47 protein-coding genes and 6 pseudogenes (2 of these 53 running past the window's edge) are annotated in these 57,671 nt (G+C 64.5%); 28 read left to right on the top strand and 25 right to left on the bottom strand.

The window, feature by feature from the left end:
• The 9 genes and pseudogenes from FOM02_RS23900 to FOM02_RS23860 all read left to right on the top strand — a co-directional run.
• A protein-coding gene (locus FOM02_RS23900; protein WP_027558564.1) for an ABC transporter ATP-binding protein crosses the window boundary here: on the top strand, positions 1 to 372 show its final stretch. Its footprint begins 615 nt before the window's first position; 372 of the gene's 987 nt are visible here — the last part of the coding sequence; its start codon lies off the left edge, out of view; it ends in the stop codon at positions 370 to 372.
• Positions 369 to 1,358, top strand: a complete 990-nt coding sequence (locus FOM02_RS23895; protein WP_027558563.1) for an ABC transporter ATP-binding protein — start codon at positions 369 to 371, stop codon at positions 1,356 to 1,358. The genes FOM02_RS23900 and FOM02_RS23895 overlap by 4 nt, the downstream gene beginning before the upstream one ends.
• Before the next feature lie 82 nt (positions 1,359 to 1,440).
• Entirely contained in the window at positions 1,441 to 3,246 is a 1,806-nt protein-coding gene (locus tag FOM02_RS23890) for a gamma-glutamyltransferase family protein (protein WP_027558562.1), read from the top strand.
• Positions 3,247 to 3,255: 9 nt separating this feature from the next.
• A complete protein-coding gene (locus FOM02_RS23885; protein ID WP_027558561.1) occupies positions 3,256 to 3,966 on the top strand; it encodes a DUF1028 domain-containing protein in 711 nt (236 codons plus the stop codon).
• Complete coding sequence (locus FOM02_RS23880; protein WP_027558560.1) at positions 3,963 to 4,952, top strand: ABC transporter ATP-binding protein; 990 nt, start codon at positions 3,963 to 3,965, stop codon at positions 4,950 to 4,952. Before FOM02_RS23885 ends, FOM02_RS23880 begins: the two co-directional genes overlap by 4 nt.
• Positions 4,949 to 6,051 (top strand): annotated as a pseudogene (locus FOM02_RS23875) (ABC transporter ATP-binding protein). Before FOM02_RS23880 ends, FOM02_RS23875 begins: the two are co-directional and overlap by 4 nt.
• Positions 6,052 to 6,074: 23 nt before the next feature.
• Positions 6,075 to 7,598, top strand: a complete 1,524-nt coding sequence (locus FOM02_RS23870; protein ID WP_265440053.1) for an ABC transporter substrate-binding protein — start codon at positions 6,075 to 6,077, stop codon at positions 7,596 to 7,598.
• 31 nt (positions 7,599 to 7,629) lie between these two features.
• The gene (locus FOM02_RS23865) at positions 7,630 to 8,571 is read left to right on the top strand and encodes an ABC transporter permease (protein ID WP_027558557.1); all 942 of its coding nucleotides are present in this window, start codon (positions 7,630 to 7,632) and stop codon (positions 8,569 to 8,571) included.
• A 3-nt stretch (positions 8,572 to 8,574) separates the two neighbouring features.
• Complete coding sequence (locus tag FOM02_RS23860; RefSeq protein WP_027558556.1) at positions 8,575 to 9,462, top strand: ABC transporter permease; 888 nt, start codon at positions 8,575 to 8,577, stop codon at positions 9,460 to 9,462.
• A gap of 47 nt (positions 9,463 to 9,509) precedes the next feature.
• Here the strand turns inward: FOM02_RS23860 and FOM02_RS23855 are convergent.
• From FOM02_RS23855 to FOM02_RS23815, 9 genes and pseudogenes are all read right to left on the bottom strand, one after another.
• Positions 9,510 to 10,255, bottom strand: a pseudogene (locus tag FOM02_RS23855) (hypothetical protein).
• Positions 10,256 to 10,264: 9 nt separating this feature from the next.
• Positions 10,265 to 11,515: an adenylate/guanylate cyclase domain-containing protein gene (locus tag FOM02_RS23850; protein WP_027558554.1), complete on the bottom strand. Its 1,251-nt coding sequence runs from the start codon at positions 11,513 to 11,515 to the stop codon at positions 10,265 to 10,267.
• Entirely contained in the window at positions 11,512 to 11,901 is a 390-nt protein-coding gene (locus FOM02_RS23845; protein WP_027558553.1) for a response regulator, read from the bottom strand. The genes FOM02_RS23850 and FOM02_RS23845 overlap by 4 nt, the downstream gene beginning before the upstream one ends.
• Positions 11,898 to 14,477 (bottom strand): ATP-binding protein, encoded by a 2,580-nt coding sequence (locus tag FOM02_RS23840; RefSeq protein WP_027558552.1) that lies wholly within the window; start codon positions 14,475 to 14,477, stop codon positions 11,898 to 11,900. Before FOM02_RS23840 ends, FOM02_RS23845 begins: the two co-directional genes overlap by 4 nt.
• 139 nt (positions 14,478 to 14,616) lie before the next feature.
• Positions 14,617 to 17,712, bottom strand: a complete 3,096-nt coding sequence (locus tag FOM02_RS23835; protein ID WP_027558551.1) for a MexW/MexI family multidrug efflux RND transporter permease subunit — start codon at positions 17,710 to 17,712, stop codon at positions 14,617 to 14,619.
• Between the two features lie 68 nt (positions 17,713 to 17,780).
• Positions 17,781 to 18,971, bottom strand: a complete 1,191-nt coding sequence (locus FOM02_RS23830; RefSeq protein ID WP_027558550.1) for an efflux RND transporter periplasmic adaptor subunit — start codon at positions 18,969 to 18,971, stop codon at positions 17,781 to 17,783.
• 1 nt (position 18,972) lies between these two features.
• A pseudogene (locus tag FOM02_RS23825) lies at positions 18,973 to 19,673 on the bottom strand (TetR/AcrR family transcriptional regulator).
• Positions 19,674 to 19,816: 143 nt separating this feature from the next.
• Positions 19,817 to 20,407 (bottom strand): thiamine pyrophosphate-dependent enzyme, encoded by a 591-nt coding sequence (locus FOM02_RS23820; RefSeq protein ID WP_027558548.1) that lies wholly within the window; start codon positions 20,405 to 20,407, stop codon positions 19,817 to 19,819.
• Positions 20,404 to 20,946: a phosphonopyruvate decarboxylase gene (locus FOM02_RS23815; protein ID WP_027558547.1), complete on the bottom strand. Its 543-nt coding sequence runs from the start codon at positions 20,944 to 20,946 to the stop codon at positions 20,404 to 20,406. Before FOM02_RS23815 ends, FOM02_RS23820 begins: the two co-directional genes overlap by 4 nt.
• Positions 20,947 to 21,052: 106 nt before the next feature.
• On the opposite strand from FOM02_RS23815, the gene FOM02_RS23810 reads away from it, so the two are divergent.
• The 4 genes from FOM02_RS23810 to FOM02_RS23795 all read left to right on the top strand — a co-directional run bounded on the left by FOM02_RS23810 (position 21,053) and on the right by FOM02_RS23795 (position 26,404).
• A complete protein-coding gene (locus FOM02_RS23810) occupies positions 21,053 to 22,273 on the top strand; it encodes a cytochrome P450 (protein ID WP_027558546.1) in 1,221 nt (406 codons plus the stop codon).
• 227 nt (positions 22,274 to 22,500) lie between these two features.
• A complete protein-coding gene (gene rocD, locus FOM02_RS23805) occupies positions 22,501 to 23,715 on the top strand; it encodes an ornithine--oxo-acid transaminase (protein ID WP_027558545.1) in 1,215 nt (404 codons plus the stop codon).
• 259 nt (positions 23,716 to 23,974) lie between these two features.
• On the top strand, positions 23,975 to 25,126 hold the full coding sequence (locus tag FOM02_RS23800) for a fructose-1,6-bisphosphatase (protein WP_322596903.1): 1,152 nt from the start codon (positions 23,975 to 23,977) through the stop codon (positions 25,124 to 25,126).
• Between the two features lie 90 nt (positions 25,127 to 25,216).
• On the top strand, positions 25,217 to 26,404 hold the full coding sequence (locus tag FOM02_RS23795) for a 6-phosphofructokinase (protein WP_027558543.1): 1,188 nt from the start codon (positions 25,217 to 25,219) through the stop codon (positions 26,402 to 26,404).
• Positions 26,405 to 26,972: 568 nt separating this feature from the next.
• Here FOM02_RS23795 and FOM02_RS23790 read toward each other — a convergent pair.
• The gene (locus tag FOM02_RS23790) at positions 26,973 to 27,401 is read right to left on the bottom strand and encodes a hypothetical protein (protein ID WP_231164307.1); all 429 of its coding nucleotides are present in this window, start codon (positions 27,399 to 27,401) and stop codon (positions 26,973 to 26,975) included.
• A 96-nt stretch (positions 27,402 to 27,497) separates the two neighbouring features.
• On the opposite strand from FOM02_RS23790, the gene FOM02_RS23785 reads away from it, so the two are divergent.
• On the top strand, positions 27,498 to 28,397 hold the full coding sequence (locus tag FOM02_RS23785) for a Spy/CpxP family protein refolding chaperone (RefSeq protein ID WP_231164306.1): 900 nt from the start codon (positions 27,498 to 27,500) through the stop codon (positions 28,395 to 28,397).
• Between the two features lie 1,193 nt (positions 28,398 to 29,590).
• Here the strand turns inward: FOM02_RS23785 and FOM02_RS23775 are convergent.
• Complete coding sequence (locus FOM02_RS23775) at positions 29,591 to 30,538, bottom strand: ABC transporter substrate-binding protein (protein WP_027558540.1); 948 nt, start codon at positions 30,536 to 30,538, stop codon at positions 29,591 to 29,593.
• A 450-nt stretch (positions 30,539 to 30,988) separates the two neighbouring features.
• On the opposite strand from FOM02_RS23775, the gene FOM02_RS23770 reads away from it, so the two are divergent.
• A complete protein-coding gene (locus FOM02_RS23770) occupies positions 30,989 to 32,464 on the top strand; it encodes a sulfatase (protein WP_199820231.1) in 1,476 nt (491 codons plus the stop codon).
• A 271-nt stretch (positions 32,465 to 32,735) separates the two neighbouring features.
• Here the strand turns inward: FOM02_RS23770 and FOM02_RS23765 are convergent, their stop codons facing one another.
• The 9 genes and pseudogenes from FOM02_RS23765 to FOM02_RS23725 form a co-directional block, all read right to left on the bottom strand.
• On the bottom strand, positions 32,736 to 33,599 hold the full coding sequence (locus FOM02_RS23765) for a sugar phosphate isomerase/epimerase family protein (protein WP_027558538.1): 864 nt from the start codon (positions 33,597 to 33,599) through the stop codon (positions 32,736 to 32,738).
• Entirely contained in the window at positions 33,599 to 34,789 is a 1,191-nt protein-coding gene (locus FOM02_RS23760; protein ID WP_027558537.1) for a dihydrodipicolinate synthase family protein, read from the bottom strand. The genes FOM02_RS23765 and FOM02_RS23760 overlap by 1 nt, the downstream gene beginning before the upstream one ends.
• Before the next feature lie 10 nt (positions 34,790 to 34,799).
• On the bottom strand, positions 34,800 to 35,951 hold the full coding sequence (locus tag FOM02_RS23755; RefSeq protein WP_027558536.1) for a Gfo/Idh/MocA family protein: 1,152 nt from the start codon (positions 35,949 to 35,951) through the stop codon (positions 34,800 to 34,802).
• Complete coding sequence (locus FOM02_RS23750) at positions 35,948 to 37,345, bottom strand: hypothetical protein (RefSeq protein WP_027558535.1); 1,398 nt, start codon at positions 37,343 to 37,345, stop codon at positions 35,948 to 35,950. Before FOM02_RS23750 ends, FOM02_RS23755 begins: the two co-directional genes overlap by 4 nt.
• Before the next feature lie 4 nt (positions 37,346 to 37,349).
• Complete coding sequence (locus tag FOM02_RS23745; protein ID WP_027558534.1) at positions 37,350 to 38,192, bottom strand: ABC transporter ATP-binding protein; 843 nt, start codon at positions 38,190 to 38,192, stop codon at positions 37,350 to 37,352.
• An 86-nt stretch (positions 38,193 to 38,278) separates the two neighbouring features.
• Complete coding sequence (locus FOM02_RS23740; RefSeq protein WP_027558533.1) at positions 38,279 to 39,271, bottom strand: ABC transporter substrate-binding protein; 993 nt, start codon at positions 39,269 to 39,271, stop codon at positions 38,279 to 38,281.
• Positions 39,272 to 39,325: 54 nt separating this feature from the next.
• Positions 39,326 to 40,135, bottom strand: coding sequence for an ABC transporter permease (locus tag FOM02_RS23735; RefSeq protein WP_027558532.1), 810 nt, complete (start codon positions 40,133 to 40,135; stop codon positions 39,326 to 39,328).
• A 269-nt stretch (positions 40,136 to 40,404) separates the two neighbouring features.
• Entirely contained in the window at positions 40,405 to 41,064 is a 660-nt protein-coding gene (locus FOM02_RS23730; RefSeq protein WP_027558531.1) for a TetR/AcrR family transcriptional regulator, read from the bottom strand.
• Between the two features lie 257 nt (positions 41,065 to 41,321).
• Positions 41,322 to 42,171 (bottom strand): annotated as a pseudogene (locus FOM02_RS23725) (VOC family protein).
• A 207-nt stretch (positions 42,172 to 42,378) separates the two neighbouring features.
• Here FOM02_RS23725 and FOM02_RS23720 point away from each other — a divergent pair.
• Positions 42,379 to 43,272 carry a sugar kinase gene (locus FOM02_RS23720; protein ID WP_027558529.1) on the top strand — a complete coding sequence of 298 codons (894 nt, stop codon included), beginning with the start codon at positions 42,379 to 42,381 and terminating at the stop codon, positions 43,270 to 43,272.
• Between the two features lie 17 nt (positions 43,273 to 43,289).
• Positions 43,290 to 43,970: pseudogene (locus tag FOM02_RS23715) on the top strand (ribokinase); the annotation flags it as partial.
• Between the two features lie 63 nt (positions 43,971 to 44,033).
• Here the strand turns inward: FOM02_RS23715 and FOM02_RS23710 are convergent.
• Together FOM02_RS23710 and FOM02_RS23705 are read right to left on the bottom strand one after the other, a co-directional pair.
• A pseudogene (locus tag FOM02_RS23710) lies at positions 44,034 to 45,509 on the bottom strand (cache domain-containing protein); the annotation flags it as partial.
• A gap of 303 nt (positions 45,510 to 45,812) precedes the next feature.
• Positions 45,813 to 46,778, bottom strand: a complete 966-nt coding sequence (locus tag FOM02_RS23705) for a 2-hydroxyacid dehydrogenase (RefSeq protein WP_027561080.1) — start codon at positions 46,776 to 46,778, stop codon at positions 45,813 to 45,815.
• Between the two features lie 143 nt (positions 46,779 to 46,921).
• Here FOM02_RS23705 and FOM02_RS23700 point away from each other — a divergent pair, with 143 nt between their 5' ends.
• From FOM02_RS23700 to FOM02_RS23685, 4 genes are all read left to right on the top strand, one after another.
• Positions 46,922 to 47,290, top strand: a complete 369-nt coding sequence (locus FOM02_RS23700) for a YciI family protein (RefSeq protein ID WP_027561079.1) — start codon at positions 46,922 to 46,924, stop codon at positions 47,288 to 47,290.
• The gene (locus FOM02_RS23695) at positions 47,287 to 48,582 is read left to right on the top strand and encodes an RNA polymerase sigma factor (RefSeq protein WP_027561078.1); all 1,296 of its coding nucleotides are present in this window, start codon (positions 47,287 to 47,289) and stop codon (positions 48,580 to 48,582) included. Before FOM02_RS23700 ends, FOM02_RS23695 begins: the two co-directional genes overlap by 4 nt.
• 185 nt (positions 48,583 to 48,767) lie before the next feature.
• The gene (locus FOM02_RS23690; protein ID WP_027561077.1) at positions 48,768 to 49,304 is read left to right on the top strand and encodes an SRPBCC family protein; all 537 of its coding nucleotides are present in this window, start codon (positions 48,768 to 48,770) and stop codon (positions 49,302 to 49,304) included.
• Between the two features lie 34 nt (positions 49,305 to 49,338).
• Complete coding sequence (locus FOM02_RS23685) at positions 49,339 to 49,758, top strand: VOC family protein (RefSeq protein WP_027561076.1); 420 nt, start codon at positions 49,339 to 49,341, stop codon at positions 49,756 to 49,758.
• Between the two features lie 329 nt (positions 49,759 to 50,087).
• Here FOM02_RS23685 and FOM02_RS23680 read toward each other — a convergent pair whose 3' ends face one another.
• From FOM02_RS23680 to FOM02_RS23670, 3 genes are all read right to left on the bottom strand, one after another.
• Positions 50,088 to 50,525, bottom strand: a complete 438-nt coding sequence (locus FOM02_RS23680) for a hypothetical protein (protein WP_027561075.1) — start codon at positions 50,523 to 50,525, stop codon at positions 50,088 to 50,090.
• A 152-nt stretch (positions 50,526 to 50,677) separates the two neighbouring features.
• Positions 50,678 to 51,466: an SDR family NAD(P)-dependent oxidoreductase gene (locus FOM02_RS23675; protein WP_027561074.1), complete on the bottom strand. Its 789-nt coding sequence runs from the start codon at positions 51,464 to 51,466 to the stop codon at positions 50,678 to 50,680.
• A gap of 239 nt (positions 51,467 to 51,705) precedes the next feature.
• Positions 51,706 to 53,370: a methyl-accepting chemotaxis protein gene (locus FOM02_RS23670; protein WP_027561073.1), complete on the bottom strand. Its 1,665-nt coding sequence runs from the start codon at positions 53,368 to 53,370 to the stop codon at positions 51,706 to 51,708.
• Positions 53,371 to 53,696: 326 nt separating this feature from the next.
• Between FOM02_RS23670 and FOM02_RS23665 the strand changes: the two genes are divergently transcribed.
• From FOM02_RS23665 to FOM02_RS23635, 7 genes are all read left to right on the top strand, one after another.
• Positions 53,697 to 54,062 (top strand): nuclear transport factor 2 family protein, encoded by a 366-nt coding sequence (locus tag FOM02_RS23665; RefSeq protein WP_027561072.1) that lies wholly within the window; start codon positions 53,697 to 53,699, stop codon positions 54,060 to 54,062.
• Positions 54,063 to 54,288: 226 nt separating this feature from the next.
• The gene (locus FOM02_RS23660) at positions 54,289 to 54,693 is read left to right on the top strand and encodes a YciI family protein (RefSeq protein ID WP_027561071.1); all 405 of its coding nucleotides are present in this window, start codon (positions 54,289 to 54,291) and stop codon (positions 54,691 to 54,693) included.
• 58 nt (positions 54,694 to 54,751) lie between these two features.
• Complete coding sequence (locus FOM02_RS23655; protein ID WP_027561070.1) at positions 54,752 to 55,117, top strand: YciI family protein; 366 nt, start codon at positions 54,752 to 54,754, stop codon at positions 55,115 to 55,117.
• 172 nt (positions 55,118 to 55,289) lie between these two features.
• Positions 55,290 to 56,042: a TetR/AcrR family transcriptional regulator gene (locus tag FOM02_RS23650; RefSeq protein WP_027561069.1), complete on the top strand. Its 753-nt coding sequence runs from the start codon at positions 55,290 to 55,292 to the stop codon at positions 56,040 to 56,042.
• 121 nt (positions 56,043 to 56,163) lie between these two features.
• Complete coding sequence (locus FOM02_RS23645) at positions 56,164 to 56,655, top strand: DUF2852 domain-containing protein (protein ID WP_027561068.1); 492 nt, start codon at positions 56,164 to 56,166, stop codon at positions 56,653 to 56,655.
• Between the two features lie 149 nt (positions 56,656 to 56,804).
• On the top strand, positions 56,805 to 57,086 hold the full coding sequence (locus tag FOM02_RS23640) for a hypothetical protein (protein ID WP_209440381.1): 282 nt from the start codon (positions 56,805 to 56,807) through the stop codon (positions 57,084 to 57,086).
• A gap of 145 nt (positions 57,087 to 57,231) precedes the next feature.
• Positions 57,232 to 57,671 carry the 5' end (the start) of an AraC family transcriptional regulator gene (locus FOM02_RS23635; RefSeq protein ID WP_027561067.1) on the top strand. Its footprint extends 529 nt past the window's final position, so the window shows 440 of its 969 coding nt (coding positions 1-440); it begins with the start codon at positions 57,232 to 57,234; its stop codon lies beyond the right edge, outside the window.

The following is a 57,671-nucleotide window of genomic DNA, read 5'->3' as shown; positions in this document are numbered from 1 at the left end:
GGCACCGCCGTGATGCTGGTGACGCACGACATGGGCGTGATCGCGGAAACCTCCGACCGCGTCGCCGTGATGTATGCCGGGCGCGTCGCCGAGATCGGCCCGGTCCAGGACGTCGTCAGGAATCCGCTGCATCCCTACGCCAAGGGCCTGATGGGCGCGATCCCGACGCTTGCCGGCGACGACAAGCGCCTCGTGCAGATCCCGGGCTCGATGCCACGCCTGTCGGCGATCCCGCGCGGCTGCTCGTTCAATCCGCGCTGCGCCTTCGCTTTCGATCGCTGCCGGGTCGAGCGCCCCGAGCCGTTGCCGCGCGGCGGGCAATCGGTCGCCTGCCACCTCTATGACACCGTGCCGGCGGAGAGCGCGGCATGAGCGCTTCTTTCGTCCAGGCCACAAACCTGCGCCGCGTCTTCGACGTCTCGAAGCCCTGGCTCAACCGCGTGCTCGAAGGCGGGCATCTTGAATATCTCAAGGCGGTCGACGGCGTCACCTTCGACATCAGGAAAGGCGAGACCTTTGCGCTGGTCGGCGAGTCCGGCTCGGGCAAGACCACGGTGGCACGAATGGTGGTCGGCCTGCTGCCGCCGAGCTCCGGCGACGTCTTGATCGACGGCGTCTCCATGACCGATCCGCGGCAGGCGCCCGCGCGTCGAAAACTGCGCCGCCGGATCCAGATGATTTTTCAGGACCCCTATGCCAGCTTGAACCCGCGCTTCCGCGTCGATGCCATCATTTCCGAGCCGATCCGCGCCTTCGACCTGATCCAGGGCGAGCGCGACATCCAGGCCCGCGTCGGCGAGCTGCTCAGCCTCGTCGGTCTGCATCCCGACGACCGGCTGAAGTTTCCGCACGAATTCTCCGGCGGCCAGCGCCAGCGTATCGCGATCGCGCGGGCGCTCGCCTCCGACGCCGAGTTCATCGTCTGCGACGAGCCGACCTCGGCGCTCGACGTCTCCGTGCAGGCCCAGATCCTGAACCTGATGCGCGACCTCCAGGACAAGTTCGGCCTGACCTACATGTTCATCAGCCACAACCTCGCCGTGGTCCGCCACATGGCGAGCCGCGTCGGCGTGATGTATCTCGGCCGCATCGTCGAGATCGCGGAGGGACGCGAGCTGTTTTCCCGGCCGCGCATGCCCTACACCAAGATGCTGCTGGGCGCGGTGCCTGATCTCGCCATGAGCGGCCGCCAGCGCATTCCGGTGAAGGGCGAGATCCCGAACCCGATCAATCCGCCGTCCGGGTGCGCCTTCAATCCGCGCTGTCCGCTGGCGTTCGATCTCTGCCGCAAGGAAACGCCGGAACTGATCGACGGTGTCGCCTGCCACGCGGTGAACACCGCACCGGTCCCAGCGTGACGCGCGCGTGCCATGCGGCCTGCGCATTTGGCATCCCAGCATCGGCTGTGATCAATTGCGCACGCCGCAAATGAGGTAGCCCATGGCCAGCAACATCAATCCCGATCCGTTCACGACGCGCCCCGAGATCGAGGGCACGTTCGGGGTCGTCGCCTCGACGCACTGGATCGCAACGGCGGTCGGCATGGGCATTCTGGAAAAGGGCGGCAACGCCTTCGACGCCGGTGTCGCCACCGCCTTCACGCTCCAGGTCGTCGAACCGCATCTGAACGGCCCCGGCGGCGATGTCCCTATCATCGTGCATGACGTGAAGCGCGGCCGCACCGAGGTGATCTGCGGCCAGGGCCCGGCGCCGGCCCGCGCCACCATCGCGCACTACAAGAGCGAAGGCCTCGACATGGTGCCCGGCACCGGCCTGCTCGCCGCCTGCGTGCCCGGCACGTTCGAATCCTGGATGATGCTCTTGCGCGACTACGGCACGATGCGTGTGCGCGACGTGCTGGAGCCCGCGATCTCCTATGCCCGCGACGGCTATCCGCTGGTCGAGCGTGCCTGCGCCACAATCCAGACGGTCGAGCAATTGTTCCGCAAGCACTGGCCGACCTCGGCCGCGGTCTATTTGCCAAATGGCGAGGTGCCGAAGCCCGGTACGCTCTTCACCAACAAGACGCTGGCTGCGACCTACACCCGGATCTTGAACGAGGCCGAGAGCGGCGGCGGTGGCCGCGATGCCGAGATCGAGCGCGCGCGAAAGGCCTGGTCACAGGGCTTCGTTGCCGAAGCCATCGACAAGTTCTGTCGGACGCAAGAAGTGATGGACGTCAGCGGCTCGCCGCATCGCGGCGTGCTCTCGGCCGATGACATGGCGCGCTGGCAGCCGACGGTCGAGGCGCCGCTCACCTACGATTATGGCCGCTACACCGTCTGCAAGGCGGGCGTCTGGAGCCAGGGCCCGGTGACATTGCAGCAGCTCGCGCTGCTGAAGGGCTTTGCGCTCGACGGGCTTGATCCGACCGGGCCTGAGTTCATCCATCTCCAGATCGAATGCGCAAAGCTCGCCTTCGCGGATCGCGAGAAGTTCTACGGCGATCCCAAGTTCACGGAGATCCCGATCGCAACGCTGCTGTCGGATGCCTACAACGACGAGCGCCGCAAGCTCGTGACCGACAAGGCCTCGCTCGATTTCATTCCTGGTTCGGTCGAGGGCTTTGGCGGCGTGGTCAAGCTGCGCCGCGCGGAAGGCCAGCGCGAGGCTGTCGGCGCGCTTGGCGCCGGCGAGCCGACTGTCGGCCGCTTCGGCGAGGTGCGCGGCGACACCGTGCATTTCGACATCATCGACAAGGCCGGCAACATGGTGTCCTCGACACCATCCGGCGGCTGGCTGCAGTCCTCGCCGATCATTCCGGAGCTCGGCTTTTGCCTGGGCAGCCGCGCCCAGATGTTCTGGCTGGAGAAAGACCATCCCGCAGCGCTCGCCCCGGGCAAACGGCCCCGCACCACGCTCTCGCCGACCATGGCGCTGCGCGACGGCGAGCCATATCTGGCCTGGGGCTCGCCGGGCGGCGACCAGCAGGACCAATGGATCACGCAGTTCTTCCTGCGCCACGTTCACTGCAACCTCAATCTCCAGGAGGCCATCGACGCGCCGGCCTGGCATTCCGAGCATTTTCCGATCTCGTTCTGGCCGCGCACCGCACGCCCCGGTGTGCTCGTGGTCGAGAACCGGGTGCCGAAGGCGACGATCGAGAACCTGCGCGAGCGCGGGCATATCGTCGAGGTCGGGCCCGACTGGTCGGAAGGCCGCCTCACCGCGGCTTCACGCGTCGGCGTGCGCCGGCGCGCCGCCGCCAATCCGCGCGGCATGCAGGGCTACGCCGCGGGACGCTGAAGGCAGCACATGACCTGGTCGATCATCGCGCGAGACCCTGCCACCGGCCAGTTCGGCATCGCGGTTGCGACCCGCTTCTTCGCCGTCGGCGCGCGCGTGCCCTATATCGCTGCCGGCCTCGGCGCCATCGCGACGCAGGCCTTCGTCAATCCCTATTACGGCATTGACGGCGTCAAGCTGCTGCGCGAGGGCCTCAACGCCCACGACGTGCTCGCCACGCTGCTCGCGACCGATGACGGCCGCGAGAGCCGTCAGATCCATATCATGGATGCGAGCGGCGAGATCGCCGCGCATACGGGCCGCGATTGCATCGACTGGTGCGGCCACATCGCCGGCAGCGGCTTTTCCATTGCCGGCAACATGCTGGCCGGCGCCGACGTGCTCGACGAGACCGCGAAGACCTATATCGCCAATGACAGCCTGCCCTTCCCGCGCCGCCTGCTCGCCGCGATGCGCGCGGGCGAGGCCGCCGGCGGCGACAAGCGCGGCAAGCAGTCGGCTGCGCTCTTGATCCACGACGAGGAGGAGTGGCCGGCGTTAGACATCCGCGCCGACGATCATCCCGATCCGCTCGGCGAGCTCGAACGGCTCGAGCGCGTCAGCCAGGAGCTCTGGGTCCACTTCCGCCCGTCCATGCCGACGCGGCAGAACCCGGCCGGCAACACCGATCGCAGCGTCATCGACGCCAGCATCGCAGCCGCGCGTGCAAGGACGTCATGAGCGCGAGCCCCCTCATCGAAATCAGGGACCTGCGCATCCGCTTCCACGGCGACGACGGCCGCATCACCCACGCGGTCGACAGTGTCGACCTCAGCGTCGCCAATGGCGCCACGCTTGGCCTCGTCGGCGAATCCGGCTGCGGCAAGAGCGTGACGTCGCTGGCGATCATGGGCCTGCTGCCGAAGCAAAGCGCCGAGATATCAGGCGCGATCCGCTTCGACGGTTTCGACCTGCTGCATACATCCGATCAGACCCTGCGCGACTTGCGCGGCAACCGGCTCGCGATGATCTTCCAGGAGCCGATGACCTCGCTCAATCCGAGCTTTACGATCGGTGACCAAATCATCGAGACGATCCTGCGTCACCGCGGCGGCTCGCGGAAAAGCGCGCGCGAGCGGGCGATCGAGCTCTTGCGCCGCGTCCACATCCCCTCGCCGGAACGGCGGATCGACGAATATCCGCACAAGCTCTCCGGCGGCATGCGTCAACGCGTGATGATCGCGATGGCGCTGGCCTGCGACCCGCAGCTCCTGATCGCGGACGAGCCGACCACGGCGCTCGACGTCACCTTGCAGGCTCAGATTTTGGAGCTGATGCGCGAGTTGAAAGCGGCGAGCGGCGCCGCGATCATCCTGATCACCCACGATCTCGGCGTGGTCGCCGAGGTCTGTGACGAGGTCGCGGTGATGTATGCCGGCGAGATCGTCGAGCGCGCGCCGGTGGATGAGCTGTTCTCCACGCCGCAGCATCCCTACACCGTCGGCCTGCTCGGCTCGATCCCGCGGCTCGATCACCGCGCCGAGCAGCTTGCGACGATCGAGGGGATGGTGCCGAACATGGCGCAGCCGCCCATGGGCTGCCGCTTCGCCGCGCGCTGCCCGTTCGTGCTGGAGGCCTGCACCAAGGCGCCGCCACCGCTGGTCGAAGTCAGCCCCGGCCACCTCTCGCGCTGCATCCGCGCGCCGCTCGAACTCTTGGTGTCATGATGGCGCTGCTCGAGGTCAAAGGCCTGGTCAAGCATTTCGTCGCCCAGCGTTCGCTGTTCGGCCGGGCGCTGGCTCACGTCAAGGCGGTCGACGGTGTTTCCTTCTCTCTCGAAGCCGGCAAGACGCTGGCGCTGGTTGGCGAATCCGGCTGCGGCAAATCCACTGTCAGCCGCCTGGTGCTGCGGCTGATCGAGCCGGATGCGGGCACTGTGCGGTTCGACGGCCGCGATCTGCTCACGCTCGACGCCGACGCGCTGCGCAAATTCCGCCGCGAGGCGCAGATCATCTTCCAGGATCCCTACGCCTCGCTCAATCCGCGCATGACGGTCGGCCAGATCCTGACCGAGCCGCTGGCGCTGCACGATCTGGTGCCCCCGGCGCAGCGACGCGAGCGAGTCGCAGAGATCTTGCGCCTGGTCGGCCTCGAGCCACGGCTCGAGCGGCGCTACCCGCACGAATTCTCCGGCGGCCAGCGCCAGCGCATCGCTATTGCCCGCGCGCTCGCGGTCGAGCCAAAACTGATCATCTGCGACGAGCCGGTCTCTGCGCTCGACGTCTCGATCCGTTCGCAGATCCTGAACCTGTTGCGTGAGCTCCAGGACCGGCTCGGCCTCGCCTATATTTTCGTCTCGCACGATCTCGCGGTGGTCAAGCACATCGCCGACCGCGTCGCGGTGATGAATCTGGGCCAGATCGTCGAGGAGGCCGATGCGGACGCACTGTTCGCCGCGCCGCACCATCCCTATAGCCGGGCGCTGTTGTCCGCGATCCCCGTGCCTAAACCACGGGCAAAGAGCAGCCGGATTGTGCTCCAGGGCGAGATCCCGAGCGCCCTCAATCCGCCCGCCGGATGCCGCTTCCATACCCGCTGTCCCTACGTGATCGACCGCTGCCGCAGCGAAATGCCTCAGCTGGCAGCGGATGGCACCGGACATGCAACGGCCTGCCACCGAACGTCGGAACTGCCGTCCTCCGCCGCGATCGTCCCGATGGACGGCGGCTTCTCGCCGGTCCTTGAAAAATTGGTCGCGCCTTCAGCGGCGGCCCGGAAGCAGCGCGCGCAAGCGGGGTTAGTCCATTGGGGACCGATCCCGCATAGTCGCAAAACAGAGGTTGAGAGCGATGAGTTTCATGCGTTTGGCAATCCTGGCGTCGGCCCTGCTGACGTCGCTCGTGGGCGCGGCCCAAACCCAAGTTCAAGCTCAGACCACGCTCCGCATCGGCATCGCCGAGGACCCCGACATCCTCGATCCCAGCATCGGCCGCACCTATGTCGGGCGCATCGTCTTCTCCGCCTTCTGCGACAAGCTGTTCGACATCGACGAGAAGCTCAACATCGTGCCGCAACTCGCGCTGTCCTACGAGACCTCGGCCGACGGCAAGGAGATGACGGTCAAGCTGCGGCCGGGCGTCAAATTCCATGACGGCGAGCCCCTCGACGCCGAGGCCGCCAAATTCTCGCTCGAGCGTCACATGACATTGCCCGGCTCGTTCCGGAAATCCGAGCTCGCAAGCGTGGATCATGTCGAGGTCGTCGATCCCCTCACCATCAAGCTGGTGCTCAAGACCCCTTACTCGCCGCTGATCGCCCAGCTCACGGACCGTTCCGGTATGATAGTCTCGCCGAAAGCTGCGAAGGAAGCCGGCGACAAGTTCGGCCTGCATCCGGTCTGCGCCGGCCCCTACAAATTCGTCGAACGCGTCCAGCAGGACCGCATGGTATTCGAAAAGTTCGCCGACTACTGGAACAAGGACAACATCCACATCGACCGCGTCGTGTTCCTGCCGATCGTCGATGCCACCGTCCGCCTCGCCAATCTGAAATCCGGCGGACTCGACCTGATCGAGCGCGTGCTCGCCACCGACATCAAGGACGTGCGCGCCGATTCCCGCCTCGTGCTGTCGACCGCGCCGGAGCTCGGCTATCTCGGCCTGACCGTCAACATCGGCAACGAGAAGAACAAGGGACCGCTGAGCCAATCGGCAAAAGTCCGGCAGGCGCTTGATCTGTCGATCGACCGCGAAGCACTCAATCAGGTCGTCTTCAACGGCGAGTTCACACCCGGCAATCAATGGGTCAGCCCGACGCATCCCTATTACCAGAAGGCATTCCCGGTTCACGGTCGCGACATCGCGAAGGCGAAGGCACTGTTGAAGGAAGCCGGCGTCACCACGCCGGTGACGGTGGACTACATGATCCCCAAGGGCGCAGAGAACGAGGCCGTCGCCCAGGTCGTGCAGTCGATGGCCGCGGAAGCGGGCTTCGACATCAAGATTCGCGCGGTCGAGTTCGCGACGACTTTCAAGCAGGCCCAGGCCGGCGAGTTCCAGGTGTTCCAGATCAACTGGAGCGGCCGCATCGACCCCGACGGCAATTCCTACATCTTCATGCGCAGCAAGGCGCCGCAGAACGACGGCGTGTACTCGAACCCCGAGGCAGACAAACTGATGGAGGATGGGCGAGCGACGTCCAACGTCGAGGAGCGCAAGGCGATCTACCAGAAGCTGACGAAAATCCTGCTTGAGGACCTCCCGATCATCTACATCTACCACCGCACGCTCCTGATCGCGCATACCAAGAAGCTCGATGGCTACCGGCAGATGCCGGACGGGCTGGTCCGCGTCGTCGGGCTGAAGTTCAAGTGACGACGACATCGCAGACGAAGCGATCGGCATCATGCTGAACTTCCTCGCCCGCCGTCTTGCGCAGATCGTACCGACACTGTTCTTCGTGTCGGTTCTGATCTTCTCGCTTCAGCAATTGCTGCCGGGCGATCCCGCTCTGGTCATGGCCGGCGAGGAACGCGATCCGGCCGTCATCGAGCAGATCCGCCAGCAATATAAGCTCGATCAGCCGATCCCCGTGCAATACGTCTACTGGCTCAAGGGGGTGCTGACGGGCAATTTTGGCGAGTCCTTGCGCAACAAGATGCCGGTGCGCGAGCTGATCGCGCAGAAACTGCCGGTGACGCTCCAGCTCGGCTCGATGGCGATCGTCATCGCGTTCTGCATCGGCATTCCCGCCGGCATCGTCTCGGCGGTGAAGAAGGGCACGGCCTGGGACTACGGCGCCAACCTGTTCGCGCTGTGGGGCATCTCGACGCCGAACTTCTGGCTCGGAATTCTCCTCATCTTCCTGTTCTCGATCAAGCTCGGCTGGCTGCCGGCCTCGGGCTATGTGCCGCTCACCGAGAACTGGCGCGCCAGTCTCGCCGCCACCATCATGCCGGCCTTCGTGCTCGGCAACGCGATCTCCGCGATCCTGATGCGGCATACCCGCAGCGCGATGCTCCAGGTGCTCGAGAGCGACTACGTCCGCACCGCGCGTGCGAAGGGATTGTCGGAGCGTTCCGTGATCCTCAAGCACGCGATGCGCAATGCGCTCACACCGATCATCACGCTCGGCGCGCTCGAGCTCGGCACGCTGCTCTCAGGCGCCGTGCTGACCGAGCAGATCTTCTCCATTCCCGGCTTCGGCAAGCTGATCGTGGATGCCGTGTTCAACCGCGACTACGCCGTGGTGCAGGGCGTCGTGCTGGTGACGGCCACGGTCTATATCACGCTCAACCTCGTCGCCGACATCGCCTATGTCCTCGTCAATCCACGATTGAGGGGCTAGGCCATGACCGACGCCGCGCTTTCAGCCAGTCCCGCCACGCAAGCCTACGAGCTCGACAGCCCGGCCCGCCGCGCGCGGCGCCGCCTGTTCAAGCGCAAGGCCGCCGTGTTCGGCCTTGTCGTGATCATTGCGTTCATCCTGCTTGCGGCCCTCGCGCCGCTGGTCGTGCCCTATGATCCCATCGCGACGAGCTGGAGCCTGGTGCGCAAGCCGCCGACGGCGGCGCACTGGTTCGGCACCGACGAGCTCGGCCGCGATATCCTCAGCCGCGTCGTCTACGGCGCGCGGGCATCCCTGATGGCGGGTCTGATCTCGGTTGCGATCGCGCTCGGGATCGGCGTGCCGCTCGGCCTGCTCGCCGGCTATCGCGGCGGATTTGTCGACGCGCTGATCAGCCGGATCACCGATGCGATGCTGGCCTGCCCATTTCTGATCCTGGCAATCGCGCTCGCCGCGTTCCTCGGGCCGAGCCTCGGCAACGCCATGATCGCGATCGGCATCTCGGCGACGCCGATCTTCATCCGCCTGACGCGTGGGCAGGTCCTGAGCGTCAAGGCCGAGGACTATGTCGAGGCCGCCCGCGCGCTCGGCAACCCGCCGTGGCGGATCGCGTTCTCGCACATCCTGCCGAACATCCTGCCGGCGCTGCTGGTGCAGGCCACGCTCTCGATCGCCGCCGCCATCATCGCCGAAGCCGCGCTATCCTTCCTCGGCCTCGGCCAGCAGCCACCGGCGCCGTCCTGGGGCAGCATGCTCAATGCGGCGCAGCGCTTCCTGACCCAGGCACCGTGGATGGCGATCTGGCCGGGCTTAGCGATCTTCCTCGTGGTTCTGTCGCTGAACCTGCTCGGCGACGGCCTGCGCGATGCGCTCGACCCGAGGCAGCGCTAAGGCCCGATGAGACCCGACGAGCGCTCCGAGAGCGGTGTTGAGGAGCTTTAAATAACAGTTTCCCGCAACACCCTGCGGCAATCCATCTCGTATTCGAGATCGACCACCGGCGGGCGAGCAAAATGCCAGGTCAGGCCGGAGCGCAGCGCACCGCGGCGAACCAGCTCGTCCACCAGCGCGTGGTGGAAGTCGTGCACGGAATAGGCCTGCACGCCGGTCGTGTCCTCCCAGCCGAAGCCGAACGCCGTCATCCGGTTCTCCATCTGCGACGTCGTGGTGAAGCGCACCTTCTCGCGAAGGCCCTCCGGGCTGAGATCGCGGTAGCGCACGGTGCGCTCGACATAGGTGCCGCTGCCCTCGCGCGCCTCGGCGCGCCGGCGATCACGAAGGACGGCGTCTTCGATGTCGTCGGACGCGTGAAGGAGAACGCATAAAACGACGGTTCGGACGGCGGATCGATCTCGGGACAGACATTGCTGCGTGCCACCGGATTGGTGGTGCCGTCGAAGATGCCCCATTCCGACAGCGTCTTCACGTAATGCAGATTGAACGCGCGAAAGCCTTCCTCGCTGAAGGCGGCGGGTGAGCGCAGCTCGCAGGCGCAGAAGGCCGTCAGTGGCCGGCCCGTCTCCTGAATATACTTTGCGGCCAGTGCAAACCCTTGCGCGAGCGGCACCAGGCGGTCGAACCGGACGCGCTCGATCTCGTAGCCATCGTCTGCGGCCGCGCCGGCCGAATACTGGAACACGGACGGGATGAAACGATAATTGCCGGCAGAGAAGTCACTGACCATGTCGAACTCCTAGTCCAGTTGCATGCGGATGCCCTTGGCGCCGTTGAGCAGGCGCTTCAGGTGAAAGCTGGCCAGCGGATCCTCGGCGTGCATCCCCACCAGCGCGGCAAAGGCCGGCATGGCGGCGACGTCGCCGGCCTCCATCTTGGCGAACGCTTCGGAATAGAGCGCCGTCTCCGGCGCCTCGAATTTGGCCTGTGGCAGCGGCTCGAACGCGCGCAACGGCTCGCTGCGTCCGCGCAGCATCAATTCGCCCACGGGGCGGCCCTGGAAATTCTCCGCCGCTCTGGCGACGCTGGCACTGACGCAGATGCGCGTGCCCAAATGCTTGTTGGCGGCTTCCAGCCGCGCCGCGATGTTGATGGAGTCGCCATAGGCGGTGTAGTCGAAGAAGCGGTTGCCGCCGAAATTGCCGACCAGGGCTGGACCTGCGTGAATGCCGATGCGGGTGGCGCCGAAGTTCACGCCCTTGGCGCTCTGACGCACGCAAAAATCCTGCGCCCAGGCATCGAGATCATGGGCGCAGGCGACCGCGCGCGTCGCATAGTCGGGCTGATCGCCGGGCGCATTGAACAGCACCTGGAGCGCATCGCCGATGATCTTCGCGACCGTCCCCTCATGCGCGAAGACGACCTCGGTCATTCCGCCGACATATTCGTTGAGGAGCTCGCCGAGCGTCTCGGGCGGCGCGCTCTCGACCAGCGAGGTGAAGCCGGTGATGTCGGTGAAGATGGTGGCGACCTCGCGCCACTGCACCTCGATCCCCTCGCCCTCGCCGCTTGCCGCCAGGCGCTTGGCAAGCTCCGGCGAGAAATGGCGCGACAGCGCGGCGTGGGCCCGCTCCGCCACCATCTGGCGGCGGCGCACCTCGCGCAGCATCTCGATGTGGCGGATAGTCTTGTCGATCGTGGCTTCGAGGTCCGCGAAGTCGATCGGCTTGGTGAGGAAGTCGAACGCACCGCGGTTCATCGCGGTGCGGATGTTGCTCATGTCGCCATAGGCCGAGACGATGATGGTCGACTTCTTGTCCTCGGCCTCCTGGAGCTTTTGTAGCAGCGATAGCCCGTCCATGCGCGGCATGTTGATGTCGGAGACCACCATGTCGACCTGCGGGTTCTGCTCGAGCGATTGCAGCGCCTCCAGGCCGTCGCGGGCAAACATGATGGCGAGCATCCCGTCGCGGATCTGCCTGCGGAATTTCTGCAGGACCAGCGCCTCGAGATCCGGCTCGTCGTCGACGAAGAGGATGGTCGCAGTCATGCCGCCCGCTCGAGCCTTGTGTCGATCTCCTGGCGCAGCAGCGCAAAGTCGATCGGCTTGGTCAAAAGCCCGACGGCACCGCGCTCGATGGCCTTGCGACGCGTCTCGGCATCGCCATAGGCCGTGATCATGATGACGGGAACGTCCGGATGCTCGGCGCGCACCTTGGGCAGCATGTCGAGCCCGCTCATGCCGGGCATGTTGATGTCCGACAGGATCAGGATCAGCGAGGGGTCGCGCACCTCGGCGGCAAGCTTCAGTGCATCGGGCGCGGACGGCGCAAATTCCATCTGGAAACGGCCGGCGCGCAGGTCGCGCCGGAACTGCTGCCGGAACAGCGCCTCGACGTCGGGCTCGTCATCGACGACCAGGATGTAAACGTTCAACTCTTGCCTCCGGAAGTGCCGCCTGCCGCCATCATGCGCGGCAGGGTGATGATGAATTCGGTGAATACACCGGGTTCGGTGTTCACGTCGATCGTGCCGCCGTGCTGTTTCACGACGATATCATGGCTCATGGACAGGCCGAGCCCGGTGCCCTCGCCGACCGGCTTGGTGGTGAAGAAGGGATTGAACATCTTCTCCTTCACTTCTTTCGGAATTCCGGTGCCGTTGTCCCGTATCCGGATCTCGACCCCGCCGCCGAGATTTTTCGTGGCGGCGCTTAAGGTGGGCTCGAAACTGCCTTCCGCGCTCTCCTTGCGCTTGGCGGACGCATAGAAGCCGTTCGAGATCAGATTGAGCAGGACGCGGGTGATCTCCTGCGGATAGACATCGATCATGCCGGCGGCGGGATCGAAGTCACGCTTCAGCGTGACGTTGAAGGCCGGCTTTTCGGCGCGCGCGCCGTGATAGGCGAGATTGAGGCTCTCCTCCACGATCGCGTTGATGTCGCTGGGGCGATGCTCGCCAGAGCCTTCGCGCGAATGCAGCAGCATGTTCCGGACGATGGAATCGGCGCGCTTGCCGTGCTGAACCACCTTTTCCAGATTGCTCTTGAGCATTCCGGTCAGCTCGTCGATGTCCTCCTTCGTCTTGGCATCGAGCGATACGGCTTGCAGGGTCTCGTTGAGCTCGTCGATCAACTCGGTCGACACCGACGAGAAATTATTGACGAAATTGAGCGGGTTCTTGATCTCGTGCGCGATGCCGGCGGTGAGCTGGCCGAGCGATGCAAGCTTCTCGGTCTGGATCAGGCGGTCCTGGGCGGCGCGCAGATCGTCGAGCGACCGCGACAGCTCTCTGGTGCGCTCCTGCACTTCCTCGAACAATCGGACATTCTCGATCGCAATGAGGGCCTGGTCTGCAAACGTCGTGGCGAGCTCGATCTGCTTCTCGCTGAAGGGCCGCACGACATGCCGGGTCAGGACGAACACGCCGATGGGCGCCCCCTCCCGAAGCAGAGGAACACCCAGCATCGTGCGAACGTTGGAGCGTCTTCGCGCGGACGAAGGTGCATATTCCGGGTCCGCCTGCACGTCCGGAACATGAACTGTCTTGCCATCGAGTAAGGTACGCCCGACGACACTTCCCCGCTCAGGTACGGAAGCAAAGGTCCGAAGCTTGGTCTCCTGCTCCGCGTCAAGGCCGCAGCTCGCCGCCAGATAAAACACGCCGTCGCGGGGCCGGAAGATCGTTCCTTCGTCCGCGTCGCACAAGCGGGCCGCCGATGCGACCAGCGTATCCAGCACGGTTTGCAAATCGAACGTCGAGCGGCTGATCACCTTCAGCACATCGGCGGTTGCGGTCTGCTGCTGTAATGCTTCCCGCAATTCGGCAGTCCGCTGCTCGACCTTGTGCTCGAGGTCGGCATACGACTCCTGCAACCGCTCGCCCATGTGGTTGAACTGGTCCGCAAGGCCCTCGAGCTCATCGCCGGTCTTGATCGAGATGCGCTGGGCGAAATCGCCGCCGCCGATGCGCTCGGCGCCGACGCGCAGCGCCTGGATCGGCCCAACCATGCGGCGCGCGAGGAAAATCCCGGCAAGCACCGCAAAGATCGAGGCGACGAGCAGCACGATCGCAAGCCGCTCCAGCGCAGCATAGAGCGCCGAATACGCCTCCTCGACCGGCAACTCGACGAACATGGTCCAATGCATCGGCTCGATCGGGGCCGATGCGGTCAGCACCCTCTGTCCCTGGATGTTGCGCGCTTCGGCAAGCGCGCCCATGGTGTCGCCGCCGGCCAGTGCGGCGCGCACCTGCGCGAGGTTCGACATGTCGGTGTTGCGCAGCACCAGGCTGATATCGGGATGCGCGATCAGCCGGCCCTCCGGGCCGACGACGTAGGCGTGCCCGTGCTGGCCGACCTTGATCTGGGACACGACGTCCCAGATCAGCTTGAGATTGACTTCCGCGATGCTGACGCCGGCGTCCTTGCGCGACCCGGCCTGCGCCAGCGTCATGTAGGGCTCGGAGTCCCGCCGAAAGTAGACCGGTCCGTAAAAGACCTTGTGGGCGACCGCCTCGGTGAACTTGGGGTCATCGGACAGATCGATCCCGCTGTCGATCGCATCCATCGCGAGCCGCGACACGCGCAGCCGCTCCCGGCCGGTCGCGTCCACCTGGGCGAGCTCGGTGATCGCGGGCACCTGGCGCAGCAGCCGCAGCGCATCGAACCGGCGCTGTTCGACCGAGCTTGCCGACCAGGGCAGTTGCGTGGTCCAGCCGAGCTGGCTCTCGATCTCCTTGACGAACTGGCCGATCTTGGCCGCGGCCGCCTCGGCCTGCTCATGCTGGACCCGGATCAGCGAGGCCTTGTGCTCGCGATAATAGAAGAAGACCTCGAACAGGCCGTTGGCCAGCAGCGCAATGGCGACGACGGCCACGAACAGTGCGACATATTTGGTGAACAGCCGGGTCCTGATCCCCCGCCCCGCCGCCTCGCGGGGCACAACGCCGTCCGCGGCCGCGCTCGGCAGCGTCCTGGCTTGCGGGGTGTCGGGATGGAGGGAAAGGGTCATATCCCGCCGAATCTAGCAAGAAGGCCCGACCTTGTCTCTCATGCTCGCCCTAAGCCTTACGGCGGACGCAGGACACGGACATAAAAAAGGAGCGCCAGCGGACCGCCGCTGCCGCCCTCTGGCTAACTTGCTTTCGGCCTCAGGTCGGCCGCAGCGCCTTGGCGTCGAGGTCGATCGCGTTGACCTGCTTGTTCCGCTCCGAATCGGCTGCCGCGCGATGGTCGGTCGCCAGCACCACGTAAACGGCGGGCAGCACAAACAGCGTGAACAGCGTGCCGATCGACATGCCGGCGACGACGACCAGGCCGATCGAGAAGCGGCTGGCCGCGCCCGCGCCGGACGCGGTCAGAAGCGGGATCAGGCCGGTCACCATCGCGGCCGTGGTCATCAGGATCGGACGGAGGCGGATGCGGGCCGCCATCTCGATCGCCGAGCGGCGGTCGAGCCGCTCGTTGACCTGGAGCTCGTTGGCGAACTCCACCATCAGGATGCCGTGCTTGGTGATCAGGCCGACCAGGGTCAACAAGCCGACCTGGGTGTAGATGTTCATGGTCGCAGCGCCGAAGAACAGCGGGATCAGCGCACCGACGATCGCCATCGGCACCGAGATCATGATCACGAACGGGTCACGCAAGCTCTCGAACTGCGCCGCCAGCACCAGGAAGATGATGATCAGCGCAAAGCCGAAGGTGATCGCGAGCTGGTTGCCTTCCTGCACGTACTGACGCGAGTCCGCCAGATAGTCGTGGCTGAAGCCCTGCGGCAGCTTCTTGGCCTCGCCTTCGAGGAAGTCGACCGCGGCACCGACGGTCACACCGGGCATCGGCACCGCCGAGAACGTCGCCGAATTGAGCTGGTTGTAGTGGGTCAGCGAGTTCGGGTCGGTCCTGGTCTTGATCGAGACCACGGTCGACAGCGGCAGCTGCTGACCGGTGTTGGTGGTCACATAATAGCCGCCGAGCGATTCCGGCGAGAGCCGCTTGCCGCGCGGCACCTGCGGGATCACCTGGTAGGAGCGGCCCTCGAGGTTGAAACGGTTGATGTAGTTGCCGCCCAGCAGCACCGCGAGCGTAGAGCCGAGGTTCTGCATGTTGACGCCGAGATCCTGCGCCTTGGTGCGGTCGATCGTGACCTCCACGCTCGGCTGGTTGTAGGCGAGGTCGCTGTCGGAGACGATGAACATGCCGCTCTTGCGCGCGGCGTCCTTCAGCTTCTCCATCTGCTCATAGACGGTCTGGAAGCTCGCGGTGGAGTTGATCACCATCTGCACCGGCAAGCCGCCCGGACCGCCCGGCAGCGGCGGCAGGTTGAACGCGAATGCCTGCACGCCCTCGATCTTGGAGAGCTCGGCCTGCACCAGCGGCTTCAGCGCAATCGACGAGCGCTTGCGCTCCTCCCAGGGCTTGAGCAGCATGCCGGCGATGCCGCCCTGCGGGCCGTTGATGCCGTTCAGCACGAAGCGCAGATCGGTCTCTGGGAATTTCTGGAATTCCTTGTCGAGCTTCTCGCCGTAGTAATCGACATAATCGATGTTGGCGTATTTCGGCGCCTTGGTCACCGCGAACACGATGCCCTGGTCTTCCTCGGGCGCCAGTTCCTTCGAGGTGTGCATGTAGAGGAAGCCGACGAGCCCGAGGATCGTCACCGCGAACAGGCCGGTGATGGCCTTGTAGTCGAGCGAGCGGTCGAGCCTGCGGCCGTACCAGCGCGTCATCGCGCCGAACACCTTGTTGACCATCTTGGCGAAGCGGCCCTCTTCGGTGTTCTTCAGCAGCACCGAGCACATCATCGGCGACAGCGTCAGGGCGATCACGCCCGACACGATCACCGAGCCCGCGAGCGTGAAGGCAAACTCGCGGAACAGCGAGCCGGTGAGGCCGCCGAGGAAGCCGATCGGGGCATACACCGCAGCCAGCGTGATCGTCATCGAGATGACGGGACCGACGATTTCGCGCGCGCCTTGCAGCGAGGCCTGGACCGGTGTCTTCCCCTCCTCCAGATGGCGGTGGATGTTCTCCACCACGACGATGGCGTCGTCGACCACGAGGCCGATCGCGAGCACCATCGCCAGCAGCGTCAGCAGGTTGAAGCTGAAGCCCAGCGCCAGCATCAGGGTGCAGACGCCGATCATCGACAATGGAATGGTGACGACCGGGATGATGACCGAGCGCAGCGAGGCCAGGAACAGGAAGATCACCACGATCACGATGATCACCGCTTCGCCCAGCGTCTTCTCCACCTCGTCGATCGAGGATTGGATGAACTTGGTCGAGTCGTAGGCGACCTTCATCTTCATCGACGGCGGCAGGTTGCGTTCGAGCTCGGGGAACAGCGCGCGCACGCCCTTCACCAGCGTCAGCGGGTTGCCCTGCGGCGTTGCCTGCACGCCGATGAAGATCGCGTGCTCGCCGTTGAAGGCGACGCTCGCATCCGTGCTCTGGGCGGCAAGCTCGATGGTGGCGATGTCCTCCATCCGCACGAAGCCGCCGTCCTTGGCCTTGACGATCATCTTCTTGAACTGATTGACGTCGGTCAGGCCGGTATTCGTCGAGACGTTCGAGACGATAAGGTAGCCCTTGGTCTGGCCCGCCGCAGACTGGAAGTTATTGGCCTGGATGGCAGCGGCAACGTCGGCCGGCGACACATTACGGCCGGCCATCTTCACCGGATCAAGCCACAGCCGCATCGCAAAGGTCTGGCCGCCGAGGATGTCGGCCGAAGCGACGCCGTCGACGGTCGACAGCACCGGCTGCACCACGCGCGTCAGATAGTCTGATATCGCCGAGCCCGACAGCTCCTCGGACGAGAAGCCGAGATACATCACCGCCGTGGTCTGGCCCGTGGTCTTGGTGACGATCGGGTCGTTGGATTCCTTCGGGATCAGGTATTTCACCGAGTTCGTCTTCGCCAGCACCTCTGTGAGCGCCTGGTTCGGATCGAAGTTCAGCTTGATGTAGACCTGGATCGTCGAGGTGCCGAGCACCGAGGACGAGGTGATGTAGTCCACACCCTCGGCGGAGGCGACCGCCTGCTCGATCGGCGTCGTGATGAAGCCCTGGATCAGGTCCGCGGACGCGCCGGGATAGACGGTCGTGATGTTGATGACCGTGTTCGACAGCTTCGGATATTGCCGGATCGGCAGCACCATCGCCGCGCGCAGGCCGATCAACAGGATCAGCAGGCTGACGACGACCGACAGAACCGGGCGCTTGATGAAAATATCGGTAAAGGCCATCGCGGCGATCTCGATTTCTTTGTCTCAAGAGACGTGATCCGGCCGGGCCGGATCACGTGAGGATGTTGTCAGTAGCGGGGAGGCTGCGCCGGCATCGCCGGAGCCGGGTCGGTCGAAATCGACACCGGCGCGCCCGATTGCAGCTTGAGCTGGCCGACGGCGACGACCTTGTCGCCCGGCTTCACGCCCTTGATGATCTCGACGCGACCGTCGACGCGATTGCCGGTCTGCACGAAGGTGCGTACCGCGGAGAGGCTGGTCTTGCCGTCCTCTTCCTTCTTCTCGGCGATCACGAACACCGAGTCGCCGTACAGCGTGTAGTCGACCGCCGTCTCCGGCACCGTGATCACCGCCGGCTTGTCGGGCAGCACCACCGTGGTGGTCACGAACATGCCGGGCTTGAGGATCTTCTCGGGATTGGCGATCGTCGCCTGCACGCGGATGTTGCGGGTGTCGGTGGCGATCTGCGGCTCGATCGTGGTGATCTTGCCCTCGAAGGTGCGGCCCGGATAGGCGTCGACCTTCAGCCGAACAGTCTGGCCGACCTTGAGGCTGCCGGAATCCTTTTCGGTCACCGTGAAGTTGGCCCACAGCTCCGACAGATCGGTCAGCGACACGATCGCCGTGCCGGCCGTCAGATATTGACCGACTTCGACCTTGCGGACGCCGAGATCGCCGGAGAACGGCGCGCGCACCAGCTTCTGCGAGATCAGCGCTTCGGTCTTGGCGATGCCGGCCTGCGCCTGATCGTAGGCGGCCTGCGCGGTATCGACGGTCGCCTGCGGTCCGAACTGGCGCGAGGCGAGCTGCTTGGCGCGGTCGAGCGACAGCTGCGCGACGGTGGACTGCGCCTTGTAATTGGCGAGATCACCCTGCTCCGGCGCATCGAACAGCTGCACCAGCGGCGTGCCGGCCTCGACACGCGTACCCGGCTCGAACTTGATCTCGGTGACGCGGCCGTTGACGTCGGCGCTGACATCGACCTGGTGCACGGCGACGAGGCTGCCGACCGCGGTGAGCAGGTTCGGCACGACCTCCGACTTCGCCTCGGCGGCGCTGACGGCGACCGGCGGCGGCTTGTTGTTGGCAAAGAACTGCTTGATCATCTGGCCGCGGAAATAGTTGAACCAGACGAGACCGCCGACCAGCAGGCTCAGCAGCAGGCCGACGATGATGAACCAACGGACCGGCTTCACGGGCCGCTTCGGCGCCTTGTCGATCGGTTCGCCCGATATCTTGTGTTCAGCTACGATGTTCATGTCATGCGCTTTCTGCAATCGCCGCCTTGCCGGCACCCGGCGCCAAAGCGCGGCCCAGATGCAAAGCAATTGCGGCGTCGTTAAGTCCGATACCCCTCAGGAGAAACTCACAGAGCTGGCGCTCGAGATCACCAGCCTTACCGTAGGCGAGACAAGGCGTGGCTGGCAGCCTGGTCAGCGCCGCCGTCATCACCGTGTGATGTGCGAACCAGAACAGGTTGAGCGGATCGCCGCTGAATGGCCGCGCGTCCCCGGCGGCCACCGCGCGCTCGAGTGAGGTGACGAACACCGCCCCGATCAGCGTCTCGATCTTGGCATATAGCAAACGGGCGAATTCGCCGTCATCCAGATGGCTCGTGGCCATCAGTCGCAGGCGCTGCGCCTCTTCCTGGTCGGGCCCGTCGGCGATCTCGAGGAAATGCTCGACCATGCCGCGGATCAGCTCGACCAGCGTCGCCGTCGACGGCTCGCGTTCGAGCAGCTCGGTGAGCGCCGGATCCGCCTCGCATTCGTCGCTGAGGATTTCCGCGTACAGCGCCGCCTTGGACGGGAAATGCTTGAACAGCAGCGCTTCGGAAATGGCAGCTGCGGCCGCACGCTCTTGGTCGTGGTGCCGTTATACCCGTGTCGTGCAAAGCAGCGTTTTGCGGCACCGAGGATCAATTGACGCCTCAGGTCGCTCGTCATTCGCAATGAGCTCATACTAGTGAGTAACCACTCACCCACGCAAAAGTCAAGCAGAATGCTGCGTCGCAACCTAGATGCGTTGTAAAATCGGTGGAAATCGACCCGGCCTGCACGGGGCGCGTGCAGGCGACGACGGCGCGGGAATGAAGAAGTCCGGCCTAGATGGGCTGGAAGCCAAGGTCGCCGCGGATCCGGTTGAGGATGTAGGTCCCGTCCCGGGTGGGCAGGATCCGCTCGAGATTGGCGTTGTCGATCTTCACATTGACAAAGCGCGGCCCGGCGGAGACGTCGTGGACGGCTTTGGCGAAGGCCTCGACCTCGGCCATGGTCGTGACAGCCCGGCTGTCCTTGATGCCGCAGGCCCTGGCGACGCCGACGAGGTCGGCGGCCGCGGAGGTGTGGCTGGTCTGGCCGCCGGTCTCGCCATAGGCCTCGTTGTCGAGAACGACGATGGAGAGGTTGGCCGGCTTCTGGAGCCCGATGGTAGCGAGGCTACCCATCCCCATCAGCATCTCGCCATCGCCGGTGATGACCAGCACCGGCAATTTGGGCTGCGCCAGCGCCAGACCCAGCCCGATCATCGCGGCGCCGCCCATGCCGCCCCAGAGATAGAAATTGCGCGCGTGGTCGCCGGCGGCACACATGTCGTTGGTGGAGGCGCCTAGGCCGCCGATCGCGATGACGTCCTTGCGGTTCGCCAGCAGCGTGGCGACGACCTGGCGGCGGTCGAGGAGATTGGCCTTGCTCATTTGGTGAAGACCTTGGCGCCGATCAGGCGCTGCGACAGCAGGACGGCGGTGGGCGTGAGCGCGTTGTAGGCTTGGGCTGCGGCCGCCTCCATCACGGCCGGCACCTCGGCGGCGTTCGAGGCGCGCAGCACCTGGACGCCCGAGAGCTCGACCACGCGCTGCGTGGTCGATCCCATCGGCACCTGCCACGGATTGAACTCGCCCCACTCGCCGCGCATGGTCACGAGCGTGAGGAACGGAAAGCGCAGGATCGGGATCAGCGACAGCATGTTGATGCAATTGCCGACGCCGCTCGACTGCATCAGCAAAACGCCGCGCTGTCCGCCGGCCCAGGCGCCGGCGAGAAGGGCGACGCCCTCCTCCTCCGTCGTCAGCGGAATGCCGCGCATCGTGGTTGAGCCCAGCACGCGCTGGACCAGCTTGGAATGGCCGGCATCAGGCACGTAGGGCACCTGCCGGACGTCGAAGCGTTGCAAGGTTGCGAAAATATCGTCGGGCCAATTCGGGGCCGTGTCGGCAGCGTCAGCGCGGGCGTGCATTTTCCTGTCCGGTCGGCTTGCAAATCACGGCACGACTGTAGACGGTGAGCCGAGCCGCTCGAAAGAGCGAAAACAGCATAACGGTCTCAACCGGCGAGTATGGCGGATGAACGCAAGTGCGAAAGAACTGGCGGCCCATTTCGATCTGGAGAAGCTGACGGCGGAGTTCTACGACGATCCCTATCCGACCTATCGTGCACTGCGGGAGAACGAGCCAGTCAAGCGCCTGCGCAACGGCACCGTGTTCCTGACCCGCTATGACGACCTCGTTACCACCTACAAGAACACGAAGTCCTTCAGCTCGGACAAGAAGCGCGAGTTCGCACCGAAATACGGCGACACCCCGCTCTACGAGCATCACACCACCAGCCTCGTCTTCAACGACCCGCCGGCCCATACCCGCGTGCGCCGCCTGATCATGGGCGCGCTGTCGCCGCGCGCGATCGCGGGCATGGAGGGCGACATCGTCAAGCTGGTCGACGGCCTGCTCGACGCCATCGCCGCCAAGGGCTCTTGCGAGATCATCGACGACTTCGCGGCCTCAATCCCCATCGAGGTGATCGGCAATCTGCTCGACGTTCCCCACGAGGAACGCGGGCCGCTGCGCGACTGGTCGCTGGCGATCCTTGGCGCGCTCGAACCCGTGGTGTCACCGGAAGTCGGCGCGCGCGGCAACAAGGCGGTGACGGACTTCCTCGCCTATCTGGAAACACTGGTGGCGCGCCGGCGCGCGAAGCCCGGCAATCCCGAGCGCGACGTGCTGACGCGCCTGATCCAGGGTGAGGAGAACGGCGAGCGGCTGACCGAGAAGGAGCTGCTGCACAATTGCATCTTCCTGCTCAATGCCGGCCACGAGACCACGACCAACCTGATCGGCAACGGTCTCGTCGCGCTGCACCGGAACCCGGACCAGAAGCAGCGGCTGATTGACAACCCCGACATGATCAAGACCGCGGTCGAGGAGATGCTGCGCTACGAGAGCTCGAACCAGCTCGGCAACCGCATGACCACCGAACGGGTCGAGCTCGGCGGCGTCATGCTCGAGGCCGGCACGTCGGTGACGCTGTGCATTGGCGCAGCCAACCGCGACCCCGCGCAGTTTGCCGACCCCGAGCGCTTCGACGTTGCCCGCACGCCGAACCGGCACCTCGCCTTCGCCACCGGCGCACATCAATGCGCCGGCATGGCGCTGGCGCGGCTGGAGGGGGCGATTGCGATCTCGCGCTTCCTGGCGCGCTTCCCGAATTATGCCGTCAGCGGCCAGCCGGTGCGCGGCGGACGGGTGCGGTTCCGCGGGTTTTTGAGTGTGCCCTGCGCGATCGGCTGAGGGCTCAAGACAAAAGAGTCGAAAACAACCCCATGCACAGTAGAGGGCCGGACCGGCGAGCGATATCCTGTGATCGCGCAGAACCATCTGACATTTCGGGCAAATCAGGCCGCGCCACGCCACCGGGCGCATCAAGGCTTCCGAGTGCGGAGGCTGCTCCCCACATCAGTTTGAGCGCAGCCGGTGTCGTCGGTTGACGCCGGCGCCCAGCAATGGAGTGACGGCAGATGAGCTCCTCGGTCATTGATTTCATCGCAACGGAAGCGCGCTTTGGGGCCCGCAATTACGAACCGATCGGGGTCGTCCTGTCGCGCGGCGAAGGCGTCTGGGTCTGGGATACCGAAGGCAACCGTTATCTCGATTGCCTCTCGGCCTATTCGGCGGTCAGCCAGGGGCACTGCCACCCCAAGATCCTGGCGGCGATGGTCGAGCAGGCGCACAGATTGACGCTCACCTCGCGCGCCTTCCACAACGACCAGCTCGCCTTGTTCTACGAGGAGATCGCGGCGCTCACCGGCTCCCACAAGGTGCTGCCGATGAACAGCGGCGCGGAGGCGGTCGAAAGCGCGATCAAGTCGGTGCGCAAATGGGGCTATGAGGTGAAGGGCGTGCCGGACGGCCAGGCCGAGATCATCGTCTGCGCCAACAATTTCCACGGACGCACGCTGGGCATCGTCGGCTTTTCGACCGACCCCGAGACACACGGACACTTCGGGCCGTTCGCGCCGGGCTTCAAGATCATCCCGTTCGGCGACGCCGCGGCGCTGGAGGAGGCAATCACTCCAAACACGGTCGCCTTTCTGGTCGAGCCGATCCAGGGCGAAGCCGGTGTCGTCATTCCTCCAGCCGGCTATTTCACGAAGGTGCGAGAGCTCTGCACCGCGCGCAATGTGATGCTGGTGCTCGACGAGATCCAGACCGGGCTCGGCCGCACCGGCAAGCTGCTCGCCGAACAGCACGAGGGCATCGAGGCGGACGTGACGCTGCTCGGCAAGGCCCTGTCCGGCGGCTTCTATCCCGTGTCGGCCGTGCTCTCGAACAACGACGTGCTCGGGACCTTGAGACCCGGACAGCACGGTTCGACCTTCGGCGGCAACCCGCTTGCCTGCGCGGTGGCGCGCGCAGCGATGCGCGTGCTGGTCGAGGAAGGCATGATCGAGAACGCGGCGAGGCAGGGCGCGCGCTTTCTGGAAGGCTTGAAAGACATTCGTGCCAACACGATCCGCGAGGTGCGCGGACGCGGCCTGATGCTGGCGGTGGAGCTGCATCCCGAGGCCGGCCGCGCTCGCCGCTACTGCGAGGCGCTCCAGGGCAAAGGCATCCTCGCCAAGGATACCCATGAGCAAACGATCCGCATCGCTCCGCCGCTGGTGATCACCAGCGATCAGGTCGACTGGGCGCTGGAGCGGCTCGCCACCACCCTGACGCAGGATTTCTCCTGAAGCTGCCTTGCGTCGGAAGATCGCATTGCCGGCCCCGGCCAACGACGAGTTGGCGGCCCGGCCAGAACCGGACCCGTGCAGCGCAGCAAATAGTGACGCATGGTCCTAAGGCAAAACTCTGCATGATCCCAGCAACCGGATGAACGGGGTGCGTGGAACCTATCGGAGCGACGGACGTTTTTGTCCCCGAAATGAGCAGCGCCGTGCCCGGCGCAGCAAGCGCCGAGGCCGGAGGCGCTGAGCTGCGCGGATCGGAGACATGCTCATGAGACTCACTCTTTCAGTCATCAAAGCTGACGTTGGCTCCGTTGGCGGCCATACGAAACCGTCTACACGCATGATCGCGGCTGTCGAGGGCGAGGTTGCCAAGGCGATCTGCAATGGTCTGCTGATCGACGGTTTCATCTGCCACACCGGCGACGACATTGCGATCATCATGACGCACACACGGGGCGAAGGCAGCTCCGAGGTCCATCAACTCGCCTGGAAGGCGTTCCTCGCGGCCACCTCGGTCGCGAAAACCTCCGGGCTCTATGGCGCTGGCCAGGATCTTCTCGCCGACGCGCCTTCCGGGAACATTCGCGGCGCCGGCCCAGGCGTCGCCGAGCTCAGCTTCGACCACAGCCTCTCCGGCGCGCGGCCCGCGGAGTCCTTCATGGTGTTCGCGGCCGACAAATGCGGCCCCGGCGCCTATAATCTGCCGCTCTATCTCGCCTTTGCCGACCCCATGTACTGCGCTGGGCTGATGCTGCCTCCGATGATCAAGGGATTCCGTTTCCATGTCATCGACATGGACAACACCGCCGGCGACAGCCTACTCGAGCTCGACGCACCCGCCGACAGCTACCACATTGCCGCCCTGCTTCGCGACAACGAGCGCTTCGGCATCGATCGCATCATTTCTCGAACCCATGGCGAGGCCGTCGTGGCCGTTTCGGCACAGCGCCTCCACGCGATCGCAGGCAAGTACACCGGCAAGGATGATCCAGTCGCGATCGTCAGGAACCAGGGGATCTTCCCAGCTCCGGAGGAAATAATCTCGCCGTTCGCCAAAGCACACTTCGTGGGCGGCGATGCACGCGGCTCGCATGTGATGCCGCTCATGCCGGTGCCACTCAACACGTCCGTTACCGGCATGTACTGCCTGCCGATCGTTTCTTGCGTCGGCTTTTCGATCGACAAAGAAGGCCGCTTTGCCGAGTCCTACACCGATTTCTTCGACAACCCGGCATGGGATGAGGTCCGCCGGCGCGCCCAGCGCAAGGCCATCGAGATGCGCAGCCAGGGCTGGTCTGGCGCCGCCATGCTACCCTATTCCGAACTGGAATATGGCGGCTTCCGCGACACCGTGTCCGGACTGCTGAAGCGTTTTCGCCTGCGCGACGAGCGCAAGCCGGAAGCGGCCGAGTAGCGACCGCCTCCAATCAGAAGCCGGAGCGATGTTCACCGTTCAATCGACAGATGCAGGCGCTATGACGACATGCCGATCCGGGAGGTGGATATGGCCAAAAAACGCATCGGCATTCTCACGGGCGGCGGCGACGTCGCCGGCCTCAATGCAGTCATCAAGAGCGTGACTTATCGCGGCAGTGAGGACGACATCGAGGTTGTCGGCCTGCGCCGTGGTTGGGAGGCCCTCACGCACCTGAACCTCGACGACCCAAACAGCAGGTCCCACTACGTCATCCCGCTGAACCGTGAAAACACTCGAACCATCGACCGGCGCGGCGGCACCGTGCTGCACACGAGCCGCGTCAATCCCTCCAAAATAAAAAAGCTGCCCGATCATCTCGTCGGCAATGAAGTTCCGGTCTCGCTGAGCACCAACGGCGGCATCGCGACAAAGACGTGGGACCTGACCAGCCGGGTGCTCGCTAACCTTTCGGGACTTGGCATCGAACACCTGATCGCCATCGGCGGCGACGACACGCTCAGTTATGCGGCCAAGCTCAACGAACTCGGCGTCAAGATCATCGCCATCCCGAAGACGATGGATAACGACGTCCGCAACACCGAGTACTGCATCGGCTTCTCGACCGCGATCACCCGCGCCAGCGACGCCATCCAGCGGCAGCGCACCACCGTCGGCTCGCATGAGCGAATTGGCATTTTCCGCGTCTTTGGCCGCGATGCCGGATTTACGGCACTCTACACCGCGTATGCGACCTCGATACGATGCGTCGTACCGGAGTATAAGGTCGACCTCGACAAGCTGATCCAGTTGCTCATCGAGGACAAGCGCGCCAATCCAAGCAACTACGCGCTGATCGTGCTCAGCGAGGGAGCCCAGTGGGAAGGCTACAAGCTGCGGGAATACGGCGAGCCTGACGCCTACGGCCACCGCAAGAAGGCCAACGTGGCGGAATCGCTTGCCGACGAGATCAAGCAGCGCACCGGCGAAGAGACGATCACCTCCGATCTCACCTACGATTTGCGATCGGGCGATCCGGACTTCATCGACAAGCTTGTGGCCCTGACTTTCGGTAACATGGCCTACGATGCCATGCTGGAAAGCAAGACCGGCCTCATGTCGGCGCTGGTCGAGGGCCGCTACGACCTCGTGCCCATCCCTGAGGCCAATCTCGGTCCGCGCAAATTGGACGTTGCGAGCAGCTACAACACGGAGCGCTACCGCCCCATCTACGCCAACAAGCAGGGGCTGCCGATCTTTCTCAACCGCGCGTCTTAGCGTGCCGGACCGAGCGAGCCAGCTGCTGGAGCGGCTCGCCGCCGCCCTGACGCAGGATTTCTCTTGAGACTGCCTGCGTCGGAAGATCGCATGCTGGCGGCGGCCGACAACGAACCATTCCGCCGCCAGTGCGTTGAAAGTCGTGGGCGATTACGAGCTGGGAGCGACGATCATGCTTCCGCGTGGCGTTGGCCTGACGGCTGTCTTGGTTGGTGTCTCGATGCTGGCGACGGGCATCGGCGCGTTTGCTCAAGGACCCGGCCAGGGACATGGAAGGGGCGGCCCAGCCGCAGCGCCGGCAGCACGGCCAGCAGCACCACCGGCCATGGCCCGTCCTGCAGCCCCACCGCCGATGGCACGTCCCGCATGCCGCAGCGACCGGCGAGGCGCCACATCCCCGCGCCGCATATCGCCTCCGCCGCCACCGCGCCCGACCCCACATTTCGCAGCACCGCCGCCGCGGGCGGCCCCGCACATAGCAGCGCCGCGGCCTGAATTTCATCGGGCGCCGGCAGCGCCGCAACGTCCGGCCATGGCACCGCGGCCGACGCCGCATATCGCCGCCCCTTCACGTCCCAACGCACCGGCAGCCGCGGGCGAGCGGCTGTCGCGACGGGACCAAATCGAACAGCGCGCGCAACAGCATCAGCAGCAGATCCAGCAGCGCCAGCAGATGGTGCAGCAGCGGCAGCGCGAGATCCTGTCGCGCCAGACGACGGAACGCCAGACTCGCATCGATCGTCTGCAGCAGCGCGTGCAGCAGCTCCAGTCGCAGAAACCGGAAGGCGCGCGGGCGTTGCGCGAACAGCAACGGACGCTCCAGGCGCAGAACCGCTTGCTGGGCCGTGAGCAGCGCGCTCAGCAAAGCGATCTGGCACGCCAACAGCGACTTGGACTGCAAGCTCCGACCGGACGGACGCCGGCGATTGCAGCCGCTGCGCAGGCTGCCCAGCGCGGGCGGTTTGCCGAGCGCTTCCGCGAGCAGGCTCCTGCGCAAGCCCAGGCGGCGCTCACCAGCCGCCAGAGCGGCTGGGCTCCCCGGCAGGCCTGGCGACATCGCCACCCCGCGGTGTTCGTCGCTTGGCTTGGGCCCGTGTTCTGGCCTTATGCCTATTCCGACATTTTCAATTACACTTTCTGGTCCTATGCCTACGAGCCTGGTTATTGGGCGTATGCGTATGACGATTTCGTCGACACCGTGTTCTGGGGTGGTGACGACCCCTATTCCGCCTATGCCAGCATCAACCCGCAGGACTACCCGCAAGCCGGCGGCGGCGGCCGCGTTCGCCAGCGCGCCAGCGTGAGTCCGCAAACGCTACAGCAATTATGCGGCACACCGGACAAGGGCGTGACCGCCTGGCCGCTTGCCGACATCGCACGGGCCGTGCGGCCGACACCGGAGCAACGCGCACTGCTCGACGAGCTGAAGACCGCGGCGGCCAACGCTGCCGGAGTGTTCAAGGACTCCTGCGCGGAGACCTATGCACTGACTCCGCCTGGCCGTTTGCGCGCGATGATGAACCGCATCAACGCGACGCTGGAAGCCGTCAAGATCGTGCGGCCGGCACTGGAGAATTTCTACAACTCGCTCAGTGACGAGCAGCAGGCCGGCTTCAACGCGCTCGGTCCCAATGTCGGCGAGCGCGCGCCGCAGCAGCAAGCCAACGCCGAGGGCTGCGGCGATCCGAAATCCGGCCTGACCCAGTTGCCGATCCAAAGGATCGAGGCTGTGCTCCACCCGGCCGGCAAGCAGAAGGAGGCGCTCGACCGCCTCAGTGACGCGACAGCCAAGGGCGTTGAAGGCCTGCAGGCGGCCTGTCCGAACGATGTCCCGCTGACGCCGGTCGGACGGCTGGAGGCAATGCAGCACCGGCTCGAGGCCATGCTGACGGCCGCCAAGCTGGTCGAGCCTGCCCTGGACGAGTTCTATGCCACGCTGAGCAGCGAGCAGAAGGCGCGCTTCAACACGCTGCAACAGGTCGCGGGTCAATGAGGGGACGCGTTCACTCGCTGCAATTTGCGCAGCGCCCGAACGACGCTGGGTGACGTAATCGTTCTGCTTCAAAGCTCGACGAGACCAGATATGTCCCCGCCGCGGCCCTCTGTGGGAGGCAATCGGCAGCCTCGTTCTGACCTCACGCGGAAATCGTCTTCCGCCCGACGGTGTTTGCGATCGCTTGAGGCTGCCCTAAAGACCGATGAGATCAGGATGAATCGTCATCGCGCTTTAGGTTATTGTTTGAGCATGATCCTTCGGAAAACCGCAGCGCATTTTGCGCTAACGCGGCCCTCCGGGTCCGGATCATGCTCTATCTCATTCGAGCCACTGAGGTTGCGTCGTTGGAAGTGAGTTGCACTGCTGGAAGTGAGACGACAACTCGAGATCGGCCAGATGATCCCAGTATTCTGCCTCTGCGAGCAGCTTCCATTTGTTCATGCTGTTGTATGCGGCCTGTTGGCGGCACAGTGAGCTCATCGCACGCAAGCGTCGCACTTTCTCCACTGCGGACCTCCCCTCGCTCCTGCTTGTCTGCAAGCGCATTTGTGTTGTGACAGCTTCGCAGATCGAATTGACGAGTCATAGTCCGGTGTTTGACGGTGACTATGATAGCGCAATCGTCTGACTTTTTAAGTCGCGCCCGGTCTCGAAACGATTTGGGCCCGACACATTGAATTCCAGAATCGTCCTTCGGTCTTTTCGGCGCAACAAAGCATCCGGAGCCTTCGGCCGAGGTCCCCCGCCCTGTCGCACCGATCACGACAATGGCCCCGACGATTGCTCGTCGGGGCCACTCAAGGTCAACAGGCAAGGGTACATCCGCCGCGTCTGCTGATCGTTGATGCCACTGATCACCGCATCCAATCTGGCGCAGACTAAGACGAGGCTGCGGCATCGACATGATGATATTCTGCCTGGAAGCTGACGGCAGTCCACCTCACCATTGGTGGTACTCCCACCGGCTCGCTGCTTCGCCAGCTAGAGGGGCCATGCCGCCGGCGGCCAAGCCGGTCGAAAGCGCGCTGCAACAGGTCGCAAGCCCGCGGGGGCGCACTTGTGGTAACCAGGGCGTGAACTCACGAACGCTGCCGCGGATCAGCGCGTCGATGTCTGCTCTACGCCCGACAGCGGCGGAATAGCCGACATCCCCCAACCGCCGCTTGGGGCCAGAAGCAGAAATCGACAACTCACTCGATCGTCTTGTCGGCACGGGAGAGTAGCATCGGCGGAATTTCGACACTTAACATTTTAGCTGTCTTCAGATTGATGACCAGTTCGAACTTTATCGGCTGCTCAACAGGTACGTCGGCCACGTTTGCGCCGCGCAATAGTCTTGCGACCTGGTGCGCGCATTGGTCGAAGACCGCGCTGAGCCGAGGACCGTATCCCATCAGTCCGCCTTCTTCCGCCTGCTCGGGCCACTGCAGAATGGCGGGCAGACGACGGAGCGCCAACCGATCGCGGATCAGGTACTGGAATTTCGATGCCAAGATCGGCGACGCCAGCACGTTGACGGCCTCGACTTCCTCGACCTTCATGGTGTCAATCACACGGATGAGATCTTCCTCGGATCGCGCGGCAAACGGAACGATCTCGACGCCGAGCCTCTTGGCCGCGCTTTTAAGAGCATCCGTGTTTGGTATCGGAAGGCGGTCGGCGAGAGCAGCTATTCGCCGGGTACCCGGCAGTGCTTCATGCAGCAACTCCAACCGCTTGGCGTCGAGCTGGAATGCAAAGATCGCGACACCAGTAGTGTTACCTTCGGGACGCGGCATCGAAGCGACAAGCTTGCTGCCAAGCAAGTCGTCCGCGATGACCACGATTGGAATACGCTGCGTCGCTTTCTGTGCTGCACGCCCTGCTTCGGCCCCGACCGCTATCAGCACATTTGGACTCGCCTCGGTCAGTTGAACGGCCGCACTGGCATAGGAAACGGCAGTCACGCTTTCGCCACGACTGTCGATCTCAAGGTTGCTGCCTCTGATAAAGCCGGCTCTGCCCAGCTCATCGAAGAAGCTGGGCGGGACTGGTCCCAATGCCGCGACGCGGTACCGCCGACCAGCCCGCTGTGCTCGGGCTTCGAGCGGCAATGCCGCAGCGCCAGCAATCAGCGTGATAAACTCGCGCCGCTTCATGGGGGCCCCGGAAGCATCTGACCGGGCTCAGTCTAGCACATTGGAAGCGAGGGTTGGTGTCCGCTACGGGGTCAAAACGCAAAGAGACTCAGCGCGCCAATCTCGTCCGCTGCATCCGCTAAGCTGGCCACCGCGAGAGCGGTGTCGGCACTTCGCTGCTGGGCCAGTACGACATGTGTGACTTCAGCGAGTGGAGACCGCCGGTATAAACTGAACCCACACATATCCCCACGCCGAACCATGACGCAGCGTCAGGCCTCTTCAGTCAATTGCGGGCCACTTTCAAGGCGGCATCTCCATGTGTGCGTTCAAGGACAATGATGCTGCCTTTCTCTGGTGCTGCGGTGCTTTCGGTTCAGCTCTCGCCGGCAACCTGTGAACTGGCCCGAAAGCAGTCAGCATGTTATGGTTTGATCTAAATCATATATCAACTTAAGAGGGATGGCGCTCATGGTTCAGCAGAGCACAATTTCTCGTCGTCGATTTGTTCAAACGACTGCAGCGAGTTCATTGGCACTCGCGGGTATGGGTCATCGTCGCCCGGCTCGGGCTCAATCGACAAAGCCGAACATCGTCTTCATCCTGGCGGATGATCTCGGCTATGCCGATGTGGGCTGCTACGGCCAGCGGGACTATACGACACCGAACATAGACCGGCTGGCGGCCGAGGGATTGAGATTCACGCAGGCGTACTCGAGTTCGCCTGACTGCTCTGCGACGCGCACGGCGTTGATCACGGGGCGCTATCACACTCGGTTGCCGGTTGGGCTCGAAGAGCCGCTTATTTCTTTGAGCCCCAAAGGGACCGGCCTGGCGCCAAGTCACCCCACTTTGCCGTCGCTGCTGAAGAATGTTGGGTATGGCACGACGCTGGTCGGAAAGTGGCATCTTGGTGATCTGCCGGATTTCAGTCCCTTGAAGAGCGGCTATGACCAGTTTTTCGGCATACTCGGCTGCTGCGCAGACTATTTCAATCATGGCGCGGAGGCTTCCCGGACGTACGTGTTACCGTTTCCCGGACTTGCTCATCAACTTTACGAGCAGGAGGTACCGGTTGAGCGTCACGGTTACATGACAAACTTACTCGGCGATCGAGCCGTGCAAACCATCGAAGGCTACGCCAAGTCAAAGGAGCCGTTTCTGCTGAGTCTGCATTTCACCGCGCCGCATTGGCCATGGGAAGGGCCAGATGATGAGGCAGAATCGAAGCGGATCAGAAACATTTTTGACCGCGATGGCGGCTCGCAGAAAACTTACGCGGCGATGGTGCAAAGCCTGGACGCCAATATCGGTCGCGTGCTGCAAGCGCTCGATGCCGGCGGTCTCGCTGGCAACACCATTGTCGTTCTCACCAGCGACAATGGCGGTGAACGATTCTCTAACGTGTGGCCGTTTACCGGCATGAAGCATGAGCTGCTCGAAGGTGGCATTCGCATTCCCGCGATTGTGCGCTGGCCCGGACGCATCGCGCCTGGGGCGGTGTCCAAGCAAGTCATGATCACGATGGACTGGATGCCGACCTTGCTGGCTGTCGCCGGCACGTCGCCGGACGCGGCGTATCCATCCGATGGTGAGGACCTCGGACAAGTTTTGAGTGGGAGCGCAGGGCCACATCCACGGAAGTTGTGCTGGCGCTATAAGGCGGGATCGCAGCGTGCTATCCGCGACGGCGATCGGAAATATTTGCGGATCGCCGGGAACGAATTCCTCTTCGATATTGAGAAAGACCCGCGTGAGCGGGCCAACCTCAAGGACCGGGAGAAAGACGTATTCGAGCGGCTGAAAAGCGACTGGGAGGCGTGGAACGCCACGATGCTACCGGAACGGTCTCGGCCGGCGAATTATGCCAACTCGAGCAATTTCCTGGCTGACCACTATGGCGTCGTTAACCCGGCGGCCTCGCCGACCGTTTCCCCAACGAGGTAATCATTGATTTGGAGGGCCTGAGTGCGCGGGCCGCCGTCGTCGAGGCAACCGGCCTCCGGTTAGTCTCGGCCTGGCGAATTGATGTCCGAGATGGGTCAAAAGCGGTAACGCTCAACCCGAGCAGATGCTTTCCGCTTGGCCATCAGCTGCTGACATTGCCTTAATGAGTACACGCCCCAAAGCGCGATGGCATGAATCACCATCGCGCTTTGGGTTACTGTTTGAGCATGATCTTTTCGGAAAACTGCTACGCACTTTTCCGGATCATGCTCTAGACCACCGTCTTGTGCCGCGCGATGCAGGTGCGCAGCAGCTCGTCCATCGGCTTGCCCCACCAGTCATTCGAGAAGATCTCGATCTCCGAATAGCCGGCAAAGCCCTGCGCTTCGACTGCGGCGCGGGCCGATTTGATGTCGATGACGCCGTCGCCCATCATGCCGCGGTCGTTGAGGATGTCCTTGGTCGGCACCAGCCAGTCGCAGACATGGAAGGCGAGCAGGCGATCCTTGCCGGCACGCGCGATCTGGCCCATCAGCTCCGGATCCCACCAGATGTGATAGACGTCGAGCGCGACGCCGAGTATGCCACTGCGGCCGGGGTCGAGCCGGTCGCAGATGTCGAGCGCCTGCTTTGTCGTGTTCACGCAGGCGCGGTCGGCCGCGTAGGCCGGGTGCAAGGGCTCGATGGCCAGCGGCAGCTTGGCCTGCCTCGCATAGTCGAGCATGTCGGCAAGAGCTTCCTCGACCTGCCCGCGCGCAGCCACGATGTCCTTCGAGGCCTCGCTGCCCGGCCGCGAATATTGCGGCAGGCCGCCGACGACGAGGACGATGCAGGGCGCGCCGAGCGCCTTGGCTTCATCGACGCAGCGGCGGTTATCGTCGCGCACCTCGCCCCGGCGCGCGGCGTCCGAGGTGAACATGCCGCCGCGGCAATAGCCTGAGAGATCGAGGCCAGCATCGCGCACCGCGCGCGCGGCACGGTCGAGACCGACGGCGGCGACCTGGTCGCGCCAGGGATCGATGGCGCGGATGCCGTGCTTCGCACAGGCATCGATGATCTCGACGAGGTCACCCTGCTTGCGAACGGTCGCCGTGTTCAGCGACAGCCAGCGGTGGTCAGACGAGAAATCGCGCATCAGGATTCGATACCGTGGGTGGCGAGCACGGTCTTCATCCGCTGCGTCGCGAGTTCGGGATTGGCGAGCAGGCCGGCCTTGTCAGCGAGACGGAACAGCTCGGCCAGATGCAACGTTGAGCGCGTGCTCTCCTGTCCCCCGACCATGGTGAAATGATCCTGGTGGCCATTGAGATACGCCATGAAGACGACGCCGGTCTTGTAGAAGCGCGTCGGCGCCTTGAAGATGTGACGCGATAACGGCACCGTCGGCCCGAGCACGTCGTGGAAGCCCGCTTCGTCGCCAGCCGCGAGCCGCGACAGCGCGTAGGACGCCGCGGGTGCAATGGCATCGAAGATGCCGAGCAGCGCGTGCGAAAAGCCTTGGCTATCGCCGGCGATCAGCTCCGCGTAGTTGAAGTCGTCGCCGGTGTACATCTTGATGCGCTTGTCGAGGCGCCGGCGCATGTCGATCTCGCGCTGCTTGTCCAGCAGCGAGACCTTGACGCCGTCGACCTTGGCGGCGTTGTTGTTGATGATGGCGACCGCGATGTCCATCGCCTTGTCGAGATCCTTGGTGCCCCAATATCCGGTCAGGGCGGGATCGAACATGTCGCCGAGCCAGTGGATGATCACGGGTTCACGAACCTGCGACAGCACACGGTTGTAGACCTTGGCGTAGTCGTCGGCGCTGCGGCCGAGTTTTGCCAGCGCGCGCGAGGCCATCAGGATGATGCGGCCGCCGACCTTCTCGACCGCCGAGAGCTGCTCCTCATAGGCCCGGATCACGTCGTCGAGGCTCTTGGCGTCCTCGACCGCGAGATGGTCGGTGCCCGCGCCGGAGAACACCAGCGCGTTGCGGCGCTTTGCCGCCGACACCGAACGCGTGATCAGCTCCAGCGAGGTCGGCCAGTCCAGCCCCATGCCGCGCTGCGCGGTGTCCATGGCTTCGGCGACGCCGAGGCCGAGGTCCCAGACGTGCTCGCGGAAGGCGATGGTCTTGTCCCAGTCGACGGCAACGGAAAGCCAGGGATCGTTGTCCGCGAACGGATCGGCGACCGTATGCACGGCCGAGAAGGCGATGCGGTTCAGCGGCCCCTCGAGCTTCTCCGGGAACGTGCGCGAGGCCGCGAGCCGGTAGGTCTCGATCGAGCGATCGGCCTTCGGCAGCTTGAGCGATAGGGATGACATCGGTTGGACGGGCTTGTTCATGTCTCCCTCCTCAGGCCTTGATCGGGGCGACGTCGATCCAGCGTCGCTCCTTCCAGCTCTTCAGCGCGCATTCGGCGAGCTGAACGCCCTTGGCGCCTTCGAGCAGCGTGAACTTGTAGGGAGCATCCTCGTAGACGTGACGGATGAACATCTCCCACTGCTCCTTGAAGCCGTTGTCGTAGCTCACGTTGTCGGGCATCTTCTGCCAGTCGCCGTAGAAATCGTGCAACCGCTTCTCGTCGGGATTCCAGACCGGCCGCGGGGTAGCCTGCCGCGCCTGGATCATGCAGTCGGTGAGGCCCGCGACTGCCGAGCCGAGCGTGCCGTCGACCTGGAAGGTCACGAGGTCGTCGCGATAGACGCGCGTCACCCAGGACATGTTGATGTGGGCGATGACGCCGCCCTTGAGCTGGAACGTCGCGTAGGCGGAATCATCCGCGGTCGCCTTGTACTTGTTGCCCTGCTCGTCGTAGCGCTCGGGAATGTCGGTATTGCCGATGCACATCACGCTCTCGACCTCGCCGAAGAGATTGTCGAGCACGTAGCGCCAGTGGCAGACCATGTCGAGGATGATGCCGCCGCCGTCCTCGCTGCGGTAGTTCCAGGACGGCCGCTGCGCTTCCTGCCAGCCGCCTTCGAACACCCAATAGCCGAACTCGCCGCGCACCGAGAGGATGCGGCCGAAGAAGTCGGAGTCGCGCAGGAAGGCGATCTTCTTCAACCCCGGCAGGAACAGCTTGTCCTGCACCGTGCCGTGCTTGACGCCCTTGGCATTGGCGAGCTTCACCACCTCGACGGCTTCCTCGAAATTCGTCGCGATCGGCTTCTCGCAATAGACGTGCTTGCCGGCATTGATGGCCTGGGTCAGCAGGCCGGGGCGCGCCTGCGTGGTCGCAGCGTCGAAGAACATGGTGTCGTTGGTGTCGGCGAGCGCGGCATCGAGATCGGTGGTCCAGCGCGTGATGTTGTAGCGCTTGGCAAGCGCCTCGACCTTGTCGGCGCTGCGGCCGACCAGGATCGGATCGGGCATGACGCGGTCGCCGTTTTTCAGGCGGACGCCGCCCTGGTCGCGGATCGCGACGATCGAGCGGATCAGATGCTGGTTGAGCCCCATGCGGCCGGTGACGCCGTTCATGATGAGGCCGAGGCGTTGGGTGGTCATGCCAATTGCTCCTGCAGTGATGTTGGCTGTTCGAGCGGGCGGAGCGCCGACCAGTCCGGATGGACCGACGTCGCAAAGCCCACTGTGTTGAGCGATCCCGTCAGGAGATCGCCATCGTGAATGGAGAGCCGGATGCCCTGCCCGGCATCGGCATAGAGATCGGGATGCGCGGCAGCGAAGGCCGCAGCTTCCGCGGCGGGCGTGTCGCCAAAACCGTCGACATAGTGATGGCCGTTGCGCTCGGCATGGGTGACGCCGATGAAGGCACCGAGCGCGAGATCCTGCTGCACGGCAAGGCCCGCCTGGCAGGTGAGGTCCTCGCCGGTGACGAAGAACCGCTCGCCGGCCGCGCTCCACTTCGCCGCGCGCGTCGCATTGACGATGGACTTGTACATCCCTTTGCAGGACTTTGAGGAGATACCGCAATAGCCCAGCGCCCGCGCCGCCGGGAAGGCATCGTAGGAATCGTCGGCCTCGTCGATGATCAAGCCATGCGCAGCCAGCGCGCCGAGCGGGGATTGCCGCGTGATGTCGCGCGGCATCGGCTGCTCGACATACAGCAGGCGTGAGGCGATCGGCCGCAAGGTGGAATCGCGATCGAGCTGGTCCATCAGTGCCTGCAGCGCGGCCAAGTCGGCGTATTGCTCGTTGGCGTCGAGCGTCACCTTGGTGTCGCGTCCGAGCGTGTCGAGTTCCTTGCCGATCCGTGCCAGACGCGCGGCATCGGCCGCGGGATTGCCCGACAGCTTTAGCTTGAAATAACTCGCACCGGCGTTCTCGTGCGCATCGGCGACACCGCCCTCGCCTTCGACGGTGTCGTCAAGGCCGACCGTATGCCGGATAGCAACGCGCGGCAGCGGCCTTCGGCCGGCGAGGAACGCGGTGAGATCAGCGTCCTTCAGATCAGGCGAAAGCCGCGCATCAATGCCCACGACGTTACCGGCCATGCCGTCGAAGAAGCTGGTCTCGGTGGCGCGTAGCAGGGCATCGAGGATCGCCTTGTCGATCTCCGCCGGGCCATAAGCCGCGGCAAGCGCCGGAATGTTCTTCTTCGCACATGTCGCGATCTGCGCACCGATGCAGGACGCATGCAGATCGAACGCGGTCAAATATCCGGTCCGCGCCAGATAGAGCCCACGCGCGATCTCCAGCGATCGTCGCAGGCCGTCGACCGTCTGCGCCGGCGACAGCTCCGGCCGCTTGTCGAACCATTTCGGCACCAGCAGCTCGGCGCTGGCGCCGACCGCGCTTCCCCTGCCCTCGACCTCGATCTCAGCGCGTACGAAGAGCTGCGGCGTCGCATTGATCGTGATCGCGCCAAAACGGAACGGCCGCGCGAACTGCACGGGGCGTTCGAAAAAGGCGATGTCTCGCAGCTTCAGGCGCGGCGCCATGGTTTTAGTCCAGCGAACCTTGCGAGAAGAAATGCTTGCGGATGCGTTGCACGAGCTCGGTGAAGACAGGATCGGCCATCACGTCGAGCGAGCGCGGGCGCGGCAGCGGCACGTCGTAGATCGCGGCGACCGCACCGGGTCGCTCGGTCATGACCAGCACGCGATCGGCGAGGAACACCGCTTCCGGAATCGAATGCGTGATCAGCAGCACCGTCTTCTTGGTCTCGCGCTGAATCCGCATCAATTCGACATTCATGCGCTCGCGCGTCAGCGCGTCGAGCGCGCCGAACGGCTCGTCCATCAGCATGATCCTGGGGTCGTGCACCAGCGCGCGGCAGATCGAGGCGCGCTGCTGCATGCCGCCGGAGAGCTGCCAGGGCAGCTTCTTCTCGAAGCCTTCGAGCCCGACCAGCTTCAGAAGCGACCTGGCGCGGTCGAGATATTCCTGCCGCGGCAGCCGCTTCATGTCGATCGGCAGCATCACGTTGTTGAGGATGTTGCGCCAGGGCAGCAGCAGCGCGTTCTGGAACACAATGCCGACATTGCCATGCGGCTTCGTCACCTTCTCGCCCTCGACCAGGACTTCGCCCGTGGTCGGCGGCAGCAGGCCGGAGATCAGCTTGAGCAGCGTGGACTTGCCGCAGCCGGAGGGGCCGACCACGACGAAGAACTCGCCGTCATTGATGTGGAAATCGAGCGGCCGCAGCGACGGCACGTCGCCGTCGCGCGTCCGGTAGGTCTTCGACACGCCTGATAGCTTGATGCCCGACGCATCGCCGGCCCGGTCGCTCACCAGTCTCAGATGCGCGGCCGGCTGCACGTCAGCTGTCTTTGTTGCTGGGTTCATTCAAACGGGTCCACTCAACGATATGCCCGTCATTCCGGGGCGATGCGAAGCATCGAACCCGGAATGACGGGCGACGATTACTGCTTTCACGAGCCACTCTTCGGCAGATAGTCGTTGGTGTAGAAGGCCTTCGGGTTCTCCTTGGCCTTGGCGTCGAGGCCGCCATATTCGACCATCAGGTTGACCGAGTCGGTCATGTTCTGGTCGGTGACCTGGAACGGCCGCTTGCTCTTGGTTTCCGCGGTCCGGTAAAGCGGAATGGTCAGCTCAAAGCCCTGCGTCAGCGTGTCGATCTTGCCGCCCTTGGGGTTGGCATCGAGGATCGACTGCGCGGCCGCCTTCGGCTCCTTCTCGGCAGCTTCGACCGCCTTGGTCGTCGCCGACATGAAGCGGCGGACGAGATCGGCATTGGCCTTCACGTAGTCGGAGTTGGCGATGATGCCGGAGGAAACCATGTTGATGCCGTAGTCGGCGAACTTGATCGGGTACACGTCCTTACCCGTGGCGTCCTTGATCTTCATCGACTGGTCCATGACGTAGCCGAGCAAGAGATCAGCCTGGCCGTTGATGACGGCGTTGAGCTTGGTCTGGCCGTCGCCGGCAACGGTCTTGAAATCGCTTTCCTTGAGGCCGGTCTTCTTCAGGAACAGCGGCCAGATCTGGGTCATGGAGTCCGCCGGCGTGATCGCCACCGTCTTGCCCTTGATGTCCTCAGGCTTTTTGATGTTCTTGTCGGCAAAACCCATGGCGGACATCGGTGAGGTCTGGAGCAAGACGCCGGTCGCGACCACGGGTGCCCCCTTGATCGCGGCGCGCATCATGGTGGGCACGTCGACATAGCCGAAATCGGCGGTCTTGGCGGCGACGGCCTGCGTGGTCGCAGCCGAGCCGCGGCCTTCCTGGATCTCGAGGTCGATGCCCTCGGCGGCATAGATGCCCTTGGCCTTGCCGTAATAGAACGGCGCGTGCTCGCCATAGACGTACCAGTTCAGCATCAGCACGACCTTGTCGGCCGCCTGTGCCGGCATGGCCGCAAACATCATCAGCGCCACTGATGCAGCCCCAATCCACCGCTTCATCGTCACTCTCCCTTTGTCGTTATGTTTCGGCCGTTGCTGAGCCGTTGCTTAAGTTTAAGATGCGAAAATCACGTCCTCACGCTGGCTGACATGCCAGGGAATGACCAGCTTCTCGATGCGGTCCACGATCCAGAACAGGATGACGCCGAGCAGCGCCAGGATCACGAGAGCCGCGAACATCGTCGGCAGGTCGAAGGTGCCGATCGAGCGCTGCATGACGTAGCCGATGCCGGAATTGGAGCCGACGAACTCGCCGACGACGGCGCCGACCACGGCGAGCGTCACCGAGACTTTCAGGCCGGAGAAGATCGCCGGCAGCGCATGCGGCAGGTTCACCGCGCGGAACACCTGGAAGCGGCTGCCCTGCATGGCGCGGGCGAGATCGACCATGTCAGGGTCGACCGACTTGAAGCCCTGCACGGCGGAGACCACCACCGGGAAGAAGCCGAGCAGGAAGGCCGAGATCACCTTCGGCAGGATGCCGAAGCCGAACCAGACCACGAACAGCGGCGCGATCGCGATCTTCGGCACGGACTGGGAGAACACCAGCAGCGGGTAGACGTAGCTCTCCACCGTCTTCGATCCCGCGATCAGCATCGCCACGGGGATGCCGAACAGCGCGGAGAGCACGAAGCCCCAGATGGTCGCGTAAGTGGTGGGCCAGGATTGGCGCAGCAGTTCCGGCCAGTCGGTGCGGAGCACGGCAAGCACATCACCCGGCGACGGGATCTGATAGGCGGGGATCTTGAACAGCCGGATCGAAAGATCCCAGGCCACGACGATGAACACCAGGAACAGCAGCGGCCGCACCCAGGCCGCATTCAGCATCTTGGACACCGCGTTTTGCGGCTTCACTTCAGCCACGTCTCACTCCCGGCATTCTTCTTCGTTCGGGCGAGAAATTAACCCGTTGGATAAATACTGTCCAGAGCTTTCCCTGTGACGTTTTGTGCAGGGTTCCGGCAGCTGAAACGTAACAGGTGGCCGCGAAGGCCGGATGGTCGCGCCCCATCCTCGGTGTCATTCCCCGCGAAGGCGGGGAATCCAGTACGCCGCGGCTTCTCCGGACCCACCGGCGTCTCTGGAATACTGGATCGCCCGATCAAGTCGGGCGATGACAGCGGAGAGTTTGGCTACGCCGTCTGCGCCACTGCGGTGCGCGACTTCGGCGCCTTCGCAATCTCGAACAGCGCGGCCGACTGGCCCGTCAGCGCGGCGAGCACGAGGCCGACCATGTGCGAAAGCCGCTCGTCCTTGGCGTCCTTGGCGAGCAGGTCGCGGCCGAAGATCACGCTGAGCGTCGCCGAGTTCGAGAGGTAGAAGAAGCAGAGGCCCGCGATCGAGATGTAGAGCTGGACCGGATCGACAGCGACCTGGAACTCGCCGCTCTCGACGCCGCGCCGCACCACGGTGCGGATCATCTCGACGAAGGGCGAGTGCATCGACTTGACCTTGGTCGATTTCTTCAAATGCTTTGCGCGCGCGAGGTTCTCGGTCTGGAGCAGCGACAGGAATTCGGGATTGCGCAGGAAGTAATTCCAGGTGAACTCGATCAGGCGCCGGATCGCCTCGGGCGGATCGAGATGTTCGAGATCGAGCCCCCGCTCCTCGCTGCGGATCTTGTCATAGGCGCCTTCGAGCACCGCAAGGTAGAGCTCGTCCTTGTTGCCGACGTGGTAGTACAGCATGCGCTTGTTGGCGCCGGCTTTCGCCGCAATGCGGTCGACGCGCGCGCCGGCAAGACCATGGGCGGAAAACTCCTGCTTGGCGGCTTCGAGAATGCGCAGCCGCATCCCCTCGGGGTCGCGCTGCCATTTCAGGGTTCGCTTTGCCTTTGCTGTCGCCAAACCGGGTGCTCGCTGGGTGGTCGTCCAGATCGCATGTATCACGCGCGCGAACGTTTGAGAACGATCTCGTGCCCAGGAGGCGGTTTCGTAGGGTGGGCAAAGGCGCACTTGCGCCGTGCCCACGTCTTCTCAGTACGGATCGAAGGCGTGGGCACGCTCCGCTTTGCCCACCCTACGGGAGTCTTCGAACGGAGAGAACCGCCTCACTCCACCGGCTTCGGCGAGCGCTCGAGGAGCACCGTCTGGATGCCGCAGGTGCCGCTGCGCACCGTCATGATGCGCGTGCCGGGCTTGCGGCCGTTGCGGACCTCGCTGACGTCGAGGCCGGCGGCGATCAGGCGGGCGCGGGTGGCGTCGATGTCGGCGACGCGCCAGCTCAGGCCCCAGAGGCGGTCGCGGCTGTAGATCCCCGCCCGCCACGGGGCGGCGCACCACCTCGACGATGAGATCGCCGCAGCGGAAGAACATCAGCTGGCCCCAGTCGTGATGCGAGCGATCGAGCGCGAGATCGAGCCCGAGCCGCGCGCCGTAGAGCGCGGCGGCACGATCGGAATCCTCGGTGGTGATCACGACATGGTCGAGCCCGTCGACCGGCGCGGCGTCGGTCGCGACAGACTTCGGCCGCTCCTCGGCAAGCTCGAGAAAGAAGATGCGCACCCCGCGCGTGAGCTCGGTGGCGGCGCGCGTGCGCTTCCAGTGCAGAACCGCACCGCTCGCATCGTCGCTGCTCTCGACCTCGGCGACGGGATCGGGCTTCAGCGCCACCCGGTCCAGCCGACGGTGCATCTTGCCCATGTCTGCGACACGGAAGCACAGGCTGGCGAGCACGCCTTCATGGTCGTCGAGCAGCGCACGCATGCGGTCGGCGGTCGCGGTGAAGCCGCTCGGCGCCATCAATTCGATGGTCATGTTCTCAAGCGTGAACAGCACCCGGTCGGCGCCCTCGCCCGAGTTCTGCCAGGCCGGCGCGCGCCCGAGGAGCGTCTGATAGGCCGCCTTGGCCGCGCCGATGTCCCTGACCAGAGCGACGACGTGATCGAGGCCGGTGATCATATGTCCCCCTTTTGAACGACCTGGAACCGCGCGCCGAAAGACGGCGTTTGTCCGGGCTTGGCATGGGCCTGACATGGTCGTATTCCGGCACCATGCCGACCTCAAGCGCTTCGGGGCGGTTTTGCGAATAATTTCAGCGTCTCAGACGCGGAACCGGTGCTAGAGTAAGTGCGCCGGCCGGGACCACAAGCGCATCACGGACAAGCAATGCAGGCTCTCTTCATCGGACAGACCTATATCGACGTCGTCTTCATCACCGACCACATGCCGACCGGCGACGAAAAGCACGTGGCCAAGGACTACGCGGTCTCCTTCGGCGGCAATGCGGTGACGGCGGCGTTCTGCTGCGCCAAGCTCGGCATCGTGCCCGACCTGATCGCGACCGCGGCCAATGACTGGCTGGGGCGCATGTTCCAGGACATGTGCGCGAAATACGCGATCTCGCTGCACGGGCGGAAGGTGAACCAGTCCTCGCTGTCCTTCATCATGCCCAAGGACGGCAAGCGCGCCATCGTCCGCTGCCGCGACGACGAGCACATCCACCCTTTTCCGATGCTCAATCTCGGCGGCTGCCGCGCGCTGCATGTCGACGGCCATCAGCCGGACGCCGCGATCCACTACGCCAAGGTGTGCCGCGAGGCCGGCATTTTGACCTCGCTCGACGGCGGCGGCCTGCGCACCAACACGCATGAGCTCTTGGAATTCATCGACGTCGCGATCGTTGCCGAACGTCTCTGCGAGCAGATGGATCTGACGCCGGAGAAGATGCTCGATTATCTCAAGAGCCGCGGCTGCAAGATCGGCGGCGTCACCATGGGTGAGAAGGGCCTGCTCTGGTACGACGAGACCGGGACGGTTCAGGTGATGCCGGCAATGCCGATCCCGCGCGAGCGCGTGATCGACACCAACGGCGCCGGCGATGTCTTCCACGGCGCCTATGTCTATTCTTATCTGGCCCATCCCGGCAAAAGCTGGCGCGAGCATTTCGACTTTGCCCGCGCCGCCTCGACCTACAAGATCCAGCGCCTCGGCAACGAGGCGGGCCTGCCGACGCTTGTCGACATCGCCAAGGTCAGGCACGAGTTCGAGGTTCGAGTCTAGACTTCGCGAGGGACGTTATGGGGCGCGTCTTCGTCGCCGGCAGCATCAACATGGATGTGGTGGCGACGGCCGATCGCCACCCGCGCGTCGGCGAGACCGTCGCAGGAAAACAGGTGCTGTATTTTCCGGGCGGCAAGGGCGCGAACCAGGCGGTCGCGGCGGCACGGCTCGGCGCGTCAACGACGCTGATCGGAAGGCTGGGCAAGGATGCGTTCGGGGCCGAGCTGCGCGCCTTCCTCGGAGCGCAGGGCATCGATCTCGGCTATGTCAAGGAGACGGCGGACGCCCACACCGGCACCGCGATCATCACGGTGGCGGAGGCCGACAACACCATCGTCGTCATTCCCGGCAGCAATGGCTTGGTCAGCGCGGACGACGTCAGCGTCGTGCCGCTGCTGAAGGGCGACGTCGCGGTCAGCCAGTTCGAGATCCCGCTGCCGACGATTGCCGCGTTCTTCGCGCGGGCGCGTGAGGCTGGCGCCGTGACCATGCTCAACCCGGCGCCGGCGCAGAAGATGTCGGACGAGTTGCTCGCGCTGGTCGACATTCTCGTGCTGAACGAGACCGAGCTCGGTTTCCTTGCGGGCACCGAACTCTCTGACAGCGACGAGGCGGCGCGGATCATCGAGGTCGCGCGACACCTTCAGGCGCGCGAGAACCAGACCATCTGCATCACGCTCGGCAAGCGCGGCCTGCTCGCGCTGGCGGGGCGCGAGGAGATTGCGGTGCAGGGGCGCGCAGTGACGGCGGTCGACAGCGCACGACGGCACCTGGTCGTTGTTCGCGCCGGCGTCCGCGAGGCTCTGACCCCGCGCATTCGACGCCGGCCCGTCGCTGGCGGCCTTGCCGACGACCTCGGTCGCATGCGCGAGGCGGCGGCTGATCTCGGTCATCGATGAGGACAGTTCTTCCGCGGCGGCGGCCACCGTCTGCACGTTTTCCGAGGCCAGCGCCGAGGCCGACGACACGTTGCGGGTCTGCTGCCGGGACTGCTCGACGATGGCCGACATCGAGCGCGCGGTGTGCTCCATCTCGACTGCGGCCGAGGACACGGTGGTGACGACGTCGCGGATCGACGCTTCGAAATTGTCGGCGAGCGCAGCGAAGGCGCGCCGCTTCTCGGCTTCCGACTGCGCCTTGGCCTCGAGCTGATCGGCCTGGAGCTTGTTGAAGCTGACGGCATTGTCGCGGAACACCGCGACCGCCTTCACCATGGCACCGACCTCGTCATTCGCCTTGCTTGCGGGAACCTCGACGTCAAGCCGTCCGTCCGCGAGCTCGCGCATCACGCCTGTGATGGAGAGGATCGGGCGCGAGATGCTGCGGGCGATGAGATAGCCGACGACCGCCGCGAGCACGAGCCCGAGCGCGGCGATACCGAGCGAAAGCCACCAGGCGCGATCGGCGGACGCGACATAGTCGGCATTGTCCATCACCAGCTCGACCGCGCCGAGCGGCTTGCCGGAAAAGTCCCTGATCGGTCCGAGCAGCGCAGCGACCGGCGTCGTGTCCAGTTTCCCTTGCCGCACCGTAAAATCGCCGCCGGCAGCGCGGGCGTAATCCGCCGCATCGAAGAAGCTCTTGCCGTTCAGCGTGCCGCCGAACAGCTTGAAGCCGGAGCCGTCGGCGAGATGGAAGGCGACATCGACGTGGCGATTCGTCTTGAAGTCGTCGAGGAAGGACTGGCCGAAGGTCAGGCCGAACTCGACCGAACCGAGATGCTTGCCGGCCTGCGCGATTGGCACCACGCCGCGGATGCCGAGGCCGGCGACGCCGCCCTCGAGGCCGACCACGACCTTGCGCTCCTGATTGGCAATCAGAACCGTCTTGCGGAAGCCGGAGAGGTCGTCACCGAATTTGGCCGGCTGGTGCACGCGCAGGAACGACGTCGCTGGTGCAACATGGAACTGGAACTGCTCGACGCCGTAGTCCGATTTGGTCGCGGCAAACACCGGGCCGAACAGGCCGACGAGGGCGTTGCGGTCCTGCTTCGCCATCGCATCCTGCGTCGCCGGCATCGTGGCCACCACCGTGCTCATGGCGGCGGCGCGGCGGGATTCTTCGGCGATCCGCGACAGCAGCGCATCATAATGGCTGCGCAGTTCGCGCTGGTCGGCGCGGTCGATGATCCCTGAGATGATCCACATCGCGCCCAGCACGGCAAACAGCGCGGTCGCCGCCGCCGTCACCGCCAGCGCAACCGTGATCCGCATCCTGAGGCCGAGGCTCACCCGCATGTCCGACTCGTTGTTTCAGCGTTGGTTAACAACGCCTATCAACTTCTCGCTAAGAGAGGGTGAACGGGGCGGGGCGCGGGGTGGTTGTGGGGAGGCGGGTGGCTCTGGTGATCGGGCCACCCGCCAAGACAACGGTGTCGTCCCCGCGAAGGCGGGGACCCATAACCACAGCGAGTGGTTTGGCGAAGACTCGTTGTTCGGTACGGCTATCGTTTACGATCGACAGATCACGCGGTGTGGGTCCCCGCCTTCGCGGGGACGACACCGAGTATGAGGCGCCAGCGCTCGCGAAATCCCGCGGGCCTAATACCCTCTTCCCCGATCCACCACATTCTCCAGTGCGCCGCCCGCCTCGAATCGCGCGATCTGCTCGGCGACATAGGCCGAGATCGCGTCCGCATCCGTGTCGGCTGCGTTATGCGGCGTCAGCACCACCTTGGGATGGGTCCAGAACCGGCTGTCTTTCGGCTGCGGCTCCTGCACGAAGACGTCGAGCGAGGCGGCACCCAGCGTGCCGTCGTCGAGGCAGGCCAGGATGTCCGCTTCGTTCTGCAGGCCGCCGCGGCCGGCATTGATCAGCACCGGCGCGCCGAGCGGGCTCTTGCGGTTGAGCTTGGTGAAGACGTCGCGATTGAGGATGCCGTGCGTGTCGGGCGTCAGCGGCAGCAGCGACACCAGGATGTCGGTCTTGCGCAGGAAGGCGTCCATGCCTGCGGTGCCATGGAAGCACTCGACGCCTGCGATCGTGCGCGGGCTGCGGCTCCAGCCGGCGACGCGGAAGCCGAGCCGGCGCAGCACCTCGGCCGCGTCAGCGCCGAGCGTGCCGAGGCCCATCACGCCGACCGTCACCGCGCTCGCCGGCCATTGATATAGCGGCTCCCAGCGTTTGGCGCGCTGCGAGTCGCGCAAATAGAGCTCCTGGCGGTGGTGCATCAGCACGTGCAGCACGACATATTCGGTCATGCGGTTGGTGAGATCGGGCACGGCGACGCGCACCAGCGGCACGTCGGGCAGGCTCTTGTCCGCCATCAGCGCATCGACGCCGGCGCCGAGATTGAAGATCGCCCGCAGATTGGGGAAGGAGCCGAGGTCGCCCGGCACCGGCTTCCACACCGCGGCATAGTGCACCTCGGCCGGATCGAGGGAGGCATCCGGCAGCAGCACCACGCGGCGGCCGCCGCAGACCGCATCGAACCGGGCCTTCCAGCGCTCCGGCAGCCAGTTCTGCTGCGTGCTGTTGATCAGGACGGCCAGTGTGCCCATGCTCATTCGAAGTGCCTCGCAGGTTCCGCGTTCAAAAACCCTCCTTGGCACGATCCGCCGGATTTTTCTCGCAAATTTTTTCCGCAGCACTGTCGGGGCGGGGCATAGTGGACCGTCTTCAAAATGAGCGGTCAGGGAAGGTGCTGCCCATGCTTTATGCGATCCTTTGCTATCACGACGAGGACTTCGTCGGCTCCTGGAGCAGGGAGCAGGACGAGGCCGTGATGAAGAAGCTCGCCGTGGTGCAGGAGAAGCTGACGAGCCAAGGCCGGCTCGGCCCGGTGGCGCGGCTGCTGCCGACGACGGCCGCGGCGACCTTGCGCAAGGAGGACCCGCCGCTGGTGCTCGACGGCCCCTATGCCGAGACCAAGGAGCAGCTGCTCGGCTTCTACATCGTCGATTGCAAGAATCTCGACGACGCACTCGACGTTGCGCGCGACCTTGGCGCAGCCAATCCCGGCGGCGCCTATGAAGTGCGTCCCGTCGGCGTGTTCCGGCCCGGAGGAATTTCCGCGTGAGCGACACTGACACCGCCTGGATCGAGACCGCGCTGACCTCGGCGCGACCCCAGGCGGTCGGCGCGCTCTTGCGCTATTTCCGCGATCTCGACACGGCCGAGGAGGCCTTCCAGAACGCCTGCCTGCGCGCGCTGAAGACCTGGCCGCAGAACGGGCCGCCGCGCGATCCCGCGGCCTGGCTGATCATGGTCGGCCGCAACGTCGCGATCGACGAGGTGCGCCGCGCCCGCAAGCAGCAGCCGCTGCCGGAGGACGACCAGGCGATCTCCGATCTCGACGATGCCGAGGGCGCACTCGCCGAGCGGCTCGACGGCTCGCATTATCGCGACGACATCTTGCGGCTGATGTTCATCTGCTGCCATCCGCAACTGCCGGCGACGCAGCAGATCGCGCTCGCCTTGCGCATCGTCTCCGGCTTGACGGTGAAGCAGATCGCGCGTGCCTTCCTGGTGTCGGAGGCGGCGATGGAGCAGCGCATCACCCGCGCCAAGGCCAAGGTCGCCGAGGCGGGGACGCCCTTCGAGGCGCCCGGCGCGGTCGAGCGCTCCGAGCGGCTCGCCGGCGTCGCCGCGATGATCTACCTGATCTTCAACGAGGGCTATTCGGCGAGCGGCGACACTGCCGAGATCAGGAAGCCGCTCTGCGAGGAGGCGATCCGGTTGGCGCGGCTGCTGCTGCGGCTGTTCCAGAGCGAGCCGGAGATCATGGGGCTGACGTCGCTGATCCTGTTGCAGCATGCCCGCAGCGCGGCGCGCTTTGCCGCCGACGGTTCGCTGATCCTGCTCGACGACCAGGATCGTTCGCTGTGGAACGGCGCCATGATCGCGGAAGGCCTCGCGCTGATCGACAAGGCGATGCGCCATCGGCGCACCGGGCCCTACCAGATCCAGGCCGCGATCGCCGCGCTGCATGCGCGCGCGGCGACACCGGAGGAGACCGACTGGACCCAGATCGACCTGCTCTATGGTGCGCTGGAGGTGGTGCAGCCTTCGCCGGTGGTGACGCTCAACCGCGCCGTCGCGGTGTCCAAGGTGCGCGGACCGCAAGCCGCGCTCGACCTGATCGAGCCGCTGGCGCCGAAACTTGCCAACTACTTCCATTTCTATGGCGTGCGCGGCGCCTTCCTGATGCAACTCGGCCGCAACGACGAAGCCCGCATCGCCTTCGACCGCGCCATCGCCCTCGCCAACACCTCGGCCGAAGCCGCCCACATCCGCATGCATCTCGATCGCCTGATCCGCGACAGCCAGCCGAAGGGCGGCGGCGCGAGGCAGGGGGCGACAGCTAAGTAGGCCCATCTCCTTCCTCATCGTCATGCCCGGGCTCGACCCGGGCATCCACGTCTTTCCATCCGGACAAAGAACGTGGATGGCCGGGACAAGCCCGGCCACGACGGGCAGTGCCAAAAAATCATTCCATCAATTGTCGGTCTCGGCCGTTCCCCTTCGTCTTAATCCCATATCCATGGGAGTCATTCATGCTGAAAGCTGTTGCCATTGCCGCCGTCGTGCTCGCGGTCGGAATTGCGGCCATCGTCGTCTTCGCCCTGACGAAACCCGACACGTTCCGTGTCGAACGCTCGATCGCCGTGAAGGCGCCGGCCGCTGCGATCTATCCGCTGGTGTCCGATTTCCGCTTCTGGACCGGCTGGTCGCCCTACGAGAACCGTGATCCCGCCATGAAGCGCACCTACGGCGGAACCGCGGCAGGAAAGGGCGCGACCTATGCCTGGGACGGCAACAACAATGTCGGCGCCGGCCACATGGAGATCCTCGAGGGGAATACGCCGTCGAAGCTCCGCATCAAGCTCGATTTCGAGCGCCCGTTCGAAGGTCACAACACCGCCGAGTTCACCTTTGTGCCGCAAGGCGATGCCACACTGGTCACATGGGCGATGTACGGTCCGGCCCCGTTCATGTCGAAGCTCATGCAGGTCTTCATCAACATGGACAACATGATCGGCAAGGACTTCGAGGCCGGTCTCGCCAGCCTGAAGAAGCTCACCGAGAAGTAACGCCCTCAAGCAAGCGAAGAAGAGGAGAGAAACGATGCTCAGTGCCTATCTGTTCTATCAGGACACCTGCGAAGCGGCGTTCAACTATTACGCCAAGATTCTCGGCGGCAAGATCGACGCCATGATGCGCCTGTCGGAAGCGCCGGCGTCGGATATGCCTCCCGGCCCGCCCGGCCGCGAGAAGACGATCATGCATGCGCGGATGACGCTGCCCGGCGGCGCCGTGCTGATGGGCTCCGACACGCCGCCCGAGCATTTTCACAAGCCGCAAGGCTTTTCGATCTCGCTCACGGTGATGGATCCCGCGGAGGGCGAGCGCAAGTTCAAAGCGCTTGCCGATGGTGGCACCGTCACCATGCCCTTCAGCAAGACGTTCTGGGCCAAGGGCTTTGGCATGTGCGTCGACAAGTTCGGCATTCCCTGGATGGTGAACTGTCCCGCCGAAGGCATGTAGGCCCGCTCGGCCGCTTGATGCGGTGAGCGAAAATTGCGGTCCGCGTCGTCATATCGCGCGGACCGCAGCGCACAACAATTGGCGCAAGATTAAGCTGTCATCTCCGTGACAAAATTGTTAATCCTCGTTCACAAGACCGATAAACCGGGATGAACGGACTTGGAAGGGGGAGCGACCGATGGCAGCGGCGCTACAGATCAATTTTGCTCTTTGGGGGATGCTCATCTGCGCAAGCTTGAAGCTGGCGCCGTTGATCCAGACTCTTCTTTAGAGGAACCGCCGGTGTCTGCCGCGCTCTATGCGGGCAGGAGCAGCCGGCCGCGAAAACCTCATCGGCAGCGCGGATAGATCGCGGCGAGATCGCGCCCTTTCAGCAAGAGCAGCCGCGAGGTGAGGCCGCCGCGGCGGCTGATCCAGTCGCGCACCGGGCCGGGATAGGCGGCGAGCACCGCCTCGGATGCTTCCGGCTCGGCATAGAAGCGCCCGCGCCGGTCAACCGACCGCGCTGCATGGAAGCCGAGCACAGCCCGCTTCGTCACGCAGATGCGCTCGCCCGGCACGATGCTCAGCACCAGCGTGCAGGCGGACAGGCACGGACCATCGATCACCACGCGCTCGCCGCTCTCACGCACCTGCTCGAACAGATCGAGGAACGGCCCGACCTGCCCGCCCGGCGACTGGATGATGCGAATTTCGGCCGCGGCGGGCGCGGCGGCCAGCAGCGCAGATGCGAGCATCAGGACTTTGAGGACGGTGATGCGTTGCATGAACTCTCCACCAACTCGGTTTCGTAGGGTGGGCAAAGCCACCGGGTCGCGCGCCCGATGACGGACTTAGCGTGCCCACCAATGGCGCCGCAAATTGGGAGAATTGGTGGGCACGGCGCGTTGCGCCTTTGCCCACCCTACAAATCCCGCGCCTACCCGTTCCGCCGCTGCCCGCGCAGCGTCGGCAGGCCGATGCCGGCTGCATCGAAGCCGCCATCAACGGCCAAAATTTGGCCGGTGATGTAGCTCGATCGTTCCGAGCAGAAGAAGTAGATCGCCTCGGCGAGTTCCTCTTCCAGGCCGTAGCGGTTGAGCGGAATGGCGTCGTGATAGTCGGCGCGGATTTCCCTCGTATGCACCTGCTTCGCCATCGCGGTGTCGACCGGCCCCGGCGCCACAGCATTGACGCGGATGTTGAGCGAGGCGAGCTCGACCGCGAGCTGTTTCGTGAGGTGCGCGAGGCCCGCTTTGCTGGTGCCGTAGGCCGAGCGCAGCGTCGAGGCGCGCACCGCCGAGATCGAGGTGATGTTGACGATGGCGCCGCCGCCCTGCTCGCGCATCAAGGGCACCGCCGCCTTGGTGCACAGGAACGGACCGGTGAGGTTGACTGCCATGATCCTGGTCCAGTCCACGTCGCTGGTCTCCAGGACCGGCGCGAACACGGCGACGCCGGCATTGTTGACGAGCGCATCGAGCCGGCCAAAACGGCTCATGATTGCGGCCATTGCAGCTCCGACGGCCGCCGCGTCGGACACATCGCAGCTGATCGCCAGCGTGTCATCGGGCTTGTCCAGCGCCGCGGCCGCGCTCGCCTGCAACTCGCCCTCGATATCGAGCAGTGCCACGCGCCAGCCCTCATCCAGGAATTTTTTCGCCGTCGCAAGCCCGATGCCGCGCGCGGCTCCGGTGACGAGGGCGACTTTTTGCGGGGCAGGGGGCATGGGGGATCTGTCCTTCTGGCGGAAACGGAAGCCGCACGGGCGGCCAGCGCCTTTTACTGCGCTTTCGTTCCGGCAAGAAGGGCGACAATCTATCTCCGTCACCCTGAGGTGGCCGCTTCTTTAGCGGCCCTCGAAGGGCGACGGCCCGGCTGCAGCGGGGCCGATTCATCCTTCGAGGCTCACCGTGCTGTGCACGGCGAGCACCTCAGGATGACGGGCAGAGAGAGTGAGTCCGCTATTTAAGACAGCTCCGCCGACGCGCGCTGCATGTTGGCCGACATGTCTGCCGTCACGATGCTCTGCTCCTCGACCGCGGCGGCGGTGGAGGCGATGAACTCGTTGACGCCGGCGATCGCGGCCTTGATCGCCGTGAGAGAGCTCGCGACGTCGCCGGAGATGGTGTTCAGCGCGTCGATTTCGGACGTGATCGTGTCCGTCGCCTGCTTGGCCTGATTGGCGAGGCTCTTCACCTCGGAGGCCACCACGGCAAAGCCGCGGCCGGCTTCGCCCGCGCGCGCCGATTCAATCGTGGCATTGAGCGCCAGCAGATTGATCTGGCCGGTGATGCCCGAGATCATCTCGACGATGCCGCTCATCGCCTGCGCTGCCGCGGTCAGCCGCTGCGCCTGGCCGTCGGCGGCTTCGACGCGGCTCGTCGCCATCTTGGACGTCTCGCGCGATTTCGTCATGGTCTCGGAGATCTCGCGGATCGAGGCGCTCATCTGCTCGCTGCCGGCGGCAACCGCCTCGATCAGCCCGCGGGCGTTGTCGGCCTTCTTGCGGCCGATCGCCTGCGCGGTGATGTCGGTGGCGTATTTCACCACCTTGTAGGGCTTGCCGTTGAGGTCGAAGATCGGGTTGTAGGACGCCTGGATCCAGATCTCGCGGCCGCCCTTGGCGATGCGCTTGTATTCGGCGGCCTGGTATTCGCCGCGATTGAGCCTCTCCCAGAATTGCCGGTAGGCTATCGAGTTCTTCTCGTTCGGTTCGACGAACATGGAGTGGTGCTGGCCCTTGATCTCGGCCAGCGAATATCCCATCGCCTTCAGGAAATTGTCGTTGGCGATGCGGATGGTGCCGTCCATGTTGAACTCGATCACCGCCTGCGACTTCTGGATCGCGGCGAGCTGGCCGTCATTGTCGGCCGCTTTCATCTTTTGCGCGGTGACGTCGGTTGCGAACTTCACCACCTTGAACGGCCGGCCCATCTCGTCGAGGATCGGGTTGTAGGTCGCGAGAATCCAGATCTCCTTGGCTCCCTTGCCGAGCCGTTTGTATTCGGCGGCCTCGAACTCGCCCCGGTTCAGCTTGGCCCAGAACGCAGCATAGGCCGCGCTGGCGCGATCCTCCGGCGTCACGAACATGCTGTGGTGCTTGCCCTTGATCTCGTCGAGCGAATAGCCCATCGCGGCCAGGAAATTCTCGTTGGCGGTGACGATGGTGCCGTCCATGTTGAACTCGATCACGGCCTGCGCGCGGTTGATCGCGGCGATCTTGCCGGAATCCTCCATAGTCTTGATCTTGTACGCCGTGATGTCGGTGGCGAACTTGATGAAGCTGACCACCTTGCCGCTCTCGTCGCGCAGCGGCGCGTAGGAGGCGTGGACCCAGACTTCCTTGCCGCCCTTGCCGAAGCGCTTGTATTGCGTGGTCTGGAATTCGCCGCGGTTCAGGCTGGCCCAGAAATCGCGATAGCGAGCGCTCTCGCGCTCGGTCGGGCTGACGAAGATGCTGTGATGCTTGCCCTTGATCTCGGCGAGCGTGTAACCGCTCATCTTGAGCAGGTTCTCATTGGCATCGAGGATGGTGCCGTCGAGGCCGAACTCGATCACCGCCTGGGACCGATCGAGCGCTTCGACCTCTGCAATCGCATGCCTGACTTTCTTGCTTTGAAAATTGAACACGTATGCCCCGCAATGTTCTGATTCGAATCGGCAGGATTGACATCCTGTTTGCCCTGACTCGAAAAGTTGCACGGGCTTCTTGAGCAACTGTAAATCCTTGCAAAGATTGGCATCTGTTCCGCAGCTGCCCGTGCCGCGGCCATGTCGTTCAACTCGCATGCCTTCCGGATTCATATGCACGGCGAAGTTCATAGGTCGTGCCGTAGTACTACGGACGCGCATGCGCATTTTTTCTCGCGACGTGATGGCGCCGCGATGGGGATGTCGGTTTGTTCGAGGGTGAATCGTCTTCCATGAGCCAAAGGCATTTACTGCGGAGACGATCGATGCCCGATGACAATGAGCGCGTGATTCGAGACCTGTTTGCCGCCTATCTCGCCAATGACCGGCAACGGGTCAGCGATGCCCTCGCCGATAATTTCCGCTTCACCAGCCCGTTCGACGATGATCTCGACAAGGCGGCCTATTTCGAACGTTGCTGGAAGGACACCGGCTGGATCGCGCGCCATGAGATCGAGCGCATCTTCGTCCGCGGGGACGAGGCCTTCGTCACCTATCATTGCCTGGCCAGAGATGGCAGGAGCTTTCGCAACACCGAGTTCTTCGCCCTGGCGGCGGGCAAGGTCCGCCGGATCGAGGTCTATTTCGGCGCTGCCTTCCGGGATGGCCGGTTCGAGCCGCAGCCGCGCTAAAGATGATCCGGAAAAGTGCGCGGCGGTTTTCCGAAAAGATCATGCGCAAACAACAGCCTACAGCGCGATGACGATTCGTCCCAATCTCATCGCGCTTTAGTGCCACGCAATAACCTGCCGAATAATTTTCGCGGCCTTGTCGGTTCCGTAGGATCCCGCTCGTCTTGGAGGTGAGGGAGGGCGGCTCTGCCGCCCCTCTCTCCGACAGCGAAAGCAAGGAACTCCCATGCGATTCATGATGCTGATGATCCCGCTCGGCTACGAGACCGCGCCGCCGGACGTTCAACTCGATCCCGAGCGCGTCGCCGCGATGATGCGCTACAACGAGGCGCTGAAGGATGCCGGCGTGCTGATCACACTCGATGGCCTGCACCCGCCGTCGATGGGCGCGCGCGTCTCGTTTGTGACCGGCGAGCCGGTGGTGACCGACGGCCCCTTCGCGGAGGCCAAGGAAGTCCTGGGCGGCTACTGGATGATCGAGGTTGCCTCGCGCGCCGAAGCGATCGCCTGGGCCAAGAAGTGCCCGGCCTCCGCCAACGAAATCATCGAGATCCGGCAGGTGCAGGAAATGTCCGACTTTCCGCCTGACGTGCAGGCGGCCGCCGCCGGCTTTGACGACCTCAAGAAATAGCGACCGTGGCCGCCGTGAATTCACGGCGGCCGTCAATCGATCAACAAGGAGAGAACCGATGAGCACCGAACACAAATTCCTCGCCGTCTATCTTGGCAGCATGAGCGGCGAGAAAATGAAGGCATGGCACGCGATGCCCGAAGCCGAACGGAAGGCCAAAGAGCGCGAGGGCATGGCCGCTTGGCATGGCTGGGTCGAGAAGCACAAGGACGTCATCGTCGAGATGGGCGGCCCGCTCGGCAAGACCCGCCGGATCGACGCAAGCGGCATCACCGAGATCAGCAACGCGCTGACCGGCTTCACGGTGATCCGGGCCGCCTCGCAGGAGGAAGCTGCAAAACTATTCGAGAATCATCCGCACTTTGCGATCTTCCCGGGCGAGGCCATCGAGGTCATGCCCGTGCTCGCGATTCCGCAGATGTAGCGGCCGCTGACCGTCATTCGGGGGCGATGCGAAGCATCCCGGAATCTCGAGATTCCGGGTTCGGTCCTGCGGACAGCCCCGGAATGACGATTGTGACCGTGGAAGTACGGGGTTAATCACGCCTGATCCCCGCTAGTGACCTTCACGCGCGGCTCATGTAAAAGTCGTTCACATGAGCTGGCGCAAGGAGCAGCGCCGCGCCGAGCGCGGCTATCACCACGGTAATCTGAAGGAAGCACTTCTGCAGGCCGCCCTCGGGCTGATCGCCGAGAAGGGCGCGGCCGGCTTCACCTTCGCCGATGCCGCACGCATGGCCGGCGTCAGTGCGGCGGCGCCCTACCGGCATTTTCGCGACCGCGACGAGCTGTTGTCCTCGATCGCCCAGCGCGGCTTTGAACAGTTTGAATCGCGGCTGACCGCAGCCTGGGACGATGGGCGTCCCGACACCGTCACCGCGTTCGAGCGGGTCGGCCGGGCCTATCTATCCTTCGCCCGCGAAGAGCCCGCGTTCTACAACGCGATGTTCGAATCCGGCCTGCCGGTCGATGCCAATCCGGCGCTGCAGGCCGCAAGCGAGCGCGCTTTTAACGTCATTCGCGCCGCCGCCGAGCGCCTCGCCGCGCTCGCACCTCCAGGCACGCCGCGTCCGCCTGCGATGATGATGGCGCTGCACATCTGGTCGATGGCGCACGGCGTCGCCTCGCTGTTCTCCCGAGGCGATGCCGCGCGGCGCAAGCTGCCGATGTCGCCGGACGAGCTGCTCGAGGCCGAGGTGCTGATCTATCTCCGCGGCCTCGGCTTCCCGACCGACCGCCGGCCGCCCGCGAAGGGCGCCGAGCCGCCGCCGGTGCCGCCGGAGGCTTCCTCCGGTTCTGGAGTGCCGCCGGGCGGCACCCCAGGTGGTCCTTGGGGCAAGCCGAAATAAAGTTGCGCAAATAATTCCGCCGGCCTGTCGGGTGGCCAGCTTGACAAAATCGCGGGATGGTCTAGCTATGTAAATGTTATTTACATTCACAACGGCGCTGGTGCCGTGATGGAGATGGGAAATGGCCTACACCGCTGATGTCAATCGATGGCGCGGCCCCTCGGACCAACAGCAATCGTACGAGCGGCCCCACATGCTCGATACGCCCTGGCATCCTGGCTGGATTGCCGTGACCATTCTCGGCTTCATCATCTGGTGGCCGATCGGACTTGCCCTTCTCTTTTTCACACTCGGGAGCAGAAGAATGTCGTGCTGGAGCCACCAGGATCGCTGGCAGAACAAGATGGAGCGGATGCAGTACAAGATGGATCGCATGCGTGACCGCATGGAGCGCCGCGGCTTCGGCTTCGGGTTCGGCCCGCCGTCCTCCGGCAACCGCGCCTTCGACGAATACCGCTCCGAGACGCTGCAGCGGCTCGAGGAAGAGCAGCGCGAGTTCAAGGATTTCCTGACCCGTCTGCGTCACGCCAAGGACAAGGAAGAGTTCGACCAGTTCATGGCGCAGCACAAGACGCGTCCGACCCCGCCGCCGACCGACCAGCAGCAGGGCTGATCTGAAGCCGACACCTCTCAAAGCCTTCAGGCGCATGCCCCCAAAGTCCTGATGGCCCCGAGCCGCCCGTCTGCGCAACCCGCAGGCGGGCGGTTTGGTTTGGGACCAGGACCCGCCAACCAGTCGTCATGGCCGGGACAAGCCCGGCCATGACGATGTTGAAGCATCCGTTTTCAGAACCAACTGCCGACGGCCCGACACTAAGACTTGCGAGCACCGCTTTGGCCGGCGCTCACGTCTGGGTCAAACGCATCATGGACCTCTACACGCGCTTTCTGCTCGGCCTGACCGCCCTTGCGGTGCTCGGCTACATTGGCGCTGTCTATGGCGGCTGCGCGGCCGATCCCGACTGCCATTTTCGCTCTTGTGCCGGCGGCCGCTCGTTTTGCGGCGTCGTGTACGGCCATGCACAGGAAAACAAGGCGCCATAGCACCCGGTCAACGCGACTGTCATGCAGCGTTTACGCTGTCGCCCATGCGGCGCAACAAAATGGCGGACAACCTTGACGGGTTGAACCAGTTTGTGGCGACTAGCGACGAAGAGGCTTCGCCTCTCCCCGTGAATGCACTTTGTGAATGTCCCAGCCCCAACATCTCTCGCTCGACACCGCCATGCTGCCCGAGCGCGATCGCCTCGCCGTTTGGCGCGAGGTCTATGGCCGCGTGCTGTTCAACATCGAGATCGATCCGATCCCGGGCTTTCCCTTCGAGGCACGAACCGAATTGCGCCGCCTGCCTGCGGCGGGATTGTCGTCGGGCTGGCGGACGCCGGCGCATTTCCGCATCACGCGCCCGCTGCTTGCCACGGCCTCCGACAACGTTGTCCTCGCGGTGGTGCTGCGCGGCCGCGCCGAGGCCTCTCAGCTCGGACGCGAGCTGGAAGTGCCGCAAGGCGGTGCCGTGCTGATGACGACCTGCGATGTCGGTCGTCACACGCTGCTCGATCGCGGCCGTCATCTCAGCGTTCAACTGCCCCGGCAGGCTCTTGCACCGTTCGTCCGCGATTACGAGGACCG

The sequence above is a fragment of the Bradyrhizobium sp. SEMIA genome, assembly GCF_014844175.1.
GTDB lineage: Bacteria > Pseudomonadota > Alphaproteobacteria > Rhizobiales > Xanthobacteraceae > Bradyrhizobium > Bradyrhizobium arachidis.
Note: the sequence above shows the minus strand (reverse complement) of the source record. Positions and strands in the feature narration are given on the sequence as shown.

Coding starts and splice junctions, on each gene's coding strand:
- FOM02_RS23895 (WP_027558563.1), top strand. CDS start 369: ATGAGCGCTTCTTTCGTCCAGGCCACAAACCTGCGCCGCGTCTTCGAC.
- FOM02_RS23890 (WP_027558562.1), top strand. CDS start 1,441: ATGGCCAGCAACATCAATCCCGATCCGTTCACGACGCGCCCCGAGATC.
- FOM02_RS23885 (WP_027558561.1), top strand. CDS start 3,256: ATGACCTGGTCGATCATCGCGCGAGACCCTGCCACCGGCCAGTTCGGC.
- FOM02_RS23880 (WP_027558560.1), top strand. CDS start 3,963: ATGAGCGCGAGCCCCCTCATCGAAATCAGGGACCTGCGCATCCGCTTC.
- FOM02_RS23870 (WP_265440053.1), top strand. CDS start 6,075: ATGAGTTTCATGCGTTTGGCAATCCTGGCGTCGGCCCTGCTGACGTCG.
- FOM02_RS23865 (WP_027558557.1), top strand. CDS start 7,630: ATGCTGAACTTCCTCGCCCGCCGTCTTGCGCAGATCGTACCGACACTG.
- FOM02_RS23860 (WP_027558556.1), top strand. CDS start 8,575: ATGACCGACGCCGCGCTTTCAGCCAGTCCCGCCACGCAAGCCTACGAG.
- FOM02_RS23850 (WP_027558554.1), bottom strand. CDS start 11,515: ATGACTGCGACCATCCTCTTCGTCGACGACGAGCCGGATCTCGAGGCG.
- FOM02_RS23840 (WP_027558552.1), bottom strand. CDS start 14,477: ATGACCCTTTCCCTCCATCCCGACACCCCGCAAGCCAGGACGCTGCCG.
- FOM02_RS23835 (WP_027558551.1), bottom strand. CDS start 17,712: ATGGCCTTTACCGATATTTTCATCAAGCGCCCGGTTCTGTCGGTCGTC.
- FOM02_RS23830 (WP_027558550.1), bottom strand. CDS start 18,971: ATGAACATCGTAGCTGAACACAAGATATCGGGCGAACCGATCGACAAG.
- FOM02_RS23820 (WP_027558548.1), bottom strand. CDS start 20,407: ATGAGCAAGGCCAATCTCCTCGACCGCCGCCAGGTCGTCGCCACGCTG.
- FOM02_RS23815 (WP_027558547.1), bottom strand. CDS start 20,946: ATGCACGCCCGCGCTGACGCTGCCGACACGGCCCCGAATTGGCCCGAC.
- FOM02_RS23810 (WP_027558546.1), top strand. CDS start 21,053: ATGAACGCAAGTGCGAAAGAACTGGCGGCCCATTTCGATCTGGAGAAG.
- rocD (WP_027558545.1), top strand. CDS start 22,501: ATGAGCTCCTCGGTCATTGATTTCATCGCAACGGAAGCGCGCTTTGGG.
- FOM02_RS23800 (WP_322596903.1), top strand. CDS start 23,975: ATGCTCATGAGACTCACTCTTTCAGTCATCAAAGCTGACGTTGGCTCC.
- FOM02_RS23795 (WP_027558543.1), top strand. CDS start 25,217: ATGGCCAAAAAACGCATCGGCATTCTCACGGGCGGCGGCGACGTCGCC.
- FOM02_RS23775 (WP_027558540.1), bottom strand. CDS start 30,538: ATGAAGCGGCGCGAGTTTATCACGCTGATTGCTGGCGCTGCGGCATTG.
- FOM02_RS23770 (WP_199820231.1), top strand. CDS start 30,989: ATGGTTCAGCAGAGCACAATTTCTCGTCGTCGATTTGTTCAAACGACT.
- FOM02_RS23765 (WP_027558538.1), bottom strand. CDS start 33,599: ATGCGCGATTTCTCGTCTGACCACCGCTGGCTGTCGCTGAACACGGCG.
- FOM02_RS23760 (WP_027558537.1), bottom strand. CDS start 34,789: ATGAACAAGCCCGTCCAACCGATGTCATCCCTATCGCTCAAGCTGCCG.
- FOM02_RS23755 (WP_027558536.1), bottom strand. CDS start 35,951: ATGACCACCCAACGCCTCGGCCTCATCATGAACGGCGTCACCGGCCGC.
- FOM02_RS23750 (WP_027558535.1), bottom strand. CDS start 37,345: ATGGCGCCGCGCCTGAAGCTGCGAGACATCGCCTTTTTCGAACGCCCC.
- FOM02_RS23745 (WP_027558534.1), bottom strand. CDS start 38,192: ATGAACCCAGCAACAAAGACAGCTGACGTGCAGCCGGCCGCGCATCTG.
- FOM02_RS23740 (WP_027558533.1), bottom strand. CDS start 39,271: ATGAAGCGGTGGATTGGGGCTGCATCAGTGGCGCTGATGATGTTTGCG.
- FOM02_RS23730 (WP_027558531.1), bottom strand. CDS start 41,064: ATGCGGCTGCGCATTCTCGAAGCCGCCAAGCAGGAGTTTTCCGCCCAT.
- FOM02_RS23720 (WP_027558529.1), top strand. CDS start 42,379: ATGCAGGCTCTCTTCATCGGACAGACCTATATCGACGTCGTCTTCATC.
- FOM02_RS23705 (WP_027561080.1), bottom strand. CDS start 46,778: ATGAGCATGGGCACACTGGCCGTCCTGATCAACAGCACGCAGCAGAAC.
- FOM02_RS23700 (WP_027561079.1), top strand. CDS start 46,922: ATGCTTTATGCGATCCTTTGCTATCACGACGAGGACTTCGTCGGCTCC.
- FOM02_RS23690 (WP_027561077.1), top strand. CDS start 48,768: ATGCTGAAAGCTGTTGCCATTGCCGCCGTCGTGCTCGCGGTCGGAATT.
- FOM02_RS23685 (WP_027561076.1), top strand. CDS start 49,339: ATGCTCAGTGCCTATCTGTTCTATCAGGACACCTGCGAAGCGGCGTTC.
- FOM02_RS23680 (WP_027561075.1), bottom strand. CDS start 50,525: ATGCAACGCATCACCGTCCTCAAAGTCCTGATGCTCGCATCTGCGCTG.
- FOM02_RS23675 (WP_027561074.1), bottom strand. CDS start 51,466: ATGCCCCCTGCCCCGCAAAAAGTCGCCCTCGTCACCGGAGCCGCGCGC.
- FOM02_RS23665 (WP_027561072.1), top strand. CDS start 53,697: ATGCCCGATGACAATGAGCGCGTGATTCGAGACCTGTTTGCCGCCTAT.
- FOM02_RS23660 (WP_027561071.1), top strand. CDS start 54,289: ATGCGATTCATGATGCTGATGATCCCGCTCGGCTACGAGACCGCGCCG.
- FOM02_RS23655 (WP_027561070.1), top strand. CDS start 54,752: ATGAGCACCGAACACAAATTCCTCGCCGTCTATCTTGGCAGCATGAGC.
- FOM02_RS23650 (WP_027561069.1), top strand. CDS start 55,290: ATGAGCTGGCGCAAGGAGCAGCGCCGCGCCGAGCGCGGCTATCACCAC.
- FOM02_RS23645 (WP_027561068.1), top strand. CDS start 56,164: ATGGCCTACACCGCTGATGTCAATCGATGGCGCGGCCCCTCGGACCAA.
- FOM02_RS23640 (WP_209440381.1), top strand. CDS start 56,805: ATGACGATGTTGAAGCATCCGTTTTCAGAACCAACTGCCGACGGCCCG.